43 protein-coding genes (1 of these 43 cut by a window edge) are annotated in these 57,671 nt (G+C 53.6%); 9 read left to right on the top strand and 34 right to left on the bottom strand.

Annotated features, from left to right (window positions below):
• The 11 genes from cysN to mltG all read right to left on the bottom strand — a co-directional run.
• On the bottom strand, nucleotides 1-1,017 hold the 5' portion of the coding sequence (cysN, locus tag AC23NW_RS13655; RefSeq protein ID WP_487450170.1) for a sulfate adenylyltransferase subunit CysN. It extends 225 nt beyond the left edge of the window; the window shows 1,017 of its 1,242 coding nt (coding positions 1-1,017); it begins with the start codon at nucleotides 1,015-1,017; its stop codon lies beyond the left edge, outside the window.
• Nucleotides 1,018-1,097: 80 nt separating this feature from the next.
• Nucleotides 1,098-2,000 (bottom strand): sulfate adenylyltransferase subunit CysD, encoded by a 903-nt coding sequence (gene cysD / locus AC23NW_RS13650; protein WP_487450168.1) that lies wholly within the window; start codon nucleotides 1,998-2,000, stop codon nucleotides 1,098-1,100.
• A gap of 73 nt (nucleotides 2,001-2,073) precedes the next feature.
• Nucleotides 2,074-2,787 carry a phosphoadenylyl-sulfate reductase gene (locus tag AC23NW_RS13645; protein ID WP_487450166.1) on the bottom strand — a complete coding sequence of 238 codons (714 nt, stop codon included), beginning with the start codon at nucleotides 2,785-2,787 and terminating at the stop codon, nucleotides 2,074-2,076.
• Between the two features lie 34 nt (nucleotides 2,788-2,821).
• The gene (locus tag AC23NW_RS13640) at nucleotides 2,822-4,015 is read right to left on the bottom strand and encodes a trans-sulfuration enzyme family protein (RefSeq protein ID WP_487450165.1); all 1,194 of its coding nucleotides are present in this window, start codon (nucleotides 4,013-4,015) and stop codon (nucleotides 2,822-2,824) included.
• 48 nt (nucleotides 4,016-4,063) lie between these two features.
• The gene (locus AC23NW_RS13635) at nucleotides 4,064-5,152 is read right to left on the bottom strand and encodes a sulfite exporter TauE/SafE family protein (protein ID WP_487450164.1); all 1,089 of its coding nucleotides are present in this window, start codon (nucleotides 5,150-5,152) and stop codon (nucleotides 4,064-4,066) included.
• 152 nt (nucleotides 5,153-5,304) lie between these two features.
• The gene (locus AC23NW_RS13630; protein ID WP_487450163.1) at nucleotides 5,305-6,336 is read right to left on the bottom strand and encodes a hypothetical protein; all 1,032 of its coding nucleotides are present in this window, start codon (nucleotides 6,334-6,336) and stop codon (nucleotides 5,305-5,307) included.
• A 30-nt stretch (nucleotides 6,337-6,366) separates the two neighbouring features.
• Nucleotides 6,367-6,984, bottom strand: a complete 618-nt coding sequence (locus tag AC23NW_RS13625; RefSeq protein ID WP_293843301.1) for an L-threonylcarbamoyladenylate synthase — start codon at nucleotides 6,982-6,984, stop codon at nucleotides 6,367-6,369.
• A gap of 61 nt (nucleotides 6,985-7,045) precedes the next feature.
• Nucleotides 7,046-8,089 (bottom strand): glycosyltransferase family 2 protein, encoded by a 1,044-nt coding sequence (locus AC23NW_RS13620; RefSeq protein WP_487450162.1) that lies wholly within the window; start codon nucleotides 8,087-8,089, stop codon nucleotides 7,046-7,048.
• A 260-nt stretch (nucleotides 8,090-8,349) separates the two neighbouring features.
• Nucleotides 8,350-9,306 (bottom strand): YihY/virulence factor BrkB family protein, encoded by a 957-nt coding sequence (locus AC23NW_RS13615; RefSeq protein ID WP_487450160.1) that lies wholly within the window; start codon nucleotides 9,304-9,306, stop codon nucleotides 8,350-8,352.
• A gap of 93 nt (nucleotides 9,307-9,399) precedes the next feature.
• Nucleotides 9,400-9,819: an acyl-CoA thioesterase gene (locus AC23NW_RS13610; RefSeq protein ID WP_487450159.1), complete on the bottom strand. Its 420-nt coding sequence runs from the start codon at nucleotides 9,817-9,819 to the stop codon at nucleotides 9,400-9,402.
• 95 nt (nucleotides 9,820-9,914) lie between these two features.
• Nucleotides 9,915-10,967 (bottom strand): endolytic transglycosylase MltG, encoded by a 1,053-nt coding sequence (mltG, locus tag AC23NW_RS13605; protein WP_293843293.1) that lies wholly within the window; start codon nucleotides 10,965-10,967, stop codon nucleotides 9,915-9,917.
• Between the two features lie 159 nt (nucleotides 10,968-11,126).
• On the opposite strand from mltG, the gene AC23NW_RS13600 reads away from it, so the two are divergent.
• The 4 genes from AC23NW_RS13600 to AC23NW_RS13585 all read left to right on the top strand — a co-directional run bounded on the left by AC23NW_RS13600 (nucleotide 11,127) and on the right by AC23NW_RS13585 (nucleotide 18,103).
• Entirely contained in the window at nucleotides 11,127-12,299 is a 1,173-nt protein-coding gene (locus AC23NW_RS13600) for an MFS transporter (RefSeq protein WP_487450157.1), read from the top strand.
• 318 nt (nucleotides 12,300-12,617) lie between these two features.
• A complete protein-coding gene (locus AC23NW_RS13595) occupies nucleotides 12,618-15,947 on the top strand; it encodes a SusC/RagA family TonB-linked outer membrane protein (protein ID WP_487450156.1) in 3,330 nt (1,109 codons plus the stop codon).
• A gap of 26 nt (nucleotides 15,948-15,973) precedes the next feature.
• A complete protein-coding gene (locus tag AC23NW_RS13590; RefSeq protein ID WP_487450155.1) occupies nucleotides 15,974-17,524 on the top strand; it encodes a SusD/RagB family nutrient-binding outer membrane lipoprotein in 1,551 nt (516 codons plus the stop codon).
• Nucleotides 17,525-17,704: 180 nt separating this feature from the next.
• Entirely contained in the window at nucleotides 17,705-18,103 is a 399-nt protein-coding gene (locus AC23NW_RS13585; protein WP_487450154.1) for a hypothetical protein, read from the top strand.
• On the opposite strand, the gene AC23NW_RS13580 is transcribed toward AC23NW_RS13585, so the two are convergent.
• The 10 genes from AC23NW_RS13580 to AC23NW_RS13535 all read right to left on the bottom strand — a co-directional run bounded on the left by AC23NW_RS13580 (nucleotide 18,092) and on the right by AC23NW_RS13535 (nucleotide 30,167).
• Nucleotides 18,092-18,547: a GNAT family N-acetyltransferase gene (locus tag AC23NW_RS13580; RefSeq protein WP_487450153.1), complete on the bottom strand. Its 456-nt coding sequence runs from the start codon at nucleotides 18,545-18,547 to the stop codon at nucleotides 18,092-18,094. The genes AC23NW_RS13585 and AC23NW_RS13580 overlap by 12 nt on opposite strands.
• Nucleotides 18,548-18,620: 73 nt before the next feature.
• Nucleotides 18,621-20,777, bottom strand: coding sequence for a M28 family peptidase (locus tag AC23NW_RS13575; protein WP_487450152.1), 2,157 nt, complete (start codon nucleotides 20,775-20,777; stop codon nucleotides 18,621-18,623).
• 44 nt (nucleotides 20,778-20,821) lie between these two features.
• On the bottom strand, nucleotides 20,822-23,440 hold the full coding sequence (rph, locus tag AC23NW_RS13570) for a rifamycin-inactivating phosphotransferase (RefSeq protein ID WP_487450151.1): 2,619 nt from the start codon (nucleotides 23,438-23,440) through the stop codon (nucleotides 20,822-20,824).
• Nucleotides 23,441-23,449: 9 nt separating this feature from the next.
• The gene (locus AC23NW_RS13565; protein WP_487450150.1) at nucleotides 23,450-23,908 is read right to left on the bottom strand and encodes a MarR family winged helix-turn-helix transcriptional regulator; all 459 of its coding nucleotides are present in this window, start codon (nucleotides 23,906-23,908) and stop codon (nucleotides 23,450-23,452) included.
• 208 nt (nucleotides 23,909-24,116) lie between these two features.
• Nucleotides 24,117-25,004 carry a cyclase family protein gene (locus tag AC23NW_RS13560; RefSeq protein WP_487450149.1) on the bottom strand — a complete coding sequence of 296 codons (888 nt, stop codon included), beginning with the start codon at nucleotides 25,002-25,004 and terminating at the stop codon, nucleotides 24,117-24,119.
• A gap of 192 nt (nucleotides 25,005-25,196) precedes the next feature.
• On the bottom strand, nucleotides 25,197-25,622 hold the full coding sequence (locus AC23NW_RS13555) for a DUF1801 domain-containing protein (protein WP_487450147.1): 426 nt from the start codon (nucleotides 25,620-25,622) through the stop codon (nucleotides 25,197-25,199).
• A 132-nt stretch (nucleotides 25,623-25,754) separates the two neighbouring features.
• Entirely contained in the window at nucleotides 25,755-26,831 is a 1,077-nt protein-coding gene (locus AC23NW_RS13550; protein WP_487450146.1) for a serine hydrolase domain-containing protein, read from the bottom strand.
• Between the two features lie 277 nt (nucleotides 26,832-27,108).
• Nucleotides 27,109-28,497: an ATP-dependent protease ATPase subunit HslU gene (gene hslU, locus AC23NW_RS13545; protein WP_487450145.1), complete on the bottom strand. Its 1,389-nt coding sequence runs from the start codon at nucleotides 28,495-28,497 to the stop codon at nucleotides 27,109-27,111.
• A gap of 96 nt (nucleotides 28,498-28,593) precedes the next feature.
• Nucleotides 28,594-29,646 (bottom strand): type IX secretion system protein PorQ, encoded by a 1,053-nt coding sequence (gene porQ / locus AC23NW_RS13540; RefSeq protein ID WP_487450144.1) that lies wholly within the window; start codon nucleotides 29,644-29,646, stop codon nucleotides 28,594-28,596.
• 44 nt (nucleotides 29,647-29,690) lie between these two features.
• The gene (locus AC23NW_RS13535; protein WP_071502360.1) at nucleotides 29,691-30,167 is read right to left on the bottom strand and encodes an Lrp/AsnC ligand binding domain-containing protein; all 477 of its coding nucleotides are present in this window, start codon (nucleotides 30,165-30,167) and stop codon (nucleotides 29,691-29,693) included.
• Nucleotides 30,168-30,703: 536 nt separating this feature from the next.
• Here AC23NW_RS13535 and AC23NW_RS13530 point away from each other — a divergent pair.
• On the top strand, nucleotides 30,704-31,471 hold the full coding sequence (locus AC23NW_RS13530; protein WP_293844736.1) for a hypothetical protein: 768 nt from the start codon (nucleotides 30,704-30,706) through the stop codon (nucleotides 31,469-31,471).
• Nucleotides 31,472-31,613: 142 nt separating this feature from the next.
• Here the strand turns inward: AC23NW_RS13530 and AC23NW_RS13525 are convergent, their stop codons facing one another.
• The 3 genes from AC23NW_RS13525 to AC23NW_RS13515 form a co-directional block, all read right to left on the bottom strand.
• Nucleotides 31,614-32,576 (bottom strand): alpha-E domain-containing protein, encoded by a 963-nt coding sequence (locus AC23NW_RS13525; protein WP_293844739.1) that lies wholly within the window; start codon nucleotides 32,574-32,576, stop codon nucleotides 31,614-31,616.
• Between the two features lie 126 nt (nucleotides 32,577-32,702).
• Nucleotides 32,703-33,737: an SPASM domain-containing protein gene (locus tag AC23NW_RS13520; protein ID WP_487450142.1), complete on the bottom strand. Its 1,035-nt coding sequence runs from the start codon at nucleotides 33,735-33,737 to the stop codon at nucleotides 32,703-32,705.
• Nucleotides 33,738-34,162: 425 nt separating this feature from the next.
• Nucleotides 34,163-36,130, bottom strand: coding sequence for a hypothetical protein (locus AC23NW_RS13515; RefSeq protein ID WP_487450141.1), 1,968 nt, complete (start codon nucleotides 36,128-36,130; stop codon nucleotides 34,163-34,165).
• Between the two features lie 14 nt (nucleotides 36,131-36,144).
• On the opposite strand from AC23NW_RS13515, the gene AC23NW_RS13510 reads away from it, so the two are divergent.
• Complete coding sequence (locus tag AC23NW_RS13510) at nucleotides 36,145-37,314, top strand: NAD(P)/FAD-dependent oxidoreductase (protein WP_487450140.1); 1,170 nt, start codon at nucleotides 36,145-36,147, stop codon at nucleotides 37,312-37,314.
• A gap of 1 nt (nucleotide 37,315) precedes the next feature.
• Here the strand turns inward: AC23NW_RS13510 and AC23NW_RS13505 are convergent, their stop codons facing one another.
• The 4 genes from AC23NW_RS13505 to AC23NW_RS13490 all read right to left on the bottom strand — a co-directional run bounded on the left by AC23NW_RS13505 (nucleotide 37,316) and on the right by AC23NW_RS13490 (nucleotide 41,524).
• Nucleotides 37,316-37,759: a hypothetical protein gene (locus AC23NW_RS13505; protein WP_293842415.1), complete on the bottom strand. Its 444-nt coding sequence runs from the start codon at nucleotides 37,757-37,759 to the stop codon at nucleotides 37,316-37,318.
• A gap of 90 nt (nucleotides 37,760-37,849) precedes the next feature.
• On the bottom strand, nucleotides 37,850-38,380 hold the full coding sequence (locus tag AC23NW_RS13500) for a GNAT family N-acetyltransferase (protein ID WP_487450138.1): 531 nt from the start codon (nucleotides 38,378-38,380) through the stop codon (nucleotides 37,850-37,852).
• Nucleotides 38,381-38,449: 69 nt separating this feature from the next.
• Nucleotides 38,450-40,237, bottom strand: a complete 1,788-nt coding sequence (gene lepA, locus AC23NW_RS13495) for a translation elongation factor 4 (protein WP_487450137.1) — start codon at nucleotides 40,235-40,237, stop codon at nucleotides 38,450-38,452.
• A 51-nt stretch (nucleotides 40,238-40,288) separates the two neighbouring features.
• The gene (locus AC23NW_RS13490; protein ID WP_487450136.1) at nucleotides 40,289-41,524 is read right to left on the bottom strand and encodes a DUF819 family protein; all 1,236 of its coding nucleotides are present in this window, start codon (nucleotides 41,522-41,524) and stop codon (nucleotides 40,289-40,291) included.
• Nucleotides 41,525-41,730: 206 nt separating this feature from the next.
• Between AC23NW_RS13490 and AC23NW_RS13485 the strand changes: the two genes are divergently transcribed.
• Nucleotides 41,731-42,897, top strand: coding sequence for a S8 family peptidase (locus AC23NW_RS13485; RefSeq protein ID WP_487450135.1), 1,167 nt, complete (start codon nucleotides 41,731-41,733; stop codon nucleotides 42,895-42,897).
• A 3-nt stretch (nucleotides 42,898-42,900) separates the two neighbouring features.
• On the opposite strand, the gene AC23NW_RS13480 is transcribed toward AC23NW_RS13485, so the two are convergent.
• From AC23NW_RS13480 to AC23NW_RS13465, 4 genes are all read right to left on the bottom strand, one after another.
• Nucleotides 42,901-43,608 carry a hypothetical protein gene (locus tag AC23NW_RS13480; RefSeq protein ID WP_487450134.1) on the bottom strand — a complete coding sequence of 236 codons (708 nt, stop codon included), beginning with the start codon at nucleotides 43,606-43,608 and terminating at the stop codon, nucleotides 42,901-42,903.
• Nucleotides 43,605-44,351, bottom strand: coding sequence for an LVIVD repeat-containing protein (locus AC23NW_RS13475; protein WP_487450133.1), 747 nt, complete (start codon nucleotides 44,349-44,351; stop codon nucleotides 43,605-43,607). The genes AC23NW_RS13480 and AC23NW_RS13475 overlap by 4 nt, the downstream gene beginning before the upstream one ends.
• Nucleotides 44,352-44,365: 14 nt before the next feature.
• Nucleotides 44,366-44,905 carry an LVIVD repeat-containing protein gene (locus tag AC23NW_RS13470; protein ID WP_293842428.1) on the bottom strand — a complete coding sequence of 180 codons (540 nt, stop codon included), beginning with the start codon at nucleotides 44,903-44,905 and terminating at the stop codon, nucleotides 44,366-44,368.
• Nucleotides 44,906-44,982: 77 nt separating this feature from the next.
• Nucleotides 44,983-45,765, bottom strand: coding sequence for a hypothetical protein (locus AC23NW_RS13465; protein ID WP_487450132.1), 783 nt, complete (start codon nucleotides 45,763-45,765; stop codon nucleotides 44,983-44,985).
• 182 nt (nucleotides 45,766-45,947) lie between these two features.
• Between AC23NW_RS13465 and AC23NW_RS13460 the strand changes: the two genes are divergently transcribed.
• Nucleotides 45,948-47,519, top strand: a complete 1,572-nt coding sequence (locus AC23NW_RS13460; RefSeq protein ID WP_293842432.1) for an acyl-CoA carboxylase subunit beta — start codon at nucleotides 45,948-45,950, stop codon at nucleotides 47,517-47,519.
• Nucleotides 47,520-47,598: 79 nt separating this feature from the next.
• Here the strand turns inward: AC23NW_RS13460 and AC23NW_RS13455 are convergent, their stop codons facing one another.
• Both AC23NW_RS13455 and AC23NW_RS13450 read right to left on the bottom strand, forming a co-directional pair.
• Nucleotides 47,599-54,834 (bottom strand): SdrD B-like domain-containing protein, encoded by a 7,236-nt coding sequence (locus AC23NW_RS13455; RefSeq protein WP_487450130.1) that lies wholly within the window; start codon nucleotides 54,832-54,834, stop codon nucleotides 47,599-47,601.
• Between the two features lie 463 nt (nucleotides 54,835-55,297).
• Complete coding sequence (locus AC23NW_RS13450; RefSeq protein WP_487450129.1) at nucleotides 55,298-56,470, bottom strand: PQQ-dependent sugar dehydrogenase; 1,173 nt, start codon at nucleotides 56,468-56,470, stop codon at nucleotides 55,298-55,300.
• A gap of 133 nt (nucleotides 56,471-56,603) precedes the next feature.
• Here AC23NW_RS13450 and AC23NW_RS13445 point away from each other — a divergent pair, with 133 nt between their 5' ends.
• Entirely contained in the window at nucleotides 56,604-57,575 is a 972-nt protein-coding gene (locus tag AC23NW_RS13445; protein ID WP_487450128.1) for a ThuA domain-containing protein, read from the top strand.
• The last annotated feature ends 96 nt before the right edge of the window (nucleotides 57,576-57,671 follow it).

Raw genomic sequence — 57,671 nt, 5'->3', positions numbered from 1 at the left:
GAAAGTGCCATGTTGCAGGGTGTATTTGCTGCCAACTTTCAGCTCCTTGGTATCCATCCAGCAGAGCATAGCCTCAATATTCTGCGTAACAACCGGTTGGCTGTCTGACTTCACAATCAGGTTGCCACGGCTGATGTCAATGTCATCGGCCAGGTGCAGGATCACCGACATCGGGGCGAAGGCTTCGTCTTTCACCTCTTCGAAAAACTCAATGGCTTCAACGGTCGATGTTTCGCCGGAAGGCAGCACGGTTACCGCATCACCTTTCCGGAAAATACCACTGGTGATTTTACCGGCATAGCCGCGGTAATCGTGCAGGTCAGGTGTCTGCGGGCGGATGACGTACTGCACCGGGAACCGGGCATCGGTCAGGTTTACGTCGTGGTCCAGTTCAACCGTTTCAAGGTAGTTGAGCAGCGTCGGGCCTTCATACCATGACATGTTCTGCGACGGATCAACCACGTTGTCGCCGTTCAGCGCACTCATCGGGATAAACGTAACCTGCTTCGCATCCAGCTTTTTCGCCAGTTCGGCATACTGAATGCAGATGTTCGAGAACACGTCTTCCGAGTAGTCAACGAGGTCCATTTTGTTCACCGCTACCACCAGGTGCGGAATGCCCAGCATGGAGGCAATCAGCGAGTGGCGGCGGGTCTGCTCCACAACACCGTTACGGGCATCAACCAGCACAATGGCGAGCTGGCAGTTCGAGGCGCCGGTCACCATGTTCCGGGTGTACTGGATATGGCCGGGGGCATCGACAATGATAAATTTCCGGACCGGCGTCTGAAAATACCGGTAGGCCACGTCGATGGTAATGCCTTGCTCGCGCTCCGAGCGCAGACCGTCGGTCAGCAGGGCCAGGTCAATTTCACCGTCGTTTTTGTTTTTGCTGGCCCGCTCCACGGCTTCGAGCTGATCGGCCAGAATTGATTTTGAATCGTATAGCAAACGGCCGATGAGGGTACTTTTCCCGTCATCCACAGAGCCGCAGGTGATAAATCGTAGTAAGTCCATGCGAGTTAAAAATTGAGTGAATGAGCGGTTGAGTGATTGAGTGAAAAAATCGCTAATTCACTCAATCACTCAATCGCCAATCAGAAATAGCCCCCCTTTTTGCGGTCTTCCATGGCGGCTTCGGAAACCTGGTCGTCGATGCGGGTTTCGCCGCGTTCGGAGATGCGGGTTGCCTGAATTTCGGCAATGACAGCCTCCAGCGTGTCGGCGTTCGACTCAACGGCGGCCGTGCAGGAAATATCTCCGACGGTCCGGAACCGCACCCGGCGCGTCACCAGTTCGTCGGCTTCTTCGCGCTGGATCACACCACCGGCTGTGGCCAGCAGCTTGCCGTCGCGGAGCAGGCATTCGCGGTCATGAGCGAAGTAAATCGGTGGCAGGGCGATGTTTTCGCGTTTGATGTAATTCCAGACATCAAGCTCGGTCCAGTTGGAAATCGGGAACACGCGGACATTTTCGCCCTTGTGGATCTTCCCGTTGTAGGTATCCCACAACTCCGGACGCTGGCGTTTCGGATCCCATGAGCCGAATTCGTCACGAACGGAGAACACGCGTTCTTTGGCCCGTGCTTTTTCTTCGTCGCGCCGGGCTCCGCCGATACAGGCGTCAAACTCAAATTCTTCGATGGTATCCAGTAGTGTAAACGTCTGGAGCGCGTTACGGCTGGCATTGCGGCCGGTCGGCTCTTTTAGTTTTTTTTCGCGGATAGTATCTTCTACGTACCGGACAATGAGCTTTTCGCCCAGACTTTCGGCGAGCCAGTCGCGGAAATCGAGTGCTTCCTGAAAGTTATGGCCGGTATCGATATGTACTAGCGGAAACGGAAATTTGCCGGGACGAAACGCCTTCCGTGCCAGATGCACCAGCGTGATGGAGTCTTTCCCCCCCGAGAACAGTAAGGCAGGCCGTTCGAACTGACCAGCCACCTCACGCATAATATGAATCGCTTCGGATTCGAGTTGATCGAGATAGTCGAGTTTCATGTTTAATGAGTGAATCAGCGATTGAGCGATTGAGTGAATAATTCGCTAACTCACTCAATCACCCAATCACTAATTATTTAGCGTGAAGTCCACATTCTTTTTTGGAGTTGTCTTCCCACCACCAGCGGCCGGCGCGGAAGTCTTCGCCTTCGCGGATGGCGCGGGTGCAGGGCTGGCAACCGATGCTGACAAACCCTTTGTCGTGCAGCGGGTTATACGAGACGTTGTTTTCCCGGATATAGGTTTTTACGTCATCGAATGACCAGTTCATCAGCGGGTGAAATTTGAACAGCTGATGCGCATCGTCCTGCTCCACCTGCGTCATCGTTTGCCGGTTCGGCGATTGCTCGGCCCGGATACCGGTGATCCAGATTTTATTACCGGCCAGTGCCCGGTTCAGGGGCTCAACTTTCCGGATAAAACAGCATTCTTTCCGGTTGTCAACCGAATCATAAAAGCTGAACGGACCTTTTTCAGTCACCAGCTTTTCCGTAGCTTCCTGATTCGGAAAGTAAGTTTCGATCTGGATACCGTAGCGGTCGTTGGTCTTTTTCCAGACTGAATACGTCTCTGGAAATAACCGGCCCGTATCCAGCGTAAAAATCCGGATCGGAATGTTATGCTTACAGATGAGGTCGGTAATGACCTGATCTTCATAGCCCAGGCTGGTCGAAAAAACAACCTTACCCGGATAGAGGTCTGCCAGCGCACGCAGTGCGTCCACTTCGGTTTTACCGTCGAGGTAGCTGCTCAGGCTTTCCATTGTATAGGATGGTTCTGCAATCATGGTATTGCACCTGTGTTTATTCAGTGGTAAATAATCAGGCTTCTGCCGATCTCAGCACCTGTGCCGAAACGGTAGCCGCCTGCGAGAAGTCTTCAATTAAATCCTCTATAGCTTCCAGACCGACCGAAATCCGGATCAGGCCCGGGGTAATGCCCAGGGCGGCTTTCTCGTCCGGTTTCAGTTTCGAGTGGGTTGTTGTATTCGGGTTGGTTACGATTGTGCGTGTATCGCCCAGGTTCGACGACAGCGACGGAATCTGTAACGCATCGTAAAACGCTTTCACGCGCTCAAAGCCGCCTTCCAGCTCAATCGTGACGATAGAACCACCGGCGTGCATTTGTTTTTTCGCGAGTTCATACTGCGGGTGCGAAGGCAGGAACGGATATTTTACCGATTGTACGTCCGGGTGTTGTTCCAGTGCTTCCGCCAGTTTCAGGGCGTTGCTGCAATGGCGCTCCATCCGGAGTTCCAGCGTTTCAATACTTTTCGACAACGTCCAGGCATTGAACGGCGACATCGACGGACCGGTATGGCGGGCGAAGAACCGGATCTGGGCAATCAGCTCTTTGGAGCCAACCACAATACCGCCCAGGACGCGGCCCTGACCATCCATAAATTTTGTCGCCGAGTGAACCGACAGGTCAGCACCGAAATCAATCGGATTTTGCAGAATCGGCGTCGCAAAGCAGTTGTCAACGTTGATAATAAAGCCGTATTTTTCCTTGAGGCGCGCCAGCATCGTCAGATCCACCAGTTCGAGGCCCGGGTTAGACGGGGTTTCTAGGTAAACCATGCGGGTGTTTGGCTGGATAGCCGCTTCCCATTCGGCTTCGGTCGCCGTGGCGTCAACGTAGGTATGGGTAATTCCCCATTTGCTCAGAATCTGGGTAATGATCTGATGTGCCGAGCCGAATAGCGCGCGGCAGGATACAATGTGATCGCCCGATTTCAGTAAGGCAGCCATGCTGGCAAATACCGCAGCCATACCTGTTGCTGTCGCAATGCCTTCTTCGGCATTTTCCAGCATACAGATTTTATCAACAAACTCCGTAACGTTCGGATTCGAAAAGCGGCTGTAGATATTGCCTTCTTCGGTCTCCTCAAATAACGCTTTACCCTGCTCAGCCGTTTCGAAGGTGAAACTTGAGGTAAGGAACAGGGGAGTTGAATGTTCCCGGTACTGTGACTTTTTCGTCTGTGTACGGATGGCTTTGGTCTGCTTTTTCATGGTACTAACAGGATACCAGCCAGCTTCTGGCGCCGACAGATATCGACTTTAAAAAAAGAACTTTAAGATTTTGCGCAAACTTACGAGGATGACCACGATTCCGACTAATACCATCATGGTTTTTACCGGTAAGCGGCGCGAAAGATGAGCCGCAATGGGTGCGGCAATCATTCCGCCCAGAATGAGGCCGATAATGACGAGTCCGTAATTGTCCAGACCCGCATAGAGGGCGAAAACTACAGAACTGGCAAACGAGACAAAAAATTCAGCCAGGTTCACAGAACCAATGGTATAGCGCGGGTGACGGCCGGCCGCGATCAGTGTTGAGTTCACAATCGGGCCCCAGCCACCACCGCCAATCGCATCCACAAAACCGCCGAACCAGGCGAGCAGGCCGATCTGCTTCACCGGCCGTTTTTTAGTCCGTTTCGTCAGGGCTTTTTTCAGGATCAAAATGCCGAGAATCGCTGTATAAATGGAAATAACAGGTGTCAGGTAGTTGGCCACTACTTCCAGTTCCGACAAGGCGGTAATGAAATAGGCGCCTAACGCTGCCCCGATCACACCCGGAATCAGGACAACCTTGAACAGTTTGCTGTTGATGTTGCCGAACTTGAGGTGCATGTAGCCGGAAACACCGCTCGTAAAAATTTCGGAGCTGTGTACGCTGGCTGTCGCAAAAACCGGGCTGATGCCGACACTCGTCAGAAAGGTAGTTGCCGTTACCCCGTAGGCCATTCCCAGTGCTCCGTCGATCATCTGCGCCACAAAACCCGCCATCACAAAATAGAAAATATCCGGTGTAACATTGATCTTACCCGCCAGCACTGTAATCCGTTCTACGGTAAAGTAGCTGAACAGCAGATGGCCGACAATCATCAGGGCCACCGCTGCGAAAAAGTAAATCGCGATCTCGGTCCGGTTGCGGCGGCGCAGCAGATTACTGAATTTGTTCGTAGTGGGTGGGGTGTCGATGGCAATCTGCGCTTCAGGAAACAAAGCTTTTATCTTCTCGGCCTGCGTGGTTGCGTTACTGCCTTCTAGTCTGATTATTAGACCATTAAGGTCGAACGGCAGCGACTTTCCGTGGGTCGGTACGCCTGCTGTTTCGGTCGATGACAACTCGCCTGATTGCATAATGTATAAAGTATATCGACTTAATAGATTATTGTCTCTTTGAAAAACGGCACAGATACGTGCCGTTTTTGTTGATGAGATTGATGCTGCAAATGTAATAAGTTCCTGAAATAAACCGCCAGAAACCGGTAGAATATTCGCAGAAAGATGAATTACTGATATTGGATATAAACGGGTTTCGGCGTCACTACCAACACCTCAGCCGGGGTCATCAGCTTATGCGGCGGCCGTTTGATGTCATTGTGATAAAAGAGCTTAAAGCCCGTGAATTGTACCGGTTCCTTCTGGATATAGGCCCGGTAAGTGTCTTTCTTCAGTACCGGCGGTCCCCAGCCATCCATGTTCATCACAATCTGTACATTCGGGTTGAGCCGGATGTTTTTGTAGTTGGTTACCATACGCTGCGTGAACCGGTGGACTACCAGAATCTTGGGCGGCAGTTTGTTTTCTTTCACGATGCGGTCCAGAAACTGCGTCGCGGTGTTGATATCGTCGGCGTCGTAGGTTCCGATTTTTGAGCCGGGCCGCGCGCCGGTTTTCATCGAAAACTCAGGGTCGATACCGAGGTGGACATACGGCAGTTTGAGGAATTTCTCCATGTGTTCCAGCTCCGGTTTCAGATCGGCAAGGCCCACCTGAATGTCCAGAAAACAGATGGCGTTGTGTTCGGCCGCCCAGCGGATTACTTTCAGGATGGTTTTATCCGACATCCGCATCCGGTATTTACCATCTTTACCCGGACTGCCCTGAGCCGATGTTGCTACCAGGTGCAGCGCTTTCTGGATCGGGAGGGAGTCGGCTTTTTCCCAGTTGCGGGCTTCCTCGTCGAGGCGACGGAGCATGTCGGCTTTCGGATATTCGCCGAGGATCCCCATCTTTTTCGAATGCGGGTTACCGTAATAGGCCAGAATCCGTTTGGCCGGCAGGATGTTGCCTGTAATCTTCGGCCCGATCATGGCCAGTGAATCCAGCGGTGAAAGCGGTTCGGCACTAGCCTGGGTAGTGTCGGCTGTTGCAGCGGGCGCAGCAGCCGAGTCGGCGGCAGCGGCTTCGGTTGTTTTGGCCGGCGTTGTTGCGGCCGAATCAGTAGCCGTCGTCGCATTTCCGGATTCTTTCGCTCCGCTCTGGCAGCTGGAAAATAAAAGTAGTGAAACGGTCAGTGCTGATAAGCAGAGTTTTAGCATAGCGTTCAGGTGAATCTGAAACCACCGGTATCAGTCGATTTCCCCCAATCCCTGCCGGACAACCTCAAAATCATAGTCGGTTGCGTTGATGATGGTTGATGGCACGTTACCGCCATACCCACCGTCGATCACAATATCGACCTGATGCTGAAAGCGTTCGAAAATAATTTCGGGGTCAGTCGGATACTCAATAATTTCGTCTTCGTCTTTAATGGTTGTTGTAATGATTGGATTACCTAATTCGTGGACAATCCGGCGGGGAATCTCGTGATCGGGAACCCGGATACCAACCGTCCGCTTATTCGTATTCAGCAATTTTGGTACCGAATTACTGGCATTGAGAATAAACGTAAAGGGTCCGGGCAGTAATCGTTTCATGAGCTTAAACGCCTGATTGTCGACCCGTGCATAATCGGCAATATGGCTAAGGTCGTAGCAAATAAACGAGAAATCGTTCTTTTGTGGCTTAATACCTTTTATACGGGCCACCCGCTCCACAGCCCGGGCATTATGGATGTCGCAACCCAGCCCATAAATGGTATCGGTCGGATAAATAATAACGGCACCATCGCGCAGCGCCGAGACAACCTGATTGATCTTGCGGGGTTCAGGAGTCTGAGGATGTATATGAATATATTCCGCCGGCATGTTTCGGATGTAATTTTGTTAATAAGACCACAAACTACGAATACATGCTGAAAACGAAAAATTACGCCGCCCTGGCTGCCATTCTGATGGAATGGTCTGCGCCCCGCCAGCGTAAATACTGCCGGTAAAGGCCGTTGACGGGTAAATGCAGCTGACTGGCCAGCAGGATAGCGCGTGTAAGCGGGTCAGGCTGTTCGATGACGCTCAGGAGTTTTCCGAACTGGTGGGCCAGATCAAACTGTTCGGTATAGAACGATTTACGGACAAAGGTGCGGATGCGGTCGGCGAGAGCCTTAAACTCGTCTGCCGACTGACAAAGCATGTAGGCTTTATAACAAACGGCAAGGGTTGATGATAGCAGCTGGTTGTCGGTCCGGATAATTTGCAGGGACTGGGAAGTACTCAGCCGGCGTTTTTGGGTCAGTACGGCGTCCACATAGGCGTATTTGTACTTGCGGGCGGAGCGGACCCAGAAATCAAAGTCTTCGTAGGTGAGGGCTTCGTCGTAGCCGTTAAGCTCGTCGAGGGCACTTTTCCGGATCATCATGGTGGGCGTACAAATGAAATACGAGCTCAGTACATGCCGGAATATATCGCCGGTTGGTATCGGCAGGGTACTCTGCCCGAGCTCATCAACAGGGTAGTGGGTTTGCTGCAGATGCCGGTTTTCGTCGATGTAGCGGGCGTTGCTGAACACCACGGCGTAGCGGTCATCCAGTTCTTCAAGCCGTTCTACCTGCCGAGCAATGCGGTCGGGAAGCATTACATCGTCGGCCGATAAGTCGATGACGTATTTACCGGTCGCAATCCGCAGCGCCTGATTAAACGCTTTGCAGAGGCCGGTATTGGTCGTATTCCGGATAAACTGTGTATTGGGATGTTGGTTGACAAAGGCCTGTATCTGGGCCGCACTCCGGTCAGTGCTGGCGTTATCAACCACGATAAGCTCAACTTTCGGGTACTGCTGATTCACCACTGATTCCAGGGCGTCGCCGACAAACTGCTCGTGGTTGTAAGCCGTACAGATAACGGTGACCCACGGTTTATGTTGGTGAAGATAAGGTGCCATTGGCACCGCATTATAGTGCTGGGTGACCGAGCGCATGCTACTGATTCAAGCGTAATAAATTTATAATTAACCTGTTACAAGCCATGCTGGCTTGGCAAGTGTATTGTTAATACAATATTACGCTATTGTCTCAGTAGATTAATAGACTATTTAGGCAAAGGAAAAAAATGAAATAATAAGGCTGGTACGGCGTTTTTGGCACGATTTTTAATAATGAATAACTGATCGTTTAACGTTTACCTAAGACGTTAAACATAAAGAGTCACATTTATGGGTTAGGGTTTGCAAACGTCACTTCACAGGTCTGAGGTGGCGTTTGTTGTTTTTGGTGATGTCAGCCGCCGCCCGATCAGCGTTGGATGATACAGTGACACGTTGATTTCAAAACCCAGAATGACCAGCATCGCGATCAGGTTGATCCACACCATAAGGGCGATCAGGGTACCGATAGAACCGTATAGTTTGTTATAGGAGCCGAAATTAGCCAGGTAGTAGGAAAACCCGTATGTCGTCAACACAATCAGAACCGACGCGGCTACCGAGCCGGGGGTGATCAGCCCCCAGCGCATATTCCGGTCGGGGCCGAACCGGTAAAGCACCGAAACCACGACGACGAAAACGGCAAAGACCAGGAAGTAACGGGTAACGTTCAGCAGAAAAACAGTCACCGGATTGTTCAGTACGGCAATATGCAGCAGGTAATCCGTCACAAAACCACCGACCAGCAGCAACACAATGGCCAGTACAATGGCAAAGGCAAACATGAACGTCAGGCCTAGTGCAATAAGACGGGTCTTGAGAAATCCCCGCCGGTTAGAGGTCTCATGGGAATGGTTAAACGCATTCATCAGGGCAAACATACCGTTGGTGGAGGCGTAGATCGTCAGTAAAAAACCAAACGACAGGACTCCGCTCCGCTGCTGGTTGATGATGTCGCGGATCGTGGTTTCTACCCACTCAAACGTCCCCGTCGGAATGACGCGGCGCAGCAGATCCATAATCTGCCCTTCCAGGTCATTGATCGGGACATACGGAATAAGGGTAAACAAGAAAATGATCGCCGGAAAAACGGCCAGAAAAAGGTTGAAAGAAACGGCAGCGGCCCGTTCGCTGAGGTCGGTGCTACCCAGTTTGTTCAGAATGTCCTTTAAAAAATCGTACCAGTTCGTCTGCGACGATTTGAATGGTTTGTTTCGCTGTAGCCGTTGTCGGAAACGCACCAGCGAGCTGTTGTTGCGAAGTTTTTCAAGCATAGTACCGGGCGGTAGTGTGTATAATAGTAAGCCCGAAGCAAGACCAAATGTTTGGCTGACAGGCAGATTTTAGCCTGTAACGGTCTGAATCAATTAGTCTGCCACCTCAAAAAAAGGCTTCAGCGCATCCAGCATGGCCGTGGGGGCAGCGCACAGGCGACCGGTATCCATCCGCTGAAAAACCAGCGTGGTTTCGCCCTTGTTCAGCAGTTCATTATCCTGATTCAGGACCTCATACTGAAAAATAATCCGGACTTTGGGGAGTTCAGGAATGGTCACGCGGACGCGCAGCAGGTCATCGTAGCGGGCCGGTTTCAGGTAGCGCGATTTGTTCTCATAAACCGGCATCATTACCCCGGACGCTTCCATTTCTTTATAGTGAAACCCAAGGCTGCGCAGGGCTTCCACACGGCCGATTTCGTAAAAACGGGCATAGTTACCGTAATAAACATAGCCCATCTGGTCGGTGTCGGCATACCGGACCCGGATATCTGTGACGTCGAATGTAAACATAGAGCGTAGGGCAGGGAGCGCAGGGCTTAGAGTATGGGGCGTGGGGCATAGAGCAGAGCGCCTGGCACTTTATACCCTATGCCCCACGCTCTCCGCTATTTCATAATGCCGCGTTCGCTGAGGGCTTTCTGGTAAATACGGGCATTGGCCATGTGCTCTTCATGCGTTTTGGCAAATGTATGGTAGCCCGAGAAGTCTGCTTTGGCGACAAAGTAAATGTACTCGTGTGATTCCGGGTTCAGCACGGCATCAATCGACGACGGCGACGGAATATTGATCGGGCCGGGAGGCAGACCGGTATGCCGGTAGGTGTTGTACGGCGACTCAAACGCCAGGTGACGGTTCAGTACCCGACGGATGGTGAAATCGCGGTTGGCAAATACCACTGTCGGGTCGGCTTCGAGTTTCATGCCCTTTTTCAGCCGGTTCAGGTACGCACCGGCCACGCGCGGCTTTTCATCGTTTTTAATAGTTTCGGCCTGAACGATAGAAGCCAGTACCTGCACCTGTGTCTGCGACAGGCCAAGGGCGGCGGCCTTCGCTTTACGGTCAGCCGTCCAGAATTTTTTATATTCGCTGCCCATCCGCTCCAGGAACGTAACCGGCTTTGTTGTCCAGAACATTTCGTAGGAGTTCGGGATAAACATGCAGACAACGGTGGTGGTATCGAATCCGAATTTCTGACATTCGGCCGGATCGTTCAGGTATTTAGCCAGCGAGTCGGGGCCAAAGGCAAATTTGTTACCCAACCGCTGAATCAGATCCGACTTCAGCCGGATGTTGTTGAAGGTGAGCGTCATCGGGTCCTGTGCACCGCTGCGCAGTTTCACAATGGCATCGTAGTTGCCGGTGCGGGGCTGAATTTCGTAACGGCCCGTTTTCACGTGCTCCGGATATTTCAGCACTTTCGCCACAAAACGGAACGACACCTCATCATTGATCATTTTGTGCTTTTTCAGGGAGTCAACAACCGATTCGAACGAAGCGCCTTTCGGAATCAGGAGGGCATAGGTCTTGACGTTATCATCCCCCGTTGCTTCGGCAGCATTGAGGTTTGGCGTCTTGAACATCTGCCAGAAATAAAAGGTAAACGTGGTAACAAGTATGGAAACGGTAAGAAAAATACCAATTTTCAGATTACGCGACATGACTGGAATAGTAATAAACGGCTTGTTTTGTGTTCACTAGCGGCGGCAAAGGTACGGCAAAGGCCATTAAACTGAAATGAAAAATTTTATCTGCCCCGCTTCCGGAACTTTATGGGCTGGTTTTGCCCTGATTTAAACAGGTACAAACAGATTAATCGATTGATTACGTCACAAAAAGCGGCTTCCACGACATCGTTATACACACTTCCGTTCTGGCTGTTGTGTCTGAGTAATTTCCTGTTTTCGGCTAGTTTTCAGATGATTATCCCCGAATTGCCGGATCATTTGGCAAACATGGGCGGGCAACAGTACGTTGGTCTGATCATTGCCCTTTTTACGTTAACGGCAGGCGTTTCCAGACCCTTCAGCGGTAAACTGACCGATACCATCGGGCGGGTGCCGGTGATGGCTTTCGGCTCGCTGGTGTGTTTTGTCTGCGGATTCCTGTATCCGTTTGTCCTGACGGTCTGGGGTTTTCTCATGCTCCGGCTGATTCACGGTTTCTCGACGGGTACCAAGCCAACGGCAACCGCGGCCTATGTGGCCGATGTGGTGCCGGTCGACCGGCGGGGCGAGGCCATGGGTGCTTTAGGCCTGTTTACCGCAACCGGGATGTCGCTCGGACCGGCCATCGGCAGCTGGCTGGCCGATGCGTTTACGATCAATGTGCTGTTCTGTACGTCTTCGGCCTTTGCGCTGCTGTCGATTCTGATTCTGATGCGGATGCCTGAAACGCTGCATACACGGGAGCCGTTCCGGTTCAGCCTGCTCAGATTAAAAACTGACGAAATCTTCGATAAGCAGGCGATCCGGCCTTTCTGGATTCTGTTGCTGCTGTCGTTCTCGTCCGGTGCAATTCTGACACTGGCGCCGGCACTGAGCAAATCGGTCGGCATCATGAATAAAGGCTTGTTTTTCACCGTATATACCATTGCGTCACTGGCCGTGCGCCTTGTCTTCTCCCGTACGTCAGACCGGCTCGGGCGGGTACCGGTGCTCATTGTTTCTGCCCTTGTACTGGCCCTGTCGATGGCTATGCTGGTCTGGACCGACTCGACAACCTGGCTGTGGATTGCGGCTGTTTTCTTTGGGTTTTCGTGGGGTATGAACTCGCCTACTATTCAGGCATGGACCGCTGATCTGAGCGATGAAGCCACTCGCGGGCGCGCCATGGCCACCATGTATATTGCCCTCGAAGCCGGTATCGGGCTGGGGGCGCTGGCCTCCGGCTGGCTGTTTAATAACCTGCCCTGGGGTATGGATGCAGCCTTCGCCGTGTCAGGTATCCTCGCGCTGATGGCAACCGGCTGGTTAATAAAGTACAAAAACTGAAAAAAAACTTCGTTTGTACTCTTTTGGTATTTTATTAATAGGTAGCTAATTGTTAATCTAACAATAATTGTTCATTTTTGTGCGATTATTAGCTAATGGTCCGTATTTACTCCGAAAATACCATTAAAAGAGTATTCTGTCCACTTATCGGCACATTGTATTATTCTGTGTCGGGCTTACCCGTCTGAAAGCGCTTTTCTGCCTCTTCTCCAATTTCTCGCTGTAATATTTTCCTTATGATATTTGGTGGTTTGTTAAAACCTCCTTAAAATTGAATTCTTAAATTATTTTAAAAACAAAGGTTATATTTTAAAATTTATGAAAAACAATTTACCCAAGTTGCTTTTGGGCTGGTTGCTGTTCTTCAGCTTTTCGGTCCTGGCTCAGCGGGTTTCTGTAACAGGCAGGGTCACTGCTCCCAACGGTGAAAAACTTCCCGGCGTATCCATCATTGTACAGGGAACAACAACAGGAACAATTACCGATGCAGAGGGGAAATTCACCCTGTCTGTACCGAATCTGAAGAGTAATCTGACGGCGTCGTTCATTGGATATGCCACGCAGTCAGTTGCCATCAATGGCCGGTCAGTGGTTGACATTCAGCTGGCTGAAGATGCCAAGGTGCTTAATGAAGTAGTGGTAACAGGTCTTGGGATCTCAAAAGAACAGCGGAAACTGGGTTACGCAACGGCGCAGGTATCCGGTGAAAACATCATCAAAACATCGCCGACCAACTTTGCCTCAGCGCTTTACGGCCGTGCACCCGGTGTGACCATCAACAGCAACACGGGCGGTGCGACCTCTGCGGTAGGTATCCAGATCCGTGGTGTAAACTCAATTGGCTACCAGCGTCAGCCGCTGATCGTTGTGGATGGTGTAATCGTACGGAACGGCGATGCCAACAACGAAGGCTACTGGGGTGGTAACCAGAAAATTAATGGTAACGGTCTCCTCGACATCAACCCTGAAAACATTCAGGACGTAAACATCCTGAAAGGTGCAGCGGCATCGGCACTGTACGGTTCAGATGCGAACTTCGGGGTAGTGGTCATCACAACGAAAAACGGCCAGGGCCGTGCTAACCGTGGTATCGGCGTGGACGTAAACCTGTCGGCCAACGTTGAGCAACTGTCTACGCGGCCTGATCTTCAGACAACCTGGGGACCAGGCTATGAGCGTTCGGTTAACAAGGCGTCTTTCGGCGCGGATGACGAAGGCTGGATCCGGACAACGGTAAACGGTCAGCAGGTAAAATACCCGAACTTCCGTTCATACGCCCAGTTTGGTCCGAAAATGGACGGCAGCCAGGTATACTGGTGGGATGGTCAGATGCGTCCGTACGTATCACACGAAAACAACTGGAAAGCATTCTACCGTGATGGTAGCAGTCTGATCGCCAACGTGGCCCTGAGCAACGCAACCGACAAAGGCAACTACCGCATTTCGTATACCCGCAACGACTACAAAGGCATTCAGATCGGCGGTAAGCAGGAGAAAAACACGTTCAACCTGAACTCACAGTACAAGATCACGCCGAAACTGACGCTGGATCTGGTGATGAACTATGTGAATGAGAAGGTGCTGAACCGTCCGCGCCAGATCGACCGTCTGACGAACAACTTCGGTGGTTTCTTCAGCCCGGCCGATTACATGGACGTTTATTTCAACAAATACCAGACCTCGAAAGGCTACAAGTGGGTTGATTTTAACTCAACCCTCGATGTGGAAGAGCGGTTAAAATACAACATCCGTGCGAAAGACCTGCTTGACTTCCTGTGGTTCCAGCAGGCCAACAAATACGAAGAAACATCGAACCGCTTTATGCCGGCGGCTACTCTGAAATACAACGTAGCGCCGGGTCTGAACCTGCGCGGCCGGATGGGTATCGATTATACCAGCTTCTTCCAGGAGTCGAAAGAACGCAGCACACAGCCGATTTCGGCCGGTGCAACGGGCTACTACGGTACCATCGCCAATACATCGACATACACGTACGGTGACCTCTTGCTGACATACGAGCGCAAGCTGTCTGACCGGTTCAACGCAACCCTGTCACTGGGTTACCAGGGCCGCAAAGAGCGGTATACGTCAACATCAGCCGGTACACGCGATGGTCTGACGTCAGAAAACTGGTTCAGCCTGAGCGCCAGCAAAACGAATCCGCCGTCGGGTAGTTCGTCAATGGGTTACCTGATCAAAGACGGGGTGTTCGGTATCCTGAACCTTGAATACAACAACTTCCTGTTCGTGGAAGGTACATTGCGTCGTGAGCGTTCGTCGACACTGGCTCCTGGCAACAACACGTTCCTGTATCCGGGTGTCAGCACGTCACTCGAACTGAGCAACGCCCTGCAACTGCCGCGTTTCATCACCTATAGCAAACTGCGTGGTGCATGGGGTATTGTAGGTAACCCGCCGGATCGCTACATCTCGAACGTGGTTTACTCGTCAGGCAGCATCGACGGTATTCCGTACCTGTACCCATCGACGTCAGGCTATGGTAACCCATCGCTGAAAAACGAAATGAAGACCGAATTTGAAGTCGGTCTGGAAAATAAATTCTTCGCCAACCGGTTAGGACTGGACATTACGTACTACCGCAACGTGATTAAAGACCAGATTACCAGCCTGGGCACACCGTCGACGATCGGTGCCAGCAGCGTACTGGTAAACGTAGGGAACATGCGTAACTACGGTATCGAAATCGGTCTGTCGGGTACGCCGGTTAAGGCCGTCAACGGCTTTACGTGGGAAACCCGCCTGAACTACGCCGCTAACCGTGGTAAGGTCATTTCACTGGCAAACGGTCTGGAGCAGCTGACACTGTCGAACATGGACAACGGCTCGCTGTACGTTTATGCAAAGCCGGGCGAAGCAGCCGGTAGTATCTGGAGCTATGATTATCAGCGGGATAACAGTGGTAATAAGGTAGTTGGTGCAGACGGTTTCTACGTAGTTGATTACTCGAAACTGGTGAAATTCGGTAACCTGCAGTCGAAATTCTCGGGCGGTTTCATGAATACCTTCTCGTACAAAAACCTGTCGCTGAACATCCTGACTGACTTTGTCTGGGGTGGTCAGATCGTATCACTGTCGCGCCTGTACGGAACAGGTTCAGGTTTATTCACGAACTCAATCTTCGGTCGTGATGCCGAGCATGGCGGTGTTTCTTACTACGTAAACAGCCAGGGTCAGTTTGTGCAGGTAGGTACGGGAACAGCTGCCGGTCCGAACGGACAGAAAGTATTCGACGACGGTATCATTGCGGAAGGTGTAACGGCAACGGGTGAGCCTAACAAGCGCATCGTTGAAGCCGGTCAGTACTACCGCTACCATTACAACTGGGGTGGCTACCCGGGTTCAGGTTCGAACATTTCGTACCAGAATGCCGTGTTCGACAACAACTACATCAAACTGCGTGAAGTGTCGCTGGCGTACTCGTTCCCGGTACGGCTGCGGTCGAAGCTGAAAATGCAGAACCTGACGGTATCTGCCTACGGCCGTAACCTGTTCTACTTCTACAAGTCGTTGCCGGGTCTTGACCCTGAAGAAGGCGTTGGTACAAGCTGGATCTCACGCGCAACCAGCGTAGGGGGTGGTACAGCGGCATCGCGCTCAATCGGTGGCAGTGTTCGTTTCTCATTCTAATCGGTTTTTCTGAATCATTCCATAAAATGAAAAAAGTTATTGTAACCGGTTTACTTGGCTTACTGAGCGTAGGGGCTATCGTGACCGGCTGTAAACAAACAGATATTGATAATGCCTACCTGAATCCGAGCGGAGCGGTGAGTGCCGATGTGCAGCGGTTATGGGCGGGTATGTTGTTCAACGAGCGGGTTAACCCCCGTTACTGGAACCTGTACACGTTCCTGATTCCTGAAATCGGGACATACAGCCAGCTGAACGGCTTTACGTCGACGAACGGGGTATATGAGCAGGTAACGGCCTACAACGCCGACCGCTGGAATGTATACTATACCCAGACGATGGCCCGCTACCGGGAACTGGAAAAAGTATACAACAACCTGGGCACCGAAGACAAAGCCGGGCTACAGCTGTTTCTGGAGACAGGCCGTATTTTCCTGTACGACCAGACGGCCCAGATGATCGACCTGTGGGGGGATATTCCGTTCTCGACAGCTGGTCAGCTGAATGCGCAGGGGACTATTTCGCTGGCAACCTACGACGAGGCAAAAACCACGTACAGCACCATTCTGACCGATCTGAAGCGTATTTCGGATTACCTCGCAACGACTACGCCGACGACGTTCTATGCTAACCAGTTTACGTCGTATGACTACGTGAACAAGGGCAATCTGACGAAGTGGCGGAAGTACTGTAACTCGCTGATGCTGCGTCTGGCGATGCGGGTGTCAGGCGCCGACGAAGCCGCTGCCAAAGCGCTGGTGACGACGATCCTGAGCGATCCGGCGAAATATCCGCTGGTTGATGCCGCAACGGAAAGCATCACGATCCAGCCGGCTGCTACCACCAGCAATCTGGTGGCCGTAAACGATATGCGGAATGGTTTCGGGGTGAATCCGTTTGCGCCGGGCTATCTGGTCAACGACGTGATGGCACCGGCCAATGACCCGCGTCTGCCGGTTTACTTTACCACAAACGGTACGGGTAAATATGCCGGGGTGAAAAATACCTGGACAGCAACAGAGCTGACCGCAGCGCAGACGGCCAATGCTATTTCCCGCTGGGATTCAACGACGTTCTCGGAGAACAACCTGTTCCCGGGCATCCTGATCACCTCGGCCGAAACATGGTTCAACAAGGCCGAAGCGTATGAACGCTGGGGTCTGGGCAACGCGAAAACGGCTTATGAAAGCGGTATCCGTCAGTCAATTGCGTTCTGGTATGGCATCAACAGCGGCAGCAGCCGGAATGCCGCCAAGGATGTAGCGCCGACGGAAGCGCAGATTACTACCTTCCTGGCGCAGCCATCTGTTGCTTACGGAACGGATAACCTGAAGAAGATCGCTACCCAGAAGTGGGTTGACTATACTGTGATGCAGGCGACACAGGCTTGGGCTGAATCCCGCCGCACGAAGCTGGTTGGTTTCACGTTCCCGACGGACAACGGCTCGAACACGGCCAAAACGCCACCGACACGGTTGTTATACCCAACCAGTGAGGCATCGCTGAATACGATCAACTATCAGACGGTGAAAGCCAAAGATACGCAGACCACGAAGTTATTCTGGGATGTGAAATAAGGGATTCATAACCCTACCCATACTGTAAACAGCGCTACGGCATTTTTTGTCGTAGCGTTTGTTTTTTAAGCGGTTTGCCACGAAGGCGGGAAGACAGGAAGGGGCACGACGTTAATTTCACGGTAATAATTAACTTCGTGCCCCTTTGTTTCTTCCCGCCTTTGTGGTTGAAAATAAACTATGGAAACAATCGAACCAAAGATCCTGCCGCTGGTAGACGCCCTGAATGCGACGGGCATTGTCCGGACATTTTCGAGCTGTGAAGGGCACTATGACCCCGCCGACCAAACCATCCGCGACCGGAATCATGCCGAGGTCCGGTTTGTGCCGGCCGCCGGACATGCTGCGCAGGATGTAGAACAATGGCTGGGCGGGGTACTAGTCCGGTTTAAAAAAAAGCACGGGGTAATGCCCATGCAGGTAATCGGCTATAAGCTGTTTACGCCGTTTGACGACGACATCGACGAGACCTTTGTGCTGGAACTGAAACCGTTCAACCGCTTTGAGCCGCCGCACACCAAGCGGGCTGATACCGATCAGGCAATTCTTCGGCTGGTACAGGTGCTGTCAGCTCCCTGACGGACCGGCGTACTCCATCTGATAGAGATCGTAGCCTGCTGCCCAGTAATCTTTGACAACCGCCTGCAACACAAACCCCAGCCGCTCGTAAAAACGGTAAACGTGCTGCGACGTGCGGACAAGGATCACCGTACCCCCTTCAGACTCCCTGATTTGCTGAATACGGTATTCGGAAAGCCGCCGGCCGATACCCTGACCCTGCCAGGCGGGATGCACAATGTCCCAGGATAGCCGGAAGATGGTCGGGCCGTCGGGGTTATTATAGCCCCCGCAGCCAACGAGCTGATCATCCGCTTCGACGACAAAATAACGGGTCGCTTCGTATTTCAGGTAATTGATAAAATCTTCTTCTTCTTCCGGTGCAAAGAACTCAGGGGTGTTAAGCAGCAGCAGACTCAACAGCGCCGGTACATCTGTGTGTGGATTAAAGGCTCTGATTTGCATAGAGGTATAGTAGGAGCAGGGGCACAAAGAAACCTCCTTCGTGCCCCTGCTTATCTTTCTGCTTTAAAACAACTTACTTCTTTCCCGTCCCGATTGACGCGGCCGGTGCTGACGCCTGACCCACAGCCTGTGTCAGCGTATTAATCTGTTCCGTTAGCTTGCCGATGGCCGCCGAGTAGCGTGCTTCGATGGCCGGCAGATTAGCGGCCGATTTCAGCGAGGCTTCGTAGAGGAACGCGGGCAGCATCCAGTCAGCATAGCCGCTATACGGGTCCGGTGCGGCATACAACGATTTATACCACTTGCCAAAGGCCATGCCATCCGGATCGATAAAGGCTTTTTCCAGCTGACGAAGGTCGCGGTTGATGGCTTCGGCCTGCTTTTTGTCAATCGTGCCCGCCGACAGCTTTTGCTTAACGGCCGCCGCATAGGCATCCGTGCTTTGCTTAAGCACATCGACCTGCTTCAGGACGTTATCAATTGAGTAGTCGGGTTTGTAGGCTTTGATCGCCTTTTCGGCTGCTTTCAGGTGCGTGGTCAGGTCGGCCGGATAGCGGGTTACGTCATACGGAATCAGGTCGGCATTGGCCAGACGCGTCGTCAGCGTGCCCATCATCTGCTCCACCAGTGGCCCCATTTTGTAGCCCGGATTGGCAAACTTTTCGTAGTAGTACAAGTCGTCGTAAACCGAGTGGTAGAGTGTCGGGCCGTGGGTGCCGATGCTGGCCGACGGTACACCGGCGTGCATGTAGAACGCAATATGGTCCGATCCGCCGCCCAGATTCCCGATGTTCGGCTCGCTGGCACCCGGTTTTTTGCTGCCCATCCAGTGTTGATACACCGTTTTGGCGGAGTCAGGATACTGCACCGCCTGAGAGGCTTCGACCAGCAGCGTTTTGAGCGATGGCGAGGCACTGCCGCCAAACATCGCCCCCGAAACCGCCGCATCGGCGTTGAAATAGGCTACGGCCTTTTTGCTCAGCTCATCGCGGAACTGCTCGACCCATTCCGTGGAGCCGATAACACCGGCTTCTTCGGCATCCCAGTGCGCAATTTTAATTGTCCGGCGGGGCCGCTGCCCGTCTTTCGCCAGTTTCCCCAGCGACTCGGCCAGTGACAGCAACATGGATGTACCGCTGTTGGGGTCGGTTGCGCCGAACGACCAGGCGTCGTAATGGCAACCCATTACTACCCATTCGTCAGGAAATTCGCTGCCGGTCAGGGTGCCGACTACTTCATACACCCGGACAAAATCCTTTTCCTGCTGCACGTTCAGCCGCACTTTCAGCGCCGGACCGCCCTCAAGCCGGTAGGCAAACGGCAGGCCACCCTGCCAGCCCGCCGGAACCCCTTTACTGCCGGTCATGCGTTTCAGGATTTCCTGGGCCGAGTTCCACGGCAGGGGTGTCACCGGAATTTTGTGCAGCGCCACGTCTTTCGGATCGCTGCGTTTGACTTTCACCGGCCCGTCGAGGGGGAGCGCCGGTTCGCCCGGAGTCAGGGCATCACCCGTAAAGTCGACGGTCAGCAGGGAGCCGCGCTGAATGGTACTTTCGCTCGACAGGGGACCTTCGGGAAAGGTAATGCCTTTTTTGTAGCCCGAGTCTTCCGGATCGGTGTAAATAATGACGCCGGCCGCTCCGGCTGCCTGGGCGTGTTTGGCTTTGTAACCGCGGAAATTGCCGCCGTAACGGGCCATGACAATCTTGCCTTTCACGGAAATGCCCATTTTGGCCAGTTGCTCAAAGTCTTCCTTGCGGCCGTAGTTAGCATAAACCACCTCGGCGGTCACGTCGCCCGAGCCGGACCAGGCATTCCAGCCCTGGGTCAGCAGCGGGTGCCCCGAGTATTTGTCATCGGGGACAATGTACTCGCGGGTGTTCAGCGGCTCGCGGATCGGCTCGACCAGTTCCACGGCAATGGTGCCGGGGCCTTTGGGCAGGTAAATGTCATGGGGGTAAATGTCGACCTGAAGGCCGGCTTTTTTCATGGTCTCGACGATGTAATCGCGGACTTTGGCGTTTTCGGGCGTACCGGCCAGGTGCGGCACCGAACACATCGTTTGCAGATGTTTTTTAAACCGCTCTGTCGATTGCTGCGTCTGAAACACCTGCTCGAATTTCGTCTGCTTCGCCTGATTGTCAGGGGTAAAGCCGCTGATGGTTGACTGCGCCTGCGCCGACAGGCCGGAGAGGGCTGCCAGCAGGCCGGAAAAGTAATAAACTTTCATGAATACGTCAGATTGTTGAGAGTTAACAGGTTAAGAACCGTAAGTTAACCGAAATCCAGGATTTCTACATACCCTTCCGTACCGTTTACACGAATTCGCTGCCCGTCTTTGATGAGCGTTGTGGCCTTATCGATGCCTACTACGGCCGGTAAGCCGTATTCACGGGCGATCACGGCCCCGTGGGTCATCAGTCCGCCGACTTCCGTAACCAGCCCTTTGATCGACACAAACAGGGGCGTCCAGCCCGGATCGGTGAAGGACGTTACCAGAATATCGTCCGGTCCGGGTTCGGCCTCACCCATCTGCCGGATTACCCGCGCCCGTCCTTCCACGATGCCGGCCGACACCGCTAAACCGGCAATGGCGTCCGCCGGCAGATTCTCCCGCTTGTACGAACTGGTAATGATCTCGCCCTCTGAGGTATACACACGCGGCGGCGTCAGTTTGTCAAACCGGAGATAATCGGCTTTACGTTGCTGAATGAGCTGGTTATCGACCGTATGCGTTTGGACGAGGTCGTCCAGTTCATCGAAGGTCAGGTAAAAAATGTCTTCGGCATCGGGCAAAGTCCCTGCCTGTACAAGCCGGCCGGCCTCGGCCAGCAGTGCCTGTTTACAAATAAAGTACCGGCTGACAATGTCGTATTTGGGGTATTCGCGGTAACCGATCAGGTTTCTGACGAGTTGAATCATCCGGTCGGCTGCGGCCGCTTTTTCGTCGCCGCCGGGGAGTTGCCGGAGCCGTTCCAGTATTGATTCCCGTTTGCGTGTTGCTTCGCGCAATCCCTCCTCAAACTTTTGCCTGGCCGCTCCGGGTACGTTGTTTCTGACATTACTGAGAATGGCTGGCAGGAGCAGGGCTGGTTGTTCGCGCCAGCGCGGGCGGGTAATGTCGATTTCACCGCTGCACCGCATGCCGTACTGGTCGAGAAACGCGAGGATCGCCTCCCTGGCTTCCCAGCCTCCCTGTACGTCGTCTAACTGATTCAGAAAGGAGTCGTCAACCGCTTGTTGCAGCCGCTCAATAACCGCCGGATAGGGGCGGATTACGTCGGCCACATCCAGCAGGGCCAAGCCCATTTCCGATGTGATGTTATTCGGAACCGATTGCGTCAGGGTATCGGCAACACCTTTTTCACCCAGCCACTGCGCGATGTGTTCGTTCAGCCAGGTGGAGGCGTTCATGGCAGTCATGATCACCCTGAACCCGCGCGGGTCTTTCATGGCGCCGCGGGTCTGCCGGATATGGTCAACGATAAAATCGATGAGCGCCGGACCGGTTTTGTGCTTAATTTCTTCCCGGAAGGCCTCAATGGATGCCTGACTTTGCCGGATCAGTTCACCGACAACCGAGGGGTCAAAATCCTTCAGCGTCTGGTAATCGGCGAGGGCCGGGCTACCAGACGGACTTTTCTGCACTGTCGCGTCATCCGTCACGGGCTGGATGAAGTCCTCGCGGGCCAGAATGGTTGTCAGCGCGTCTTTGATCAGCGGGTCGTTATTGCCCAGCACGTTCAGCATCAGCTGTCGTCCGGCCGGTGTCGCCAGTTCGGGGGCTACATCGACAAACAGCCGGCCGCCGGCTGCGTACATGGGGCGTCCGGCGGTAAGCTGCCAGAGCGACATACCCAGCGGCCGGATGGGGTCGGTCATCATCTGTTGGTGGCCGACCGAAATGTAGACGTGTGGCTGTTGGTCACTGACCGCCGGAAGGGGATAAAGGGTAGTGATCGGGCGGCTCTGCACGAAGTAGAACTGCTCACCGGCCAGGCACCATTCAATATCCTGCGGAGAACCAAAATGCTGTTCGATCTGCCGGCCGATGCGGGCCAGTTCGCCGATTTGTACGTCCGTTAATACCTGTTGCTGTTGCCGGTCCGGCGGCAGTTCCCGCTCCTGTGTGCCACCTGCGGCTGCCGCCTCCATAACCAGCGTTTTTGCCGGTATTTTCTTTTCCGTAATAATGCCGTTGCGGACCTTGTAGGTATCCGCATTCGTCCGGCCGGATACGAGGGCCTCGCCCAGCCCAAAGCCCGCGTCGATGGAAACCACGTTCCGGTTCGATGTAACGGGATCGGCCGTAAATAACATGCCGGAAGCCTGCGGAAACACCATTTTCTGAATCACCACCGCCAAATGCACCGTCCGGTGCTCGAAACCATGCTGAATCCGGTAGCTGACAGCCCGTTCGGTAAACAGCGACGCCCAGCACTGGCGGACGTGGGTCAGGATGGCTTCCCCGCCGACAATGTTGAGGTAGGTATCCTGCTGACCGGCAAATGAAGCGGTCGGTAAATCCTCGGCCGTAGCGCTCGAACGAACCGCATATGCGTCATTCGCCCCATAAGCCGTGAGGTGATTATGAATGACTTCGCGCAGGCCGGCCGGTATGGGAATGGCTTCGATCTGCCCGCGGATGGCTGCGCTGATGGAGGCAATGGCGGTCCGGTCAGCGGCCGGTACAAGGGCCAGTTGGTCCAGCAGGGCCGCGACCCCCGCGTTCCCGGCAACGATGTGTTTAAAGGCCTCTGTTGTGATGCAGAAGCCGTCGGGAACGTGAATGCCGTTGATACGGGCGAGTTCGCCCAGGTTCGCACCTTTGCCACCGGCGGTTGTCAGACCAGTTTTGTCAAGGTTCAGGAAATCAGCGATGTAGTTGTGCATGGTGCCGGATTAGAGGTCGTTGAGTTGATCGGTGGTTTGCTGCATCAGGGCAATGGCTTGCCGGAAATAGGTGTCTAGCACGGTGCGTTCGTCGGCTGAAAAGGCAGCAAGAAGTGCTTCGTGTTGTTGCCGGAAATCCCGGTACAGCGGTTCGAACAGGGCCATGATCACGTCGGTTTCCGGTACAATAAAGACTTTCCGGCGGTCATCGGGAGCAAATTGCCGGCGCACCAGTCCTTTCTTTTCGAACCGGTCAATCAGGCCCGTGACGGCTCCCGTCGTCAGACCGGTGAGCGTAGCGAGTTCGCCGGCGGTCATTTGCCCTTTCTCCTGCAAAAAGCCCAGGTATTTGTGATCTGTCCCCGACAGTCCCGCCTGACGGGCCACCGCCTCGTGCATCTGTATGGAGGTGTAGGCATATAACTGGCTCAGTTTCCGTACCTGTTTAACCGTTTCTGCGTCGCTCATTTGTCTTAGTCGATAAATATCTTAGTTACAAAGGTAAATGGGCATTATTGAATTACCAAATGAATATTGGGACCGGTGAAACCGTGTCGTACCTACGGCACGAATGGATGTTGTTGGTTTTGGGTACCGTTTTTACGGACGCGTTGTTACCGACGCTTTTCTACCGACGCTGCGCTGTTATGTCCCTACGGGACAAATGGGGTGATCGTTAGCGGATTTTTGCCATGGCCCGCACGGGAAATGTGCCGACGCCTTTGAATTTGGGCGGTACGGCGCTGAATGTGAAGCCTTCATCGGGCAGCAGTTGCAGGTTACACAGGTGTTCGACAATCAGTATTTCCGCACCTAACAGCGTGGTGTGCACCGGTCTTGTGTTGCCGGTTGTGCAGTCAATATTATGCGAGTCGATACCGACGAGCCGGACGCCGCAGTCGCGCAGATAGATAGCAGCATCCTCCGTCAGATAGGGGTGGTTTTCGTAGTAGGTTTCTGTATTCCAGTGCGCGTCCCAGCCGGTGTGAATCAGCACGGCCCGGTTTCTGATTTCGTAGTTCCGGACGTGTGCTTCGGTGATCGCCAGTGTGTCGGTAAACGGCACCCTGATCACCACGGCGTCCAGGTCAGCAAAGCAGGCAAGCTCCACTTCGGAGAGGTCTTTGCCATGCTCGAACCGGTGAAACGGACAGTCAATGTAGGTACCGGTATTGGTGACCATTTCAATTTTACCGATTTGAAATTCAGTGCCTTCGGCATAAACCTGCCTCGACCGCTCACGGCTGAGGTAATCGCAGATGACAGGAGCGGGGAGACCTTTGTAGGTGACCAGACCGTCTTCGATGGTGTGGCTCAGATCAATAAAAACCTCACGTCCCGTCGGTTCGTTGATGGGTTTACGCTTGTGCGGTTCCGTCAGAATTTCCTTGTTCAGGATTCGGGTCTGACCCACCATCAGCAGCCGCAGATCGGCGATAATGTAGTCGGCGAGTTCCCGGTCCGAAATAGCGTCGCCCGCAATGTCCAGCCGGAAATCCTCACCCTTGATGCTGCCGCCGTTGGTAAAATAAATTTCAAAGTCAAATTTTACGCGTTTGTCCATAGTCATTGTCCGGTTAAAAGTATTCTCAGGAAAGCCGGTAAATATACTCCTCAATGTCGGCTTGCCGCGCATTCGCAAAGCCGTGGTCGGTACCAATTTTCACAAAGCCGCATTTCGTCAGCACCCGCTGCTAGCCGATGTTGTCAAAGGCGACCCGTGCATAAACTGGTCGGTGGGGCGAGACTGTTCTGATTAACTCGTTTGTCGTATACCGTCCTGAATCGCTTCCAGCAGCACGTCTACATCGATCGCTTTCAGGTTTTTGAATTTGATGCAATAGCTGGTCACCGTTGCCTTTCCTAACCGGCTGCCGAACGTACCGGCCAGGTATTTCTTGTCTTTAAGCCCCATAATATACACCGAAATGCCGGTCGTCGGGGCACTTATGCCTGCCTGATAGAACTCTTTGGTTTTACCATCGGCATAGAGAATACGCTGGAAACCATAGCCAATGCTCGGGTTCGAGACTGTTTTCCCCGTTTCGTCTTTCCCGTCCAGAAACCATAGCCGGCAGTCCGGCAGTTCCTGAAGAATGCGTTGGTGTAATGCCAGAAAGTCGGTACGCCGGGGTTCCGGCAGACTGCTGATGTAGTCGCTGATTTGTTGTTGTACGTTCATCTGTTATCAGGGTATAGAGGTTTATTGCAGCTTTTTCCGCAGCCACGCCCGTACCGGCTCATCGTATAGCTTCAGGCTGGCATAGGCTAACAGCATAGCGCCGGTAAAGGTAAGCAGGGTACTGGTTGCTACTTATTTCTTTTCCAGTGCCTGAAACAGCTTACCGAGGATGAAATAAGCCCTTGCATGGGGATACCAATTGCCGTATGCACCGGAGGTCATGGCGATGACCATATTCTCTTCGGGGACAACTACCAGATGATTGCCGCCATTGCCGGATGCCCAGAGATAGCTTACTTCCCGCTGGCCAAACCTGCGTTTTGTTCTGTACCAAAGCATCCCATATCCGTCAGCCAGCGGGTTATAATCGCCGATTGCCGTGGAGTGTTCGCTTAACAGCCGGTTCATGTAGTCATAATCGGCCAGCTGCTTATCACCCCATTTCCCTTTGTTGGCAACCAGTAACCCCAGTTTGGCAAAATCCAGCGTAGAGAGGTAAAGGTTACCGGCAGCGCCGGTTTGATTGGCGGCATTAGCGTACCAGTAAAACTCGTTAATTGCCAGGGGGGCAAACACTTTTTGTCTGGCAAAATCCCTTAGGCTCATACCGGATTTTTCTTCAATAATGGCACCGATCAAAACGGCGTTAATATCGGCATATACCCATTTTTGTCCGGGCTTGCCTGCTAACGGAACGCTCAACAAATAGGATACCCATTCATCTTTTGCCATCCATTTCCCTTCACTGCCCGGGGTTTTGGGGTTATCGGAATCAGCATCTAAGCCCGACATCATATTCAGCAGGTGAATAAGTTTGACTTGCTTGTAATCTTCATGCATGGAAGGGTACTTCTTTTTGGAGAAGAACGAATAAACATCCTGATCTACATGTTGTACCAAACCCTCTTTGATAGCCACACCGAGCAATAAAGCCGTAATGCTCTTTCCGGCCGACCGGATATCATGTATGTGATTACGCCAGAACGTATTGTAGTAATTTTCTATGACAAGCTGATTGTTTTTAATAACGACTAAGCCCCGGTAATCCCGTTGTTTGAATCCGGCGATTGTATCCGTAAGCGCCCGAATGGAGTCTTTATTGAATCCGGCAGCCTCCGGACTAACAGCCGGAAGATCGGCAATTGCCTTTCGTTGTGCGTAGATAGAACACGATAAAAGCAATAAAAAGAGTGTCAGTAGTTTTTTCATGTGCTGAAAGGATAAGACAGCGTGTGGGCCAGAGAAATCTGCTGTTCCAGTACTTTCCCGATATGCCTGATCCGGTATGACAATGCCGGTACAATAAACGGATTATCAGCGGCTTGTTATCGTTAGTTTGTATTTTTCGGGCTTTGTTTTCGTGTGTTCAACAAGTCTTCGCGCTAATTGACGTTGTATAAAGGCCCGTCTTTTCCAATCTACAAAAAAACTGCCAGGCTGATCCTCATCAGCCTGGCAGGGAGTAAAAAATATCTTCTTCAGAAAACTACAAAATAAACTGGCTCAGGTCGCGGTTCTGGACGAGGCCGCTCAGCTTTTCCTGCACCATCTCTTTTGTCACCACCAGATGGGCGTTGGCCCCGATAACGTCCGGAATGTCGAACATAAAGTCGTTGAGCAGGTGGCTCATCACCGTCTGTAACCGGCGGGCTCCGATGTTCTCAACCTCTGAGTTCACTTCATAGGCAATGCGGGCCATTTCGCGCAGCGCCTCGTCCTGAAACGTCAGGTCAACGCTCTCGGCAGCCATCATCGCTTCGTATTGCTTCGTCAGCGCGTTTTTCGGTGCTTTCAGAATCTGGTAAAAATCATCTTCCGACAGGCTCTGCAACTCGACCCGGATCGGGAAACGGCCCTGCAACTCGGGAATCAGGTCGCTGGGCTTCGAAACGTGGAAGGCACCCGCCGCCACAAACAGAATGTGGTCGGTATTTATCGTTCCGTATTTGGTATTAACGGTGCTGCCCTCCACAATCGGCAGCAGGTCGCGCTGCACGCCCTCACGGCTCACGTCGGGGCCGCCGCCACCCGAACGGTTGGTGGCAATCTTGTCAATTTCGTCGATGAAGATGATGCCGGTGTTTTCGGCCTTAAAAATGGCTTCTTCCTTCACCTCGTCCATGTCGATCAGTTTCGCAGCTTCTTCTTCGAACAGCAGCTTCCTGGCTTCGGCAATGGTCACCTTGCGTTTGCGGTTCCGCTTCGGCATCATCCCACCGATCATGTCCTGCAGGTTCATCATCGACAACTCGTCCATGCCGCCGCCCATCACCCCTATGTTCGGTGCCTGACTTTGCTGCACGTCGATTTCGATTTTGCGCTCGTCCATTTCGCCGGAGCGGATTTTATCGCGGAACCGTTCACGGGTCTTCTCGTTCAGTTCCGCATCGCTGTCGGGCGCGCGGTTGCTGTCGTTGGGCATAAAACCGGTAGTCACCGGCTGCTTGACAGGCGGGATCAGAATGTCGAGGATGATGTCTTCCACGATCTGCTGCGCCCGACCCTTCACGGTTTCCTTTTTAGCGGCTTTGACCATGTTAACGGCCTGCTCCACCAGATCGCGGACCATGCTTTCCACGTCGCGGCCCACATACCCCACTTCCGTAAACTTCGAGGCTTCGACTTTGGTAAACGGCGCATCGGCCAGTTTGGCGAGGCGGCGGGCGATTTCGGTTTTACCGACCCCCGTGGCGCCGATCATCAGAATGTTGTTCGGCACAATTTCACGGCGGATATCGGCGGGGGCATTCATGCGGCGCCAGCGGTTACGCAGGGCAATGGCCACGTTGCGTTTGGCGTTATGCTGGCCAATGATGTATTGGTCTAACTCGGCAACAATCTGCCGGGGCGTAAGGTCTTTCAGGAATTCATTCATGTTGTTTTACAAATACAACCGGCCCGGCAAGCGTCAGGTCTGGTTGAGTAGTGTCGTAGCGTTAACAGTTTTTCGGGCGAAAGGGGTTCGTGCCGGTCAGTTTTTTGTCAATATCCGGTCCATACTGATGCGCAGGCTGAGCTGGCTGCTGCCACCGGCCGCCGGTGTGTACATGAAACGGGCATAGGTCAGCTGGAACCCTCTGGCCTGGGCCGACAGCCCGAACGACAGGCCGGAAAGCCCGCCAAAGTCCTGCAAACGGCCTTCCTGCCGCCGCTGGTGGTTATAACCGACCAGGATGTTGAGGTTCCGGCTGATGAGCAGTTCCGCCCCGACAATCAGGTGCCGGGCCAGTTTATCAGCAACCCCCACCTTGCTGACAACCGGATTGCCATTCAGGTCGTACGTCAGGTTCAGCTTCGGATCGTTGTAGGCGATATCAAACTGATGCAGGTGATGAGCCGTAACCGTGATCCGTACGGGCGCGTGGGCAGGCTTGAACGTCACCCCAGCCTGGAGATCAAACGGGAGCTGAGCGTCGGTCGGACTGTAGTTACGCAGCACGCGGCCGATGTTTTTAGCGGTCAGCCCGAACGTAAGCTGCTTTTTGGGGTGCCGCCAGACGCCGCCGAGGTCTGCCATGACGGCAAAGGCGCTGTAAAGTTCGATTGACGAGCCGACAGCCTTGATTGTAGCCCCGAGGGTGTAATTCCCTTCCGTGCGGGCGTGGGACAGGCTCAGCGCATAGTCATTGGCCGTAAAGGTGCCCAGGTTATTGCCCGATGGGTCGGTCAGGTCAAACTGCCCGTAGGAGAGGTACTGGAGCCCGGCAGCCCAGCGGCCTAGCTGACCGGTCTTGTGGCCGAAGGGGAGGCCATATTGCAGGGTATAATATTTAGCCGCGGCCAGATAGGGCATAAACGACAGCCCGAGCTGATGAGCGCCCACGGAGTCGGCCAGGGCGGGGTTGTTCTGGAAATACATCCCGTCGGGTTGGGTTGCCGACGCGACCTGTCCGCCCAGGGCTGCCACACGGGCATGCGTGGGCAGGTTCAGGAACGGGAACAGTTGCTGCCCTGCGATGGGTTGGGCCTGACAAAGGGTCGACAGCCCGATCCAGATGACGATGAAGTTGAGTAAAGGCCGCAAGCGATTCGCGATTAACAGTCAGAAATAACCTTGTCTACCGGCCGCTAGTCGTTGGAATACTCAAACGGAATAGGGCGCAGGATCCGTTCTTCTAACGAAATAAACGTCTCGGTTCGCTGAATGCCGCCTACTTTCTGAATTTTGTCGTGTAAGACCTCGCGCAGGTGCTGCGTGTCGCGGCACACAATTTTGGCGAAGATGCTGTAAATGCCGGTGGTGTAATGGATATTGACCACTTCGGGAATTTTTTCCAGCTCAACGGCCACTTCTTCGTAGAGTGAACTTTTGTCGAGGTAGATGCCCAGAAACGCGCTGATGTCCCAGCCCAGCCGTGTATGATCAATCACCAGCTGCGACCCGCGGACAATGCCCATTTGCTCTAATTTCTTCATGCGGACGTGTACTGTACCGCCTGATACGTAGATCCGTTTACCGATCTCAGTATACGCCATATTGGCATCCTGCATCAATAAATCGAGTATTTTGAGGTCTGTGTTGTCAATTTCTAAATTTTTCTCCATTTTTCAAACCTTGTATTTGATGGATGCCAACAAAAATAAGTTTTTTTTGAATGAAATATAAATTTTCAGATTTTTTTATAAAAAATTTGCAAAAAAGGGCGGAAGCGTTTTAACTTTGTATCGTCAAGTTAATCAAACGGACACGCTGAAGCGCTTGACAACGTTCTCTTCATATACTGTAGGATGTCGAAATTGGCAGACGTGCCCTCCTGTCTCGGGGGTGGTGATAAGGGATAAACACAGCATAATGCCGCTCGCAAGAGCGACTGGGGTTGACCACCAGATGTTGTACTGTGGCTAACTGCACCGTGGGCGGTTCGAATCCCCCTCCTACAGCCAGCTTTTTTTAGCTACCTAATTTGGTTTTTAGTTTGTTGATGAAGTGTAATTCGACACGCCGACCCAAAATTGAGGTCGGTGTTGTTTTTTGCACGAAACTTATCCAACGAACGTAAATCCTGTCTATTCTTCATGGGTACATATTATTTTTCTCAGTAGGGGACCTTATCTTTGCCCCAAATTACTGTACCCACTGCATGAAAGGTTTCTATACAATTCTGTTTGCGTTTCTCCCGTTTCTGTCATTCAGTCAGTCGCAGTTTACCAACCGTATCAGCAAAGGTATGGATGTGGGGCTGGCGTTTAAAAATGACCATACTGCGCCGTCACTTACCTACTATGAATTACTGCATCTTGGCCGGCAGCAGGTGTTCAGCCTCGGCTGGACCTTCCGCGCTGGTGGTGTTTACGGCAAAGATGTTGATTATATAACCGCTCCGGCGAGACTTACCCGCGGTGAAACCGGTCTGGCAGCATTAACGGCCGATGTGAGACCAACGAATATTGATACGCTTCGTTTCGACCGTACGTCGCAATCAATGGTTAATTTCGGGTTAGTGGCGCAGGTAAAGCTTGGTCCTGTTGAACTAGGGGCAAGTGCCGATCTGCTGGGTTTTGCACTGGGGCGTCTGCGTAGCGCAAAGATCTTATCATCAAAAGGAGGCTATTATGTTGATACTGCCTCCGAAGAAGATTCCCTGATTTATTTTTCGCCGAAACATACTACGCAGAGCGCACATCCGCGTTCTATCAACGTCCGGTTGCTGGGTGATAATGACCGTGGGTCACTAGCTACGGAAGTATATGCCCGTTTTCTGATTACCAAGCGGATCGGCGTCAAGATCGCGTATCAGTGGCTGACAACCGAAATGAAATTAAATCAGGACCGGACCCTGGATGGTAATCTGCGTTACCGCAACCGCGTGGCCATGCCATATGTGGCAGTGGCGTTCCCGTTTTTCTGATTTTTAAAATGAGAAGGGCGACCACGTGTTTAAAGGGAAAGGGCGACCACGTGTTTAAAGGGAAAGGGCGACCACATGGGGTCGCCCCTACAACCCGTACGGGCGGCCCCACGTGGCCGCCCTTTTTTTTATACGCCTGAAATCAGCTTTCCACCGGCTTCAGATCAAAATAGGTTTCAAAAATTGCGGCACCGACGGCGTTGGCGCGGATCTGGAACCGGTCGAGGTACTGGTGCAGGCCATCCTTGAAGATGTCGGCTACTTCGGTAAACTCCAGTTCGGCGCGCAGTTTGCTCATCGCTTTTTCGGCTTGATTGGTATAGCCGTTGCCTGGATTCTGTCCGCCGATTTCGTACAGCGACAACTCCGCCTGACGGATGCTGTGGGCTACGGCGCGCGGGAAGAGTTTGTCCAGCAGCAGGAACTCCACAATGCCCTGAGGCGTCAGCGTGCGGTATTGTTGCCGGTGCATGTTGTAGGCACTCACTGATTTCAGTACTGCCGACCAGATCATCAGGTCAAGCGTTGAGCCTTCGTCTTCTTCCGGAAACAAGGTAAAATACTTCACATCCAGAAACCGTGACGTTTTGTCGGCACGTTCCAGAAACCGGCCCAGACGGCCGAAATGCCACGCTTCGTTGCGCGTAATGGTTGAGTCAATAATCCCGTAGAACAACTGCGTTCCGTCGCGGATTTCGGTCAGGAAGTCCTGCATCCGGGTCTGCGACCACTCAGCATGATTCGGAGCCGAATCGCGCACCATAAGGTAGAGCTGGTTGATACGCTCCCACATTTCCTTCGAGATGGTTTCGCGGATGGTCCGGGCATTTTCGCGGGCGTAATTCAGACACGATACAATTGAATTCGGATTACGCTTGTCGAACGTCATGAACTCAATGACATTTTCACGCGTCGGCTCACTGTAATGCTGATAGAACAGGAAATTATCGGCGGTAGCGATCAGCAGCGGCTCCCATTGCTGACTAACGGTAGGAGGTAAATCGAGGGCCAGGTTAAAATTTACGCTCATAAAACGGGCATAATTCTCTGCCCGTTCGATGTAACGATTCATCCAGTAAATAGAATTAGCTACGCGGCTCAGCATGTTACAATGAGTGAATTAGCGATTGAGTGAATTAGCGACAGTATTTTGCCGCATACTGTTAGTTGCAATATACTGATTTGCTTCTAATTAATTCACTCAATCACTCATTCGCCCAATCACTCACTCTTAAGCCCAAACTTTTGTGCCTTCAGTGCAATTTTTGCACATGTCGATTTCGGAGCGGGAACGGATAAGGGCCTGACGGAAGTCCTGATAGGTGGGACCTTGCCAGAGCTCGGTGAAGCGTTGCTGCTGTAAATCACCAACACGGTGGTGGGCGTCCTTATCGAAACAGCAGGGCACCACCAGCCCGTCCCAGGTGATGACGCAGGAGTGCCACATCTTCCAGCAATGATCGTCGAGGGCGCTTTTAATGCGGTAGGAGCCGTCGGATTGCGGTGCGTAGCGGCTGTAGCGGTCAAGGGTCGGAATCAGCGGATTGCCCTGTTCGTAGTCGTAAATCTGGGCCGTTTTAAACTTGATTTCGTCGACACCCAGTTCGGCGGCCTGGCGTTTGGCATCGGCAATCTGGTGCTCGTTGGGCTGCACCACCAGAAATTGGAACAGCACATGGGGCGTGCGTGATTTAAGCTCTTTTTTCCAGCGTATAATGTTACGGGTGCCTTCCAGTACTTTCTCCAGTTTCCCGCCGACGCGGTATTGCTGGTAGACTTCCTGGGTGGTGCCATCAATCGAAATAATCAGCCGGTCCAGCCCCGACTCAACGGTCTTACGGGCATTGGCGTCGGTGAGGTAATGGGCGTTGGTGCTGGTGGCGGTATAGATGTTCTTTTTCGCAGCATACTGCACCAGTTCCAGAAACTGCGGGTGCAGGTAGGGTTCTCCCTGAAAGTAGAAAATGAGGTAGAGCAGCGTGTCGTGCAGCTCGTCGATGGTCCGTTTGAAGAGCTCTTCGCCGAGCATACCCGTGGGCCGCGTAAACGACCGGAGTCCGCTCGGGCATTCGGGGCAGCGCAGGTTGCAGGAGGTTGTCGGCTCAAACGAGATCGACATCGGCAGGCCCGACGGCTGCGCCATACCGGTCCGGCGGGAACGGTAGTAGCTGCTAATCAGCCTGATCGCATTTGCTGCCCGCTTCGGCGTCAGCTTACTGAAAAAATTAAGACCGTCCTGTACCTTACCGTTGAGCAATGACATCATCCGGCAAAGATACACGTTCCTTTTCTAAGTTCTGATGGTTGCTGGGTTGTTGCTGAGTGTTCTGATTGTTGCTGAGTGTTCTGATTGTTGCTGAGTGTTCTGATTGTTGCTGAGTGTTCTGATTGTTGCTGGGTGTTCTGATTGTTGCTGAGTGTTCTGATTGTTGCTGGATTGTTATGGGTGTTCTGGTGGTTGCTGGGTGTTCTGGGTTGTTGCCCGTGGTTCTGTCTTTTGTCATCCCGAGCCTGCGAGGGATCTTTTGACATAGAATGCGATAAGATCCCTCGCAGGCTCGGGATGACAAAAAAACATCCGGAAAACATCCGGCATCAAACCACCAGCAACAAATCAGAACCCTCAGCAACCCTTAACAACCACCAGAACCATCAACCACCCCAAACCCTCAGCAACAAAAAAAACAGCATCTACCCCCCCCCGAATACAACCCGGCAACCGTCGGTTTCGAAGAGGATTTCGCCGGCATGCATACCGTCGATGGTAGCGGGGAGGATGCCGGTCAGGCTGGCAAAAAAGCGGTATTGCGGCCGTTGGGCATGCGTCCATGCGAGGATGTCGCCCGAACCCGGCGGCAGGAGCCAGGCTGTTTCCTTACCCTGAATGTCCGGCCAGATGGATTGCGCAAAGGCGCGGATCCGGTCAATGGCCGTAAACTGTTCGCCGTTCTGGCCCCAGACAAACGGCCCGTGCGTTACCTTGTCGGTTTCCGTTTCATCGGTGACCTGGAACACATACAGCTTCGTATATTCCTCATTGGCTCCCCGCGTCAGGTGCGGGTTCCGGACTTCGAAGCCCAGGCCGACGTAACTTGGCATATCGGTCAGAAACAAGGCGGTGAAATACCGGAAAACGTTGCCGCTCCGGTAAAACTCATCGAAGCGGGGGTCGTCCTTATCGGCGGTCATTACCGTAAAGTTGGGCGCAAAGCGTCGGGTACGCAGCAGGTTGTCATACAGCACAAAGCGCTCCGTAAACTCAGGAGAAGTAACGGCGGCCGATTGCAGGTCACCGAGCGTCGAATCGGCTTCAATGGCTTCCAGATGGTCAAATTCATCGCCATAGCCCATGTAATCCGGTTCGACCAGAAACGTTTCGGCAAAAAACGCGAAGTGGGTAACACCCTGTTGATGAATGTATTGTTTAATGGCCAGCAGCGGGTCGTAAAAGGCATCCGGACTGGCGGGAACACCGTCGGGACGCATCTGTACGTGCGCCATGTCGCCCCGCATAAAATCAAAGTTATAAGCGCGCTGGCAGTCGTAGTATTTCTGACAGACATAGTTCCACGCGGCATGATTCGGCCGGTCGAAATCGAGCACCCAGTACCGGTTATCGTCTTTGCTGTGGTGGAATTTGTAGCGCGTCAGCGGGCCGAATACCCGCGACATGGCTTGTGGCTCGTCAAACTCATACTGATACCATTTCTGGTTATAGTCGTCAACGACAAAGGATTCAGGGTTGATGTGGAGGCCGCGGTAAGGCGGTGCCATCGTCATCGGCACCGTTTCGAGACCTTGCTTAACCAGCTGCTGGATGAGTTGCAGACGCCGGTTAAGCCGTCCGCCATAATCGCCGGGATAGCCGAACAGGATGGCATGCCGTTGCGCGTCGGTCAGGTACGATTGCGGGTCAAAAAAAACGTCGGCAGTGATTGGGTGTGGCTCTTTATGGGCAAAACCGGCCGTTGTAAGCCAGTTCCAGATCGCCGCTTCTACTGCCTTGTAAACCCCCTCCGTCTGGTCCGTCAGCATGATCGGCGGCGTAGTACTGCGTCTGACCCATTCAAAAAAGCGGGGATATACCAGCGCCATCTCTGAGAACCGGTCGTTATGCGGAATAACATCTAAACCAACCGTCCGGCCCATAGCGTGCAGTAGGTTGGTGACGACTTTCAGCTGCTTTTCGACCGTATCCAGAGCCGGCACATACTTGGCCAGCTCCACATTGAAAAATTCGGGATTAATCTGCCAGCTGACCATGCCGTAGAGACTACCTACCACGCCGGGTTCCCAGATCGGGAGCAGGTGGATGCTGTCGTGGCAATCAGGAATGGTCAGCACATAATTAATGACGTTCCAGAACGAACCGACGGTCCGGACATTAATGCCAACCATATTGCTGCGCTTGAGCCATGCACCGTCCGGTCTCCGTGCCATTGGACTGGCAATGGTTTCGGTCGGGTCGAGCGCACGGCGGAGCAGGTCATTGCCCAACCGGCTATGGAGAATTCCCAGGGTTTTAAAAACCGAAAACTGTACGGCCATTTGCGGCAGTAAGCGGGGAATATAAGAACTTTCGCCCTGCTGATAAACATCCGTATATCGGGCGTAGTTTTGTTGCCAGTCGGCTTGCAGAAGTTCGATGGAGGTAGGCATATCGCAAATGTACTATGCAGGACGTAAATTGTGCAATGCAGGACGTAATCATCATTGGAGGCGGTCTCGCGGGGCTGGTAAGTGCCATAGAATTAGCGCGTTCCGGCTATTTAGTGACACTGATTGAGCGGAAAATGTATCCTTATCACCGCGTTTGCGGCGAATATATTTCCAATGAAGTAAAGGGTTATCTGACCAGGCTGGGTCTGGACCTGCACTGGCTCGGTGCTGCCGATATCCGGCAGTTTGCCTTTACCTCACCGTCGGGAAAGGAACTGACGGCGCCACTTGACTTAGGCGGCTTCGGCATCAGCCGCTACCGGCTCGATTATGCCTTGTATGAACTGGCGATAAAGGCCGGTGTCACGTTTGTGCAGGGCACGTCGGTAGAAACCGTGCAGTTTGGCGACACCGGTCCGGATGGGTTGCCGCTATCGTTTATCGTGTCGGCGCAGAACGGACAGCAGTGGCAGGGGCGTGTGGTAATCGGTGCGTTCGGTAAGCGCACAAAACTTGATAAAACCCTGGGCCGTGCCTTTATGCAGCAGCCGTCGCCCTACATCGGCGTAAAATACCACGTCCGGTTCGCGGATCCGGCGGCCTATGCCCGTGACCGGATTACGCTCCATAACTTTCAGGACGGCTATTGCGGCATGTCGGCCATCGAAGACGACCGCTATTGCCTGTGTTACCTGACCACCCGCGACAATGTCCGGAAACATGGGTCGGTGGCGGCAATGGAGCAGGCGGTACTATACCGCAATCCGCACCTGAAGCGGATTTTTGCGCAGGCAGAGCATCTGTATGAGAAGCCGGAAGTGATCAATGAAGTGTCCTTTGCTCCTAAAAAAGCGGTTGAGCAGCATCTGTTTATGACCGGTGATTCGGCGGGGATGATTACTCCTCTCTGTGGCAACGGCATGGCCATGGCGATTCACGGCGCGAGGGTGGCCAGTCAGGTCATCAGTCAGCTGTTGGCGGGTAGCATCAGCCGGACCGAAGCAGAGCAGTCATACACGGTGCAATGGAACGCTCTGTTCCGTCAGCGGCTGTGGGTCGGGCGGCAGGTGCAGCGCCTGTTCGGGGATGTGTGGCTGTCGGAACTGGCGCTGTCGTTTTTCAAAACCATTCCGCCGGCCCTGCACGGCGTCATGCGGCTGACGCACGGGCAGGAAATCCGGTAAGTTATCTCAAGTAATATTGACGCACGAGCTGCATGGCTTCCCGGCCGTCCTGTGCACAAACCGAACAAAAAGTGCCGATGCCGTTAACGGGGCCTTCATACTCCCAGGTAAATAGTTTAGGCAGCCGGTTTTTGTCGGCGGTTACGTTCAGGCTACTCCCGTTCGGGATCAGGTAAAGCTGGCTACCGTTCGGAAACCGCACGGTAAAGGCAGGCATTCCTTTCACGATATCCTTGCCGAGAAACGCCAGACGGACCTCTTTGCGGTCTTTTCCGTAAGCGTAGGAAATGTCGGCCCGCTGCCCGTTCCGGACCCAGAGACTAATGTGTTCGTACTGATCCGTACCGGCTTTGTTGTAATAATAATTCGCAACTTTGGTTTGCGCTACGCTCTGTACCGCCAGCAGGCAGCCGGCGGCGAACAGCCATTTTCTGATCGGGTTCATATCTGTCGGGGATATTGTGTGGTACATGCTTTGACGCAATAGACAGGGCGGCGACAGAAAATGTTTCAGAAAACGAGCAAATAAACTCCTTCACTGCGCTCTGTAAACCCTGAAGATATGGACGCGGTTACCGGCATAGTCCGTCTCTTTGTCGATGGTCATGCCGTTGCGGAGGGCCACCTGTGCGGAGGCCTCGTTGGTGAGGCTGATGATCGAAATCAGGGAGTTGGCCAGTTGCCGGCCGAAGGCAAACTGTTTACAGGCCCGGGCCGCTTCGGAGGCAAATCCGCGGTGCCAGAAGGCGGGCAGGAGCGAGTAGCCGATTTCAAGCTCCTTTTGCCCGTCGACGGTCTGCACCAGCAATCCGCAATGGCCGATAAGGTTGCCGGTTTGCCGGTCAATAAGTGCATTCATGCCGCCAAGCTGGTTAGCATAGCGGTAAAACTGTTTGTCGTACCACTTCCGGCATTCGGTCTCCGGACTCTCCGGTGCTGCGATCCAGTGCGCATGTGTTGCCGGATCCTGAAAGAACGGCAGCCACTGGTCAAAGTCCTCGCGCCGGACCGCACGAAAGCGTATCCGTTCCGTCTCGTGTCCGTCAAGGAGGTAGGGATTATTCATGATCATCAAAAAAAAGTCCCGTCATGACGGAGCACAACGGGACCTGATACTATTGCATGAGCGAAAAGATTAGTTGATCTTCAGGACCGCCATAAAAGCTTCCTGCGGGATCTCTACGTTACCGACCTGACGCATCCGCTTCTTACCCTTCTTCTGTTTCTCGAGGAGTTTACGCTTCCGGCTGATATCACCACCGTAACACTTCGCCAGTACGTCTTTCCGCAGGGCTTTTACCGTTTCGCGGGCGATGATTTTCTGACCGATGGCGGCCTGAATCGCAATTTCGAACTGCTGACGAGGTAGCAACTCGCGGAGTTTCTCACAGAGCTTCTTGCCCCATTCATACGATTTCGACCGGTGAACGATGGCCGACAGGGCATCCACCTTGTCGCCGTTCAGCATGATGTCGAGCTTCACCATGTCTGATTCCTGATTTCCGGTAAATTCGTAATCAAGCGAGGCATAGCCGCGTGAAATGGTTTTGAGCTTATCGAAGAAGTCAAAAACAACTTCTGCCAGCGGCATTTCAAACTGGAGTTCAACGCGGTCGGCGGTCAGGTATACCTGATTTTTCAGAATGCTTCGTTTCTCCATGCACAGACCCATGATTGCACCGACATACTCGGCCTTCGAAATGATCTGGGCTTTGATAAACGGCTCTTCGATGAAGTCAATATTGTTCGGTTCCGGCATTTCGGCAGGGGCCGATACCACCAGATTTTCTCCTTTGGTGGTCAGTACCTCAAACCGCACCGATGGCACCGTCGTGATGACCGTCATGTCGAACTCGCGTTCCAGACGCTCCTGCACAATCTCCATATGGAGCATGCCAAGGAAGCCGCACCGGAACCCGAAACCAAGCGCTGCCGATGTCTCCGGTTCCCAGACCAGGGCTGCATCGTTGAGCTGGAGTTTTTCCATCGCTTCGCGCAGGTCTTCAAACTCGCTGGTTTCCACCGGATAGATACCGGCAAAGACCATTGGTTTAACCTCTTCGAAACCCTGAATAGCACTGCTGGCCGGCGCTTCAATGTGGGTAATGGTATCACCCACTTTTACTTCGCGGGCCACTTTAATGCCCGAAATCAGGTAGCCTACATCACCGCACTCAATTACGTCTTTCGGCTCTTTCTCCAGGCGCAGCGTTCCGATTTCGTCGGCAAAGTATTCCTTGCCGGTCGCCATGAACTTTACCTTATCGCCTTTGCGGATGCTGCCGTTTTTCACCCGGAAGATAACCTCAATACCACGGTACGAGTTAAACACCGAGTCAAAAATCAGGGCCTGTAATTCGCCCTGCGGGTTGCCGGTCGGAGCCGGAATCCGCTCAATGATTGCGTTCAGAATTTCTTCGATGCCGATCCCTTCCTTACCGCTGGCCGGAATAATGTCGTCGCGTTCGCAGCCGAGCAGGTCTTCCATTTCGTCCTTAATTTCTTCAGGACGTGCCCCCGGCAGGTCGATTTTGTTCAGTACAGGGATGATAATCAGATTGTTATTCATCGCCAGGTACAGGTTGGAAATCGTTTGGGCTTCGGTTCCCTGCGACGCATCGACCAGCAGCAGCGCACCTTCGCAGGCCGCAATCGAGCGCGAAACTTCATACGAGAAGTCAACGTGGCCCGGCGTATCGATTAAGTTCAGGGTATATGTTTCGCCTTTGTAGACATAGTTCATCTGGATGGCGTGGCTCTTGATAGTGATGCCCCGTTCCCGTTCCAGGTCCATATCGTCCAGCAACTGAGCCTGCATGTCGCGGTGGGAAACCGTCTTGGTAAATTCCAGAAGGCGGTCGGCCAGCGTACTTTTGCCGTGGTCAATATGGGCGATAATGCAAAAATTTCGGATGTGTTTCACGCTGTGTTAACGTAGATTCAACAGTTATGATTTTACAAAAATAGCTCTTTTTCACGGCGATGCCAACTGCATCATGATTCCGCAGAGATAACCCATGTACGTACCGACCGCATAGCCCATAATCGCCATCAGCACGCCGACGGGCGCAAGGGCCGGATGAAAGGCCGCGGCGATGATCGGCGCGGTGGCCGGACCACCGATACAGGCCTGACTGCCGACGGCCAGAAAGAAGAACGGCGCCCGCAGCAACCGGCTGACCAGCACCATAATCAGGACGTGAAACGCCATCCACACGAGCCCGACAACGATCAGTCCCGGCTGGTCGGCAATGGCCAGAATATTGGCTTTCAGGCCGATGGTGGCAATCATGATGTACAGAAACACACTGGCCAGTTTAGAGGCGCCGGCGCCTTCGTAGCGCCGGGCACGGGTAAACGACAGGCCGATGCCGATGGCCGTTGCCAGGCCCACAATCCAGAAAAACGGCGCATTCAGGCTGAACTGCTTCAGTGTCGGGTAGTTGGCGTCGATGTAGGGCGCTATCAGGTCGGCGGCGGCATGGGCGATGCCCGTCGCACCGAAGCCAATAGCCAGCATCACGATCAGATCGGTAAACGACGGAATCCGTTTAATGGCTTCGGCCTGATGCTCGACTTTTTGCTTTACCTCCTCAACTGCTGAGGCGTCGGCCCGCAGCCAGCGGTCAATGCGTTTCGAGTTGGCCGCGCCGTAGAGCAGCGCCGCCAGCCACAGGTTCGACACAAAAATATCGACCGTTACGAGGGCTGAGAAAAGCCGGTCGCTGGGCTGAAACACCTCTTTCAGGGCCGTCTGGTTTGCGCCGCCGCCAATCCACGTTCCGGCGATCGTTGCCAGGCCGCGCCAGACTTCATCGGGGCCTTCGCCGCCCACCAGCTGCGGGGCAAGGTGCGCCAGCAGCCAGACCGCCAGCGGACCGCCCAGCATGATGCTGATCGCCGAAGCCGCAAACATCAGCACCGAAGCGCGCCCCAGCCGGCGGAAGGCGTTAAAATCAACACTGAGGGTGAACAGTACGAGACTGGCCGGCAGCAGATAACGCGACACAATCGGATAGAGGGCCGTGGTATCGCCGTTGACCAGACCGGTGGTGTTGAGCAGGGAAGGGATAAAGTAACACAGTAAGGTGGCCGGTACATACTCGTAAAAGCGTTTCCAGAAGGGTCGTTGGCTATCGGCACTGATAAACACCAGGGCCAGAATTGCCAGAAGAATGCCGAGTACTACGGCGTCGTTTGTAATCATCATGTTGTCTGTTGCGTGTGTATTCGGTTGACGGGAAAGGGCGTTTACTCCGTAAAAATAGAGAATGCAAAGGATTTCCCGGCCCCATGCGCAACACAAAAGACAACTATAGCGTATTAGAAGACAGAACCAAACCAGCCCCGCATGAACGGAACTACTACGGACATACATTTTCTAATCTGAATTAAACCGTTCGTTTACAGAGACTCATGCGCTTAGCTACTATCCCGGCTTTTGTCAAGGCTGCTTTTCTCCCGTTGCTTATTATTGGCTGTCAGGCTGATCGCGAGGTTGAACCCTCGGCCGATTGTCTGGTTACGTCGTCGTCGTTGTCCGGTCAGGCCATTGCCGGTGAATACATTGTTACCGTGCAGACGCCTGATACCAGTCAGGCAGGCGGGCGGCAGGTAGCGGCGATGACGAAGCTGCTGACTAAATACGCCATTAACACGAATGCCAGTCTGCTGGCCAACAACACCACGCAGACAACCTATCTGGCCACCATGACCGCTGACGAATCTACTTTGCTGAAACAGGATCCGGCCGTGACGCTGGTTGAGCCCGACCGCATTATGTCGGTTTGCAGCTGTGTGGATCTGACGCTGGCATCGACCCTGACCTGGAATGTGGAGCAGACCGGCTATGGCCGTGGTGACCGGCAGACGGGTAAAACGGTCTGGGTCATTGATTCGGGTATTGACCTCGACCACCCTGATCTGAATGTAGATACCGACCGCAGCCGGTCCTTTGTTTCGGGCAGCACCACGGCCAACGACGACAACGGACATGGTACCCATGTGGCCGGTATTATCGGGGCGCTCAATAACAATGTCGGGGTGACGGGCATAGCGTCGGGGGCCACGCTGGTGGCGCTGAAGGTACTGAATCAGCTGGGCGAAGGGCGGCTGTCGGGGATTATTCAGGCCGTAAACTATGTGTCGCAGAACGGCCTGGCCGGCGATGTAGTGAATCTGAGTCTCGGCGGCGAAACGACCTCAACTACACTGGATAATGCTATCCGGACGGCGGCCAACAGGGGGATTCTGTTTGCGATTGCGGCCGGTAACGAAAGTACGTCGGTTGAGGATCAGTCGCCGGCGCGGGTGAATCACGCCAATGTGTTTACGGTCTCGGCGGTGGATGCCAACGGCAAATTCGCGTCGTTTTCCAACTATGGGGCGTCAGTCGATGTGGCGGCCTATGGCGTCCGGATTTACTCAACCTATAAAAACGGAGCCTATACAACCTTGTCGGGCACCTCAATGGCGGCTCCGCACGTGGCCGGTCTGCTTTACATCCGTGGTGTGAACATACCGACTAAAGGGACTGCCACCGGTGATCCCGATGGCAGTCCTGATCCGATAGCGGGCGAATAACGGCTAAAAGGCATACCCGATTTTAAAACCGGCGGTTATATTGGGTACCGTTACCCGGCCGCTTTCGTAGGTACCTAACAAGCCGTTGTTTCTGAACGTCCAGGGGTAGCTATCGGGTGGGGCTTGTATGCGTTCCACATTCCGGACGCGAATGCCTAAACCGAAGTATAGATCAATGAGCAGGCGTTCGTCAGGATCAGGGCCAAACTTGTTCTGGAAGCCAAGTTTCAGATTGCCGCCGGAAACATATTTCGTGACAGGGGTGTCAATCTGCTGATAATACGCGCAGGGGCCGCTCTGACATTCCCGGCCAATGGTATAATTCTCCCGATTATTGATCTGTTTATAAAATGCTTCCAGAGCCCAGTAGCCACCCAAAGGCGTGCGGTATTGTCCGCGGCGTTTCCAGTAGGTACGTAACTCGGCACGGCTGCGCCAAACCTCGCGGTAACGGTAGTTTTCCTTATACGTAAACAGGCTGAAATTATGCCAGCCATAGCCAAATTCGGCCTGTACGGAGCTGCGTTTGCCGAAGATATATTCGACTCCGGGCTGCACGGTATTGTCTGGATCAACAATCGACAGCGGAGCCAGCTTAATGACCCATTGGTAGCGGCGTGAAGCCGTTGAGTCAATGTGCTGGGCATGTGTGTGAAAGGCCAGCATCAGGCAAATCCCCGATGCGGCTAACCGGTACAAGGATCGGATCATTCGATGGGGAGTTTGCTGAGTAAGGTAATTTCTTTCGGATTGGCGTAGCTGTACTGAAAGAGACCGTCCGGCCCCGTTACAATCAGTACTTTCTGATTCGGAATAACATCGTAGGTTCTGATTTCCTTAAACCAGGCGATTTCCTTCGCATTCAGCGGATCGGTAATGTCCAGTACCTTGAGCCCGTAATCGCCTTCCGAGACAAACAGCAGGTTGCCATCGACACCCAGTCCGTGCGGGTTCTGCATCGGATAGCTTTTCAGCAGTTTCGGGGCTGATGGGTTTGTAAAGTCGATTACATCCAGCACATTCGCCCCAACCGTCCCTCCATTACGGCAGGCGGTTCCGCTCCGGAGGGTAGAAAAGGCCAGATTACCCTGTGCTACTACCGGATCGCAGCTCATGATGTGCTGATAAAGAGCGAGTTTTTTAGGCGATGCCGGTTGGGTAATGTCAAAAATATAGACGCCGGTCTGCGTACCGATGAACAGGTTTTGGCCGTAGGGGAAAATCGTTTCCACACCGAACCCCAGTCCGATGTTGTTGCCTTTGACCGGGTTGGCACTGTTTGCAATGCTATAAAGTTGCAGACTGGTATTATTGACGGTGTAGAGCATGTCGCCGGCCACCGTAAACCGCGCCATGGAGCCGCCCACACCGGCCCCGGGAGAGATGGAGCCGTCTTTTGACGACTGGCAGGCCATTATCACTGCCAGCAGGCTAAATACGTAAAGAGATTTCATACGATTAATGGTGTTTAACGGAAGCATTTCGGGTCGACTAACTCTGCTTTTTCCCAACTAATGACAACACCTTTGGCAGGGTCGGCACACTCAAACGTGACATTTGTTTGTGGCGGATACGCTGAATACGGGAACGAATTTTCAATGCGTTTAGCGACGCGCACATTCCGGGGGTTGGCGATGTTTAATGCTACCAGATCAATGGCATTGTCGGCATACAGGATGCTGTCTTTCACGGCGATATCCCTGTTACCACGAATGGCAATAAACGAAATACGCACTGGTTTAGCCGGATCCGTATTGTCCACAACATGAATGCCTTTATCGATTTCGTTAATGAACAGGAACTTGTCCTTAATGTAGATTTTGCCCGGGGATTTCAGCGGCTGGGGCGAGAGGGTCTGGATTTGCCGGACTTCCGCATAGGACGCATAGACAGGCCGGTAGCCGGTTTTGGCCGAAAGCCGGTCGTCGGCATAGTCGTAATAGCAGCCTGTCAGGGCGAGAAGGCCCGCCAGCAGCCAGTGGTGTCTGTGTGGAACGTGTTTTTGCATAAGCGTTTATGTTTCTGTTCCGGATGCCGGAACGGGGTAAATGGTTGGAATGAAAGATGAAAATAATAGTGCGGTATTTATAAAGCAACCCCGATTTTGAGCCCGCACGAAAGACCGGGCAGCCAGCCTTCCAGGTTGGGGATAAACCGCGTATACCGCAGCGCTTCCGGCACGCGGCCGTTAGCCAGCAATACCGAGGGCCCTTCTGTCTGATCAATCGTAATGTAACGGCGGCCGGCTCCGGCATAGGCATCCAGAAAGACGCGCGATAAAAACGACGTTTTTTGGTGACTCAGCGCCAGTTGCAGCCCGATTTTAAGGTAGCCTGCCTGAGTAATGCGGTTAATTTTCTGCGAGTAATCCAGGGAGGTGATGAGGCCGCCGCTTGCCGCACTGGTGTTTTTTACAATTCCTGCATTTTTATAGTAATACTCTGCGGCCACATAAACGCCGTTAAGCCGCCGTTTGGGTTTAAAAAACTTTTGTAAAAGCGGTATCGGCAGGTAATACCGTAGCTCACCGCGATAGCGCCATGAGGGCTGATAACTCCAGCCATCGCGCAGGTAATCCGCACCGAACAGGTTCAGGTCCGGAAACGGACCGGCCCAGTTGGCGGGCCCATAGGCAATTTCTCCCTGCACCGATACCGACGGAATGGTACGGAGTTCAATACCGGCCTGCCAGGCGGGGTCAATGTCAACCAGGGTGAGCGGGGCGAGCTTGAGTACGGCATAGGTAGGGCGGAGCCGGACCGGCTTCGGAGCAGGCGGAAGCGTATCGGTGTCCGGTTGTCCGTAAACCCCGTTAACATGCATCAGGAGCACCAGCAGCCCGACGAAAAACGTATACCTGAAACGCATAAAAAAGTAAGGGCTGACTGTATGTAAAGATGGATAGAAACGTGACAAACAGGGCTATCTATAGGTAATTAGCAAAAAAGTTATCTAAAGTGGGCCCGCGTTTGCCGTACAACAAAAATAAGCATAGTACGCAAATCACAAAGAACTATAACTTTGTCCATTCTCATTCTTGAACCTCTTGCATGGACACTACGACAAAACCAACACATGCCAAACCAAGCCCGGCGGAGACCCTTGCGCATAAAAACGAAGAAGCGTTACTGGGCGGCGGGCAGAAACGGATTGATGCACAACATAAAAAAGGCAAACTGACCGCCCGCGAACGCATCGCCCTGCTGGTCGATGAAGGCTCGTTTGAGGAGATCGGGAAGTTTGTCATGCACCGCACCAAAGACTTTGGATTAGACAAGGAATACTACCTCGGCGATGGCGTCGTAACGGGCTATGGCACCGTTGACGGGCGGCTGGTGTACGTCTTTGCGCAGGATTTCACGGTTTTCGGCGGGGCACTGTCGGAAACCCACGCCGAAAAAATCTGCAAAATCATGGACCTCGCCATGAAAAACGGAGCACCGGTGATCGGCCTGAACGATTCCGGCGGGGCGCGGATTCAGGAAGGCGTTCTGTCGCTGGCGGGGTATGCCGATATTTTTTACCGCAATACGCTGGCGTCCGGCGTTATTCCGCAGATTTCGGCCATTATGGGACCATGTGCCGGTGGAGCCGTTTACAGCCCGGCCATCACTGACTTTATCTTCATGGTCGAAAATACTTCGTACATGTTCGTGACCGGCCCTAACGTGGTCAAAACGGTGACGCATGAAGAGGTAACATCGGAGGAACTGGGCGGGGCCAGTACACACAGCACCAAATCGGGTGTGACGCATTTTGCCTGCGAAAACGAACTGGCCTGTATTCAGCACATCAAGAAGCTGCTTAGTTATGTACCGCAGAACTGTGAGGATGAGGTACCGCTGCTGCCGTATGAGCCGCAGGACGAAAGCCGCCCGGCCCTGGACAGCATCATTCCCGACAACCCGAATCAGCCGTACGACATGCGCGATGTGATCGATGCGCTGGTGGATGCCGGTAGCTTTTTTGAGGTCCATAAAAACTTTGCCGAAAACATTGTCGTGGGTTTTGCCCGCATTGCCGGCCGGAGCGTTGGCGTGATCGGTAACCAGCCTGCGGTCTTGGCGGGCGTACTTGATATTAACGCCAGTACGAAAGCCGCCCGCTTTGTGCGGTTCTGCGATTCGTTTAATGTGCCGCTGCTGGTACTCGAAGACGTTCCCGGTTTCCTGCCCGGCACGGATCAGGAATGGAACGGTATCATTACCAACGGTGCGAAACTGCTGTATGCGTTCTGCGAGGCCACGGTGCCGCGCGTCACGGTCATCACGCGCAAAGCCTATGGTGGCGCCTACGATGTGATGAACTCGAAGCACATCGGGGCAGACATGAACTATGCCTGGCCGGGTGCTGAGATTGCGGTAATGGGAGCAAGCGGGGCCGCTGAGATTATATTTAAGCGGGAAATTGCGGAAGCGGAAGACCCGCAGGCAAAACTGCAGGAAAAGGTACAGGAGTATACCGAAAAATTTGCTAATCCGTACCGGGCAGCGCATCGCGGCTACATTGATGAGGTAATTTACCCGAACGAAACACGGCAGAAACTGATCAAGGCGTTTAAAATGCTGGAAAATAAGGTGGCGACACTGCCGCGTAAAAAACACGGAAATATCCCGCTGTAAACTAAACGACGCCTTCTGGTATAAACGGAAAAAGCCCGCTCAGCTGAGCGGGCTTTTTCCGTTTATACGTCTGATCCGGTTATGGTCTGACGACTTTCTTAATTGAAATCGGTACGCAGATAGCCGGTGGACACACACAGTCGGCGTTGAGCGTAACGGTCCGGTCGGCGTAGCAGCCCAGCTGATCGTACACCCGCACGGTGTAGGTCTTCGGTGCTGTCAGCGTGGTGGCAATCACCCCGTTGGCCGGTACCGGCTGTGTTGCCGGGTTGGTGGCCGTGAAGCTGCTGCCTTCGCTGATGGCGTAGCGGTAGCCGCTCAGGTCATTACCCAGTCCGCTTACCGTCAGCACACCGTTGTTCTGCGGCGTCGTCCCTACACAGCTTGGGTTGGTGCCTGTCACGGTGAAGGTAGCCGGAATGGCGACTTCTTCGATGATAACCGGACAGCAGCTGCCGTCAGGGCAGGTACCGGCTCCGTTGTCAACCACCACCTTATACTCACCGGCGGCGGTAGCGGTGTAGCTGTTGGTCGTGGTTTCGGCGATGAGCTGCGTGCCGTTGTACCACTGGTAGCGGCTGTAACCAGCCGGCGCAGTGACCAGAATCGCATAGCCCGATCCCTGACAGACGCGGTAGGCCACGCTGACGCAGGTTGTTGTGGTATCGCCCGGAATCCGTGCCGTATTGTAATGCACGCCTTCGGCCAGAATGCTGGCTGAGAGCACCAGCGTGGCGGTCTGACCGGCGGCCAGTGAGGCAATGCTCCAGCTGCTGACCGGTGAGCCGGCGGCGTAGGTGCCGAGGCTGACAGAGGCCGAGTTAGGTACATAAGCCAGTCCTGCCGAGAGGAGGTCTTCGACGACCACGTTGGTGGCCGGTGCATTACCGGTGTTGCTCAGGGTGACGGTATAGCTGATGACTTCGCCCAGGTTCGCGCGGTTCCTGCTGACCACCTTAGTCAGATTTAGACCCGGCTCCAGCGGGATGACAGTTACTGTTACCGACTTAGTATCCAGACAGGTTGGTGTCAGGGCACAGGTAACAGAGTAGGTACTGGTCATCAGGTTAGCGGTTGTCGTCAGTTCATTTCCGGTTACGCCGGTGAGGCTCCATGTCAGCTGACCGATGTCACAGCCCAGGGCGGTGATGCTCAGGGGGTCGCCTTCGGTAACAGTGAGGCTGCTGACGGAAAGTGTCAGGCTCGGGGCCGGAACGACGGTAACCTGCGCAACAAGCTCAGTAACGTCGGTGCCGTTGGTACAGGCGACGGTATATGAGGTCGTCTGAGCCGGATTGACGACGATGCTGGTTGTCGTCTGGCCATTGACGCCAGCGCCTGTCCAGTTAAGCGTACCCTGACAGCCGACGGTCGTAAGGGTAGCAGATTGCCCCTGACAGGTAATGGCATCACCGACGGTAAAGTCATTCGGATTGAGATTACCGATGGTAAGTTTAGCCGACGAGGTACAGCCCAGCGGTGAGGTACAGGTCACGCTGTAGGTCGCGTTCAGATCGGATGGGACAACGATGAACGAGGCGCCCATTTCTCCGGTCGACCAGTGCGTAGTCCCTGAACAGCCGCGAACAGATACGGTTACCGACTGTCCGTCGGTGATTACGGTACGGCTGATGGTCAGGCTGGCCGGTGTTTCAACGAACGCGGTAGCGACCACGCTGCTGACCGAGCCGGTCGGTGTCGAGCAGGTAGCGGTATAGCTGGTAGTAGCGGTCAGGCTGGCGATGGCCAGCGTGGCACCGGTGGTGCCGTTAGACCAGGCAATGGTACCGTTGTTACAGCCCAGCGCAACCAATGTTGCCGATGAGCCCACACAAACGGTTGTTGACGTAGCGATCAGATCTGCCGGTGGCGTCGTATTAATGAGAATACTGGCCGTCGTGAAGCAGCCCGGACCCGTCGTACAGGTCGCTGAATAGGTCTGCGAGCTGTTCATTGGCATCACGGTAATGGTGTTACCGGCGCCTCCTGTGCTCCAGGCAACGTTACCGGCGCATCCCGTAGCAGACAGGCTGACCGGCGAACCGGCCGTCACGAATGTACTGCTGGCCTGAAGGCTAACGGCCGGTTTCGGATAGACCGTAACGGTACCGACCGCCGTTGCTGTCGAACCGGCTGGTGTTGAACATCTCGCGGTATAGCTGGTCGTTGCGGTTAAACTGCCGGTAGCCAGTGTGGCACCGGTTGTGCCGTTAGACCAGGCGATGGTACCGCTGCTGCATCCGGTAGCTACCAGCGTAGCCGATGAACCATAACAAATAGCCGTTGACGAAGCCGTTACGCTGGCCGGTGGCAGGGTATTGATAATGATACTGGCCGTCGTGAAGCAACCCGGACCCGTGGTACAGGTGGCTGAGTAGGTCTGTGTACTGTTGGCCGGTGTAACGGAGATGACTGAAGTCGTCTGCGCTGTACTCCAGCGGATCGTACCTACACAACCGGTTGCGGTGATACTCACCGGCGTACTGGTTGTTACCAGTGTTCTGCTGGCTTGTAGCGACAACACCGGTTTCGGATTCACCGTTACCGTGCCTACTGCCGAGGTTACTGAACCGGTCGGTGTCGAGCAGGTGGCGGTATAGCTGGTGGTGGCCGTCAGGCTGGCGATGGCCAGTGTAGCACCCGTTGTTCCGTTGCTCCATGAAATTGTCCCGTTGGCGCAGCCCGAAGCCGTCAGCGTGGCCGACGAGCCGTAGCAGATGGTAGCCGATGAGACCGTTATGCCAGCCGCTGGCAGCGTATTAATAGTAATGGTTGCCGTCGTGAAGCAGCCCGGACCCGTCGTACAGGTCGCGGAATACGTCTGCGAAGCATTCATCGGTGTCACGGAAATGACAGCGCTGGTCTGTGCCGTACTCCAGTTCAGGTTACCCACACAACCAATGGCGGTGATGCTTACCGGTGTGCCGGCCGTAACGAAAGTTGAGCTGGCTTGCAGCGTAACAACCGGTTTCGGATTCACCGTTACCGTGCCTACTGCCGAGGTTACTGAACCGGTCGGCGTCGAGCAGGTGGCGGTATAGCTGGTGGTGGCCGTCAGGCTGGCGATAGCCAGTGTAGCACCGGTTGTTCCGTTGCTCCATGAAATTGTACCGTTGGCACATCCCGAAGCCGTCAGCGTGGCCGACGAACCGTAGCAGATCGTCGCCGAGGAGACCACGATACCGGCCGGTGGCGTCGTATTGATGGTAATGGTTGCCGTCGTGAAGCAGCCCGGCCCTGTGGTACAGGTCGCGGAATAGGTCTGCGTACTATTCATCGGCGTGACCGATATCGTCGTACCGGAACCGCCTGTACTCCACGCGACGCTGCCTGCGCAACCGTTAGCGGATAAGCTTACCGGCGTGCCGGCCGTAACAAAGGTTGAGCTGGCGCTGATACTTAATACCGGCTTCGGATTCACCGTTACGGTCCCGACGGCTCTGGCTGTCGAACCGGTCGGCGTCGAGCAGGTGGCGGTGTAGCTGGTAGTCGCCGTCAGGCTGGCGATGGCCAGTGTGGCGCCGGTTGTTCCGTTGCTCCATGAAATTGTACCGTTGGCACATCCCGAAGCTGTTAGTGTGGCCGACGAACCATAGCAGATCGTCGTCGAAGAAGCGGTAATGCTGGCCGGTGGCAGGGTGTTCACGGTGATCGAGGCCGTGGTGAAGCAGTTCACACCCGTGGTACAGGTCGCCGAATAGGTCTGCGTACTGTTGGCAGGCGTCACCGAAATGACCGGTGTTGTCTGCGTTGTGCTCCAGCGGATCGTTCCGACACAGCCGATTGCCGAGAGGCTGACCGGTGTATTGACCGTCACGAACGTTGCACTGGCGTTGATACTCAGCACCGCTTGCGGATTGACGGTAACCGTACCTACCGCGAATGTTGTTTGGGTAACGGTGGTACAGGTCGCCGTATAATTCGTGGTCTGTGTCAGGGTAGGCGTTACCAGGCTGGTGCCCGTTGTCCCGTTTGACCAGCTGACCGTACCGTTACATCCCGATGCCGTCAGCGTGGCGCTGCTGCCGTAACACACCGTTGCCGATGACACGACAATGGCAGCTGCTACCGTACAGGAAGCCGGAGCCAGATACGTCAGCGAGGTCGATCCGCAGGCGGTGCCCGAGGAGACAATGGAAACCGTATGGGTAATGCCGTTGCTGGTCAGTCCGGTAACCAAGAAGGCGACCGACGGCTGTCCGGCGGTGACGCTGACCACCGAGGAGCGGGTACCGTCGGTGATGGTGAAGCTACCGGCCGGTGTATTGGTCAGCGAAATTGTCCCCGAGATTGAATACTGGTTATTGACCGGATTACACGCGCCCGGCGTGGCCGAGGCGCTCAGCGCACACGCACAGTTTGTGCGGGGCAGGAGGGTCGTCACAACGGTAGAACAGCATGGCCCGTTGTAGATGATGATGCTGTAGGATGTACCGGTGGTCGCCGTCGGGTTGGCCAGACCGGAGAACGAGGCCACACCGCCGGTGATGGTCACGTTGGTGGTCGCCGTATAGGATGGCACGGTACCGCCAAAGGCCACAATAGCAGCCTTGTCGGCATTGATGATGCCGCTTACGGTGATGCGACCGTTGCTGTTGCCGGTGTTGTTGGTCAGGTTACAGGTCGCCTGCGTGATGCTGATGGCGCCTGAGGTAATGGTCTGACAGAAGAAGCCGACATCATATGTATGGTTTGACGTACCGATGGCACCTGTGGTCAGTGAAATGACCGGCGCGGTAATACCGGCTACGGTGGCTACGGCCGCATCGGAGTCGTTGAGGTCATTGAGGTTGCCGCCGGTAGCGTTGGCTGTTGTGAGCAGGTACTTGCCGTTAGCGACCGTCAGTGTGCCGCTAGTGTACTGACTGTTGGTGCCAAATACCAGCTGGTAGGCGGTGTTGGCGAATAAAGCAGTTTGTGAACCGGCAAAGGTGACACTCGACGGGTTGGCGTAGTTCGGGAAATAATAATCACCGTTCGCATCGGTAGTTGTACGGGCGACGAGGGTACCGCTGCGGTAAAGCGAGACCGATACACCGGCCAGTCCTTTTTCGCAGGCATCCTGCTCGCCGTCCTTGTCGTCGTCAAGCCAGACACGGTTCCCGATCTGGAGCAGTTCGATGGTGTTACAGCTCAGTTCAATATCCCCCAGACCGGTGGCTTTGGCAAAACTACCGGGGTTTTGGTTACCATCAGGACCACGGGTTATATATACAGCATATTGTGTAGTTGATAAGCCGGATGTATTGTTCAGATACCGGACACCGCCGGCGTACGGGTGGTAATCAGCCGGATCGACGGTTGTGACAACTACCTCGCCCGAACCTGGTTTCAAGGCCAGACCACCCATTACGTTTTCTGCATGATAGAATGGCGGGAACGGGCGGTCTGAAGCTGGTTCCTGAATCCAGTTGTCGTTATAGAACTCGCCGAAGCCGGGACCTTGTGAATTTCCTCGACCGGACCCGGTGTTCGGTCCTGCTTTCGCATTGTTTTCAAGCACAAACGTGCCATTTCTGCTGAAAGCCCGTAGAATGTCGCCCGCCTGTGAGTTTACTTCGTACAGCGTCGAGGTATTGGTCAGATCAATACCATAGTTAAGATCACCCCCCTGCAAACCGGTACGGTCACCAAACGCTAATACCATGGACCCGTCAACGTCAAATTCAATATCGGTGAAAATAGGTACCGGACGACGCAGGATCGTACTGTTGCTACCTCCGTCCTGCAAGTCGCTGAACACATCTGTCCATGGGAACCAGCCGGTATTATTGGGGTTGGCAAGCGCTGGATAGCCTTTTGGATACGTCAGCGGGAAATCAAAAATCTGGGTGAACGTGGTGCCGTTCAGCTCGTAAACTGATGCCCGCAGATTGGATTTATTCCCTGACGACTGCGCATCACAGACACCGCCGATGTACACTTTCCCGTTATTTACCTTGAGTGCCCATGGCCGGTACTGGCCACCGGTGCAACTAGCCGGAATGGTAAACGAGGCAACATTAGCGCTTGTCGGCGTGGTACCATTCTGGTTGTATTGGGTAATATCGATCGAATACAGTAGCTTATTCGACAGGTTAGTAAACCATAATTTGTTACCGTCATCCGAAATTTCCAGATCGCCTATACCGACTTTCCCGATAACGGAAAATGACTGGATATCGTGGTTCGGTGTCCCCACGCTCGCACCCATTCCCCGTGCCGTATTAGTGGCAATCGTTCCGACGCCGATACCAAGGGCCGTAACATTCAGGAAGCTGGTTGTGGTCGGTGCGGCGGGGTTTGAGTAATTGGTAACGTAGATGCCACCCAGACCCAGGGGCCCAAGGCCGGCATGCCGCTTAAGCATGGCACTCATAAAGAGCCGCTTGGTGTACTTATTATAAGCAACCCCCCAGATAGAACCGATCTGGCTGGCCGTTGCGATCGGCGTTTCGCCGGTAAATGCCGTTGTCGAAGCGACACCATATGGAATTGTTACCAGGGCATCCGCTGTGCCGGCATTTCCACCCGCCAACGGGTTTCCGTTAACGTAACAGGGGACAAACACAACCGGATTATTGGAACAGTAATCAATTGGGTTATTGATACCCAGATTGACATTACATCGCGGGGCTGCCACAAACTGGACGGATGTCCGGGAATCATTGCCGTTAACACCAAGATTGTAAATTGACGGCACATTACTGAACTCTACCCGTACCGGATATTTATTGGCGGGAATGTTTATCGAATAAAGACCGTAGTTATCGGTTGTGGCGTTATAAATCGTACCGTCGCAGGCAATGGCTTTTACCGCAACAGCGGGTATGCCCGCAGTTTCACCGGCTTGTTTGCTGCCATCATCATTGAAATCCTTGAAGACCATACCACCCAGGTTGTTGCTGGAACAAGCTGTTGGCAGGCAGGCAGCAGGGGTAGTGAATGAACCCGTCGCCGAACAACTGGTTTGATTGGAAAAACGGGCCGTCACCGTACCGGCACTGCTGTTGGCGTCCACCTCAAAGGCCACAACCTGAGGAGACACAATCGTTTGATTACCTGTCACGGTGTTCGTGTAGCCGGGAGGTTGGGCATAGGTAACGGTAATGGTACCTGGCAAAATCGTCTGGCTCTGGGTGCCGCTTGTCACAACGATATAACCGTTAGCCGGTGCATTCGACCAGGCCACCTCGACACTGACCGTTGATTTACTCACAAGCACACCGCTGGTGTTGGTAACCGCATAACAGCCGGAGGTAGTGATCTTACTGATCGCGACCGAGCATTGTGCCTGACTTTCTGCGGTTGATGCCAGCAGGAGTAAGCCAATCAACCAACTTAGGTGGATCAGTTTTGAAACATGAGTAGACTGTCTGTGTGTGAATGTTAACGTAAAACATCGTTCAAAGAAGCTGACTAAACTCCTTTGTAGGGGATCGTAGATTTTTTTCATGACCTCTTCCTTTGCTTGGGTTGAGAATAAGCAAGTGCACTACCTGAAAGGATGCAAAAAAGAAGCCACCAATCCAACTATATCTGGATTGTGATTTTTTTGAATAATTATGTATTTGTGTTGAGCTTAAGAGTTTATGTTTTGCTTTTTTTTGTTTTCCTTTTAATTTTTATAGTAACAATTTATATGACTATGTAATGTTTTGTATTGTTTAGCAAGATTTGTGCCAGAGTGATAAATGATTTCCTCTATTGAACGTAAGTTCAGGAAAGGTCTAAGACAAATGTAAACCAGGTCTATGTCGGAGAAACTAAGTACGACCGTTAACCGATTGTCCTGAATACTACCGTTCAAAACGCCTGATTTTACCGGCTGAATGGTCGAGTATGTACAACTCGCCGGTCGCGTCTTCACCAAAAGCCGAAACAGAACCACCATCACCGGAGATGAGCTCATGGCCGGTTTTCCGGTTAGTGTCGACGCTGAGCGCCCAGACCTTCCCGTTGCTGTAATCGCCGAAAATATACCTGCCCCGCAATGCAGGGATTCGGGAACCCCGATAGACAAAACCACCGGTTACTGATACGCCGTCGGTGCGGGGGTAGGTGTGGACCGGGTCCGTCAACTGACCGTTATCGCAATCATGGCGGGGATTGTAGCAGCGATTCCCTTCTTTAAGCCGCCATCCGTAATTCCCGCCTTTGGTAATGAGGTCGATTTCTTCAAATTCATTCTGGCCCACATCGCCGGCCCAGAGCTGCCCGGTCTGGCGGTCGAAGCTAAACCGCCACGGATTGCGGAGCCCGTAGGCGTATAGTTCCTCCCGGTAACCTTCCTGATTACCGGCATACGGATTGTCGGCCGGAATGCCGTAATGGCCTTTATCCGTTTTGTTGACATTCAGGCGGAGGATTTTACCCAGCAAGGAACTCCGGTTCTGGGCATAGTTGTGCTGGTCGCCCCAGGCACCGCCGTCGCCGGTGCTGATATACAGATAGCCGTCGGGGCCGAAGGCAAGTTTACCGCCGTTGTGGTTGTCATACGGTTGTGCAAAGCGCAGGAGGATGGTTTCGGTAGCCGGATCAATGCGGCCGGCGTCCGCTGTTTTTGCCTGAAAGCGGGCGATGATGGTTTCCAGCGGTTTCCGTTTGGTGTAATTGACATACAGGTACCCGTTGTGCGTAAAGTCAGGGTGGAAGGCCAGCCCCAGTAAGCCCATTTCTCCTCCGGAAGCTACCTTAGCGGTCAGGTCCAGATAAATACCGGCTGATTTCACGGCCGGATCATTCGCAAATACCCGGATGCGCCCCGGTTGTTCGATCACAAACAGCCGGTTGCTGCCGTCGCCGGCATGGGTGAACTCGACCGGCTGCTCAAACGTCAGATCCGGAAAGGCATCTTCCAGCCGGACGGCCTGTTCCGACGGACTGGACGTGCTGCTTTTTGAAGCCGACATAAGCATAGTCAACAGAATGCCGGACACCAGCAAAAACAGGGGAGATGTATTCCGTTTCATGAGCTTGCTGTTTGAGAGAAGGTACTAGCCTGAAAAGGAGCTACGCCAAAAATGCTACTAAAAACGGCGGTAAGGTTTGCGGATTTTCGTCTTTTAGGGTAAATAGACGAGCAAAGAAAAAACTCTTCCGTACATGAAAGCAAAATACATCCTGTTGGCGGTGTTATGTCTCCTGGCAGGTCAGCAGGCCTGGTCGCAGTCGGGCAAAAAAGGTAAGATGCTGAAAGCATTGATTATCGACGGGCAAAATAACCATACGCAGTGGCCCAAAATTACGTACATGATGAAGAAGTACCTGGAAGAAACCGGGAAATTCAGCGTGGACGTTAAGCGTACCTATTTCACCTGGAACGGCGATGATATTGATCAATACAAAATTGACGGAGTCCCGGCCACAAAGGCGTTGCCGAAAGCCCGCATGGATTCCAGCTTTCACCCTAAATTTTCGGACTATGATGTAGTCATCAGCAATTTTGGCTGGAATGCCGCGCCGTGGTCAGACGGAACGCAGGCTGATTTTGAGAAGTTTATCAAAGGCGGTGGTGGCCTGGTGGTCGTTCATGCTGCCGACAACTCGTTCCCGACCTGGCCGGCATACAACAAAATGATCGGGCTCGGTGGCTGGGGCGACCGCACCGAAAAAGACGGCCCTTACGTCTATTACAATCAGGAAGGTAAACTGATTCGCGACATGCAGCCAGGCAATGCTGGTTCGCATGGGGCGCAGAAGGAATTTCTGATTACGGTCCGGGAACCGAGTCACCCGATTACGAAGGGAATGCCGATGACCTGGATGCATACCAAAGACGAAATGTATGACCGCCTGCGGGGGCCTGCCGAAAAAATGACGGTGCTGGCCACGGCGTTTTCACCGAAAGACAACCGCGGTACGGATCGCAACGAACCGATGCTGATGACAATCGACTATGGCAAGGGCCGCATTTTTCACACGCCGCTGGGCCACGTTGATTATTCTGTAGAGTGCGTCGGCTTCATCACCTGTCTGCAACGCGGTGCACAATGGGCCGCCACCGGCAAAGTCGACATCCCGATCCCCGCCGACTTCCCGACCGAAAAAGCGTCTAGCTCAAGGGTGTTTAAATAGGTTCTGAATGGTTGCTGATGGTTCTGAATGGTTGCTGATGGTTCTGAATGGTTGCTGATGGTTCTGAATGGTTGCTGATGGTTCTGAATGGTTGCT

This window comes from Arsenicibacter sp. R0_47 (assembly GCF_057652235.1).
This window is presented reverse-complemented; position numbering and strand designations above follow the sequence as displayed.

Coding starts and splice junctions, on each gene's coding strand:
- AC23NW_RS13640 (WP_487450165.1), bottom strand. CDS start 4,015: ATGAAAAAGCAGACCAAAGCCATCCGTACACAGACGAAAAAGTCACAG.
- AC23NW_RS13460 (WP_293842432.1), top strand. CDS start 45,948: ATGGACACTACGACAAAACCAACACATGCCAAACCAAGCCCGGCGGAG.
- AC23NW_RS13630 (WP_487450163.1), bottom strand. CDS start 6,336: ATGCTAAAACTCTGCTTATCAGCACTGACCGTTTCACTACTTTTATTT.
- AC23NW_RS13590 (WP_487450155.1), top strand. CDS start 15,974: ATGAAAAAAGTTATTGTAACCGGTTTACTTGGCTTACTGAGCGTAGGG.
- AC23NW_RS13580 (WP_487450153.1), bottom strand. CDS start 18,547: ATGCAAATCAGAGCCTTTAATCCACACACAGATGTACCGGCGCTGTTG.
- AC23NW_RS13575 (WP_487450152.1), bottom strand. CDS start 20,777: ATGAAAGTTTATTACTTTTCCGGCCTGCTGGCAGCCCTCTCCGGCCTG.
- AC23NW_RS13480 (WP_487450134.1), bottom strand. CDS start 43,608: ATGATCCGATCCTTGTACCGGTTAGCCGCATCGGGGATTTGCCTGATG.
- AC23NW_RS13560 (WP_487450149.1), bottom strand. CDS start 25,004: ATGGACAAACGCGTAAAATTTGACTTTGAAATTTATTTTACCAACGGC.
- AC23NW_RS13555 (WP_487450147.1), bottom strand. CDS start 25,622: ATGAACGTACAACAACAAATCAGCGACTACATCAGCAGTCTGCCGGAA.
- AC23NW_RS13470 (WP_293842428.1), bottom strand. CDS start 44,905: ATGCAAAAACACGTTCCACACAGACACCACTGGCTGCTGGCGGGCCTT.
- AC23NW_RS13615 (WP_487450160.1), bottom strand. CDS start 9,306: ATGCTTGAAAAACTTCGCAACAACAGCTCGCTGGTGCGTTTCCGACAA.
- AC23NW_RS13550 (WP_487450146.1), bottom strand. CDS start 26,831: ATGAAAAAACTACTGACACTCTTTTTATTGCTTTTATCGTGTTCTATC.
- AC23NW_RS13645 (WP_487450166.1), bottom strand. CDS start 2,787: ATGATTGCAGAACCATCCTATACAATGGAAAGCCTGAGCAGCTACCTC.
- AC23NW_RS13505 (WP_293842415.1), bottom strand. CDS start 37,759: ATGAACCCGATCAGAAAATGGCTGTTCGCCGCCGGCTGCCTGCTGGCG.
- AC23NW_RS13585 (WP_487450154.1), top strand. CDS start 17,705: ATGGAAACAATCGAACCAAAGATCCTGCCGCTGGTAGACGCCCTGAAT.
- AC23NW_RS13525 (WP_293844739.1), bottom strand. CDS start 32,576: ATGCTGAGCCGCGTAGCTAATTCTATTTACTGGATGAATCGTTACATC.
- hslU (WP_487450145.1), bottom strand. CDS start 28,497: ATGAATGAATTCCTGAAAGACCTTACGCCCCGGCAGATTGTTGCCGAG.
- AC23NW_RS13625 (WP_293843301.1), bottom strand. CDS start 6,984: ATGCCGGCGGAATATATTCATATACATCCTCAGACTCCTGAACCCCGC.
- AC23NW_RS13515 (WP_487450141.1), bottom strand. CDS start 36,130: ATGCCTACCTCCATCGAACTTCTGCAAGCCGACTGGCAACAAAACTAC.
- AC23NW_RS13500 (WP_487450138.1), bottom strand. CDS start 38,380: ATGAATAATCCCTACCTCCTTGACGGACACGAGACGGAACGGATACGC.
- mltG (WP_293843293.1), bottom strand. CDS start 10,967: ATGTCGCGTAATCTGAAAATTGGTATTTTTCTTACCGTTTCCATACTT.
- AC23NW_RS13445 (WP_487450128.1), top strand. CDS start 56,604: ATGAAAGCAAAATACATCCTGTTGGCGGTGTTATGTCTCCTGGCAGGT.
- AC23NW_RS13520 (WP_487450142.1), bottom strand. CDS start 33,737: ATGATGTCATTGCTCAACGGTAAGGTACAGGACGGTCTTAATTTTTTC.
- AC23NW_RS13490 (WP_487450136.1), bottom strand. CDS start 41,524: ATGATGATTACAAACGACGCCGTAGTACTCGGCATTCTTCTGGCAATT.
- AC23NW_RS13530 (WP_293844736.1), top strand. CDS start 30,704: ATGAAAGGTTTCTATACAATTCTGTTTGCGTTTCTCCCGTTTCTGTCA.
- AC23NW_RS13485 (WP_487450135.1), top strand. CDS start 41,731: ATGCGCTTAGCTACTATCCCGGCTTTTGTCAAGGCTGCTTTTCTCCCG.
- AC23NW_RS13465 (WP_487450132.1), bottom strand. CDS start 45,765: ATGCGTTTCAGGTATACGTTTTTCGTCGGGCTGCTGGTGCTCCTGATG.
- AC23NW_RS13595 (WP_487450156.1), top strand. CDS start 12,618: ATGAAAAACAATTTACCCAAGTTGCTTTTGGGCTGGTTGCTGTTCTTC.
- AC23NW_RS13535 (WP_071502360.1), bottom strand. CDS start 30,167: ATGGAGAAAAATTTAGAAATTGACAACACAGACCTCAAAATACTCGAT.
- rph (WP_487450151.1), bottom strand. CDS start 23,440: ATGCACAACTACATCGCTGATTTCCTGAACCTTGACAAAACTGGTCTG.
- AC23NW_RS13450 (WP_487450129.1), bottom strand. CDS start 56,470: ATGAAACGGAATACATCTCCCCTGTTTTTGCTGGTGTCCGGCATTCTG.
- AC23NW_RS13475 (WP_487450133.1), bottom strand. CDS start 44,351: ATGAAATCTCTTTACGTATTTAGCCTGCTGGCAGTGATAATGGCCTGC.
- AC23NW_RS13565 (WP_487450150.1), bottom strand. CDS start 23,908: ATGAGCGACGCAGAAACGGTTAAACAGGTACGGAAACTGAGCCAGTTA.
- AC23NW_RS13635 (WP_487450164.1), bottom strand. CDS start 5,152: ATGCAATCAGGCGAGTTGTCATCGACCGAAACAGCAGGCGTACCGACC.
- cysD (WP_487450168.1), bottom strand. CDS start 2,000: ATGAAACTCGACTATCTCGATCAACTCGAATCCGAAGCGATTCATATT.
- AC23NW_RS13620 (WP_487450162.1), bottom strand. CDS start 8,089: ATGCGCTCGGTCACCCAGCACTATAATGCGGTGCCAATGGCACCTTAT.
- AC23NW_RS13510 (WP_487450140.1), top strand. CDS start 36,145: ATGCAGGACGTAAATTGTGCAATGCAGGACGTAATCATCATTGGAGGC.
- AC23NW_RS13610 (WP_487450159.1), bottom strand. CDS start 9,819: ATGTTTACATTCGACGTCACAGATATCCGGGTCCGGTATGCCGACACC.